We start from the raw sequence: 57671 nt of genomic DNA, 5'->3' as shown, positions 1-57671 counted from the left end.
TGGGCGCGAGCTGGATTCTGTTCACCTGGTCCGTTCTGCTCGGCGTCCCCTTGCGGCTCGCCCTGACCGTGGCCGACGTCGGCGAGAGCCAGGACCGGGCCCGAATCGTCACCTGGGCCGTCCTCGGCATGACCGCCGTACTGCTCGGCTGGGGGTACGCCGAGGCCCGCCGCGTGCCACGCGTGCGCCAACTCGACGTGCGACTCCCCCGGCTGGGTGCCGGGTTGGACGGCATCCGCGTCGCCCTCATCACCGACACCCACTACGGCCCGCTCGATCGCACGCGCTGGTCGGCGCGGGTATGCGAGACGGTGAACACTCTGGAAGCCGACCTGGTCTGCCACACCGGCGACATCGCGGACGGCACGGCCGAACGCCGCCGCGCCCAAGCCGCCCCACTCGGTACCGTGCGGGCCACCCGGGCCCGCGTGTACGTCACCGGCAACCACGAGTACTACAGCGAGGCCCAGGGCTGGGTCGACCTGATGGACGAGCTGGGCTGGGAGCCGCTACGTAACCGCCATCTGCTGCTCGAACGCGGCGGCGACACCCTCGTGGTCGCAGGCGTGGATGACGTCACCGCCGAGTCCTCCGGCCTGGCAGGCCACCGCGCCCACCTCGCCGGAGCCTTGAACGGCGCCGACCCCGGCCTACCCGTCCTGCTCTTGGCACACCAGCCCAAGTTCATCGACCGGGCAGCAGCCGCCGGCATCGACCTCCAGCTCTCCGGCCACACCCACGGCGGCCAGATCTGGCCCTTCCACCACCTCGTCCGCATCGACCAGCCCGCCCTCGCCGGCCTCAGCCACCATGGCCCCCGCACCCTCCTCTACACCAGCCGCGGCACCGGCTTCTGGGGCCCGCCGTTCCGCGTCTTCGCCCCCAGCGAGATCACCCTGCTCGTGCTCCGCTCCCCGCACCTGCCCACCTCGACATAGCACTCGACGGGCCGACACATCCGCGTGGAGCAGCCCACGAGCCGAGGCGCCTGACCAGGGCGAGACAGCCGGCCCAGTCCTCGTCCATTCTCAGCAACGGGCCAGGAACTGTCCCGAGGGCACCGAAGCCTCCGATCACAGTCGCAGGATGTTGTCCGGGGCGCGTGCCGCCTCATACGCGAATCCCCAGAAGTCCGAGTGCCCGATGGCCAGGTTCACGTGCACCAAATTGATCAGCGGAGGCGGCAGGCGAAACTCGCGTCCGAGCTCTTCCGCGTTGTCCCCGTCGTTTTCGTCGTCCAGTTCCTCGCATCTGGTCGAGACCGCGAGCAGGGTGTGATCCCCCTTCATCGTGGCGGCATCGGCCAGGAACACCACTTCGAGCCCCGGTTCTCCGGCAAGTGTGGACAGCACCACCTCATCCGGGCTCGCCCCGGAGAACGCGCGATCGTCGACCACGTGGGTGCGCACTTCCGACTGACCGTCGGGCTGATCGAGCAGGTCGACCACTGCCCGCCACGCTTCGTCGTCCGAGTAATCCGTGCGCACGACAAGGGCGTCAGTCTCGAAGTCGTACCCCGTGCGGTTGATCGTCGGTCGCGTTCTGCCCACCTCTCGTGGAAGACGCACACCATGCCACGACCAGACGGCGAATCCGTCTCGGTAGGCGATGGCGGGGCCGGTCTCGCAGTGCAGGCGGCCTTGGTCGTCACGGTGCAATGTGGTGGGGCGCTCGGTGAGGATGACGGCGTGTTCGAAGGGCCACCACCGCCCGGCCGATCGCGCGACGCGCATGATGCCGCGGAGCCGGTCAGCCTCCGCGACAGACCAGTGGGCACCGAAGTAATCCCAGGCCGCGAGCCATTCGACGTCGTGCTGGCCAGGTATCGACCTGGGGATCTCCGTTCCGAGCTGATCCCGGACCTGGGCCCGGACATGGTCCCGGACCCGCTCCCCGAACCCGTGGCTGTGGACGCGATCCAAGATCTGGGCCCAGACCTGATTCTCGTCATACGCTCCGACCCGGCCTCCGAACTCCTCCCGGAGCAGCACCCGGACCTGCTCCACGACGTGATCCGGAATCTGATCCCGGACCCGGTCCCGGACCAGCTCCCCGGCCTGGTACCGGGCCCCGGTCTCGGTCACGCTCCGACCTCGGTTCTGAGCATCGACCTGAGCCCGTATCTGAGCATCGACCTGAGCGCGGACGTGAACTTCGCTCCCGGGCCGGGAACCCTCCGCGCCCGCCAGCATCGAGGCCCCGATGGCTCCGGCCATGGGCGAGTCGAGCCAGACGCACAGCGCCGGAGGCTCCAGGCCCGCCGCGCGATAGGCGTCGGCCACACCCGCCTCGGCCTCGGCGCGGTCGGCGGGGCCGGTCGCGAGGCCGTGGGCGAGCCAATCGTCCTTGACCCGGTCCAGGGAAAGGATTTGGGAGTCGGTCAGCTCGTTGATCTTCACCGGGTCTGTCCTGTTTCTCGGGAAGGCGGCTGGCGGGTTCGGTAGGCGGCTCACCCGCCTGACGTAATTCTGCAGATCACGTCCGGGTAAGCACAATGCGAGAATCGCGGATTATGTCACCCTCTCGCCGGAAGAATTCACTGTGCGCCGGAGAAGGTCCGGCTTCCGGCCGGAACGGTTCCGAAGCAGGTCGATGATCGCGCGGGTAAAACTGAGTCGGCTGCGTTGAGCGCGCCTCTGGAACGACGCGGGGACACCGACCGCCTCGGGCTGGTCGGAGAGGCTGAACGCCGACGAACTGGGCAACGCCGCCGACGGTCTGATCCGTAGTCGCGCTGCTCGTCTCGTGGTTGACTCCGGTCTCACCCGCGAGTGAAGACCCACTCGTGGTTGTCGCGCTTCTCGGCCGCGCACGGCGAGACGATCAGATCGCGGGTGTCACTCTTGGGGCCGTAGGACTTCAGGCACATGTTGTGACTGGCGGCGTTGCGGATCCAGAAATTGCCGTCCCGCCTCTTGTCCAGCCACCACAGCTGGTTGTCACCGTTCGTGCCCTGGCACGCGGACTCCTTGACCTTCTCGCCCTTATCGGCGGCACCGCTGCCGGGGAGGTCCAGGCACCTCTTGGCCTTGATGTTGCGGAGGACGAACAGCGACGCTCCGCCCGGACCGCCGCTCTTGGACTTCTTCTGCGCGCTCCACAGCTGGTTGTCGCTGGTGTGGTTGTTGCACTTCGCCTGGACGATCCGTCCGCCGGCGGAACCCTTGCCGGTTCCGGGGATGTCGGCGCAGGTGCCGTTCGCGCTGTTCTTGATCAGCGTCCGGGTCAGAACCGCGGGGAGCGGGTTTGCGGGGGTCCGGCGCCCTGCCTTGGTCTCCCCCTTCTTCTGTCCTGGTGTCTCCTCCTTCTGCCGCTTGCCCCCGTCCTCCTCGCCGTCCGCCTTTCCCGCTTCCTGTGCTTCCCCCGCATCCGGGCTGGCCCCCTCGGGGACCGGGCCGTCCGACCCCTCCGACGACGGCGAGGATTTCCGCTCCTGGCCCCCCGACCCCTTCGATGCCTTCGATGCCTTCGATGCCCTGGGAGAGGGGGATTCGGCGACGAACTCGCCCTCCTTGTCGCCGTTCTCGCCCAGAACCGTGTCAGCGGAGGAGTCCACCTTCTTGGGGTCGTCCTGGTCTTTGTTGGTGGCCATGACGAGCAGCGGTACGGCGATGAGGATGACTCCCGCCATGGCGGCGCCGGCGAGCATGGGTTTCCTGGGACGGCCAGGGAATCCGGCGTCTCGATCCGAGGGGCCGCCGCCCGGGGCCGCGGCCACCGCCGTCGCACCCTCCTCGGCCCGCCCCGCGGCGGGTGCAAGGGCGGCCGCGCTCAGGCCGATGCGCGAGACCCGGGCGCGGAGGCCGCCGCCGATGGACAGTTGACCCGCCGCCGGTTCCTCCCGGCTGGCGGCCTGCTCCTCGCGTTCGCCTCGCGTCTCCCCGGGCTGCTCCCCGGTCCGTTCTTCAGCCTGCGCGCCGTCCGGTTCCGCGGCGCCGCTGGTGACCGGGCCACCGCTCGTGGCTGTCCTGCGCCCGGTGGCCGGAGTCGCGCCGCCACCGGATTCGGCCTCACCCCGCTCATCCGTGGACGCCCGGATGGGCCGTGACACAGCGGGAGGTGAGGGGGACATCCTCGCCTCCGTGAGGCTTTCCCCCTCACCTCCCGCGCTGGGCCGGAAGGAGGCCGCCTCACTCGCGGCGAGCGGAGTACCGCGCACCACGGTCAACTCCGGCTCACCCGACGCGAACCCCTCGGCCGACGGGCCGCTCGGTGCCTGGGAGCCACCGGCCTGGTGCTGATCGGACATGCACTTCTCCTCCCGGCCATGGACACGGGACCCATGACGCTGGGGTGGGTTTCGACGGGGATCGGGACAGGCCACGGTGCCCTGCGGTGGCATGGGCCCAGGATCTCCCCCTTCGGCCACCCCGCGACGTCCCTCTCACCCTGCAGAAAAGGTACTGACCAGTTCATCTTCGATGACGGATGGTCGCCTCAAATATGTGTGCGGACATCGGCGACCACAAGATATACAGGCCCGGAAAAATTAGCCGCCACAGCGGAAGCGGGGCCGGTCACCCGCCCTGACACCCTGATGGCTTTCTTCCGAAGCTCGGTCGCATTAATCCGGGCACAGTCCACTTGCGTCAGACCCTTCCTGGTCCGCATGTTCTATATGCCCTCCACACCGAGACGGCGATAGCCGAGGTCTCTCATCTGAAAGCCCCTCATGTACCAACTTACCGCCGTCATTCATTATCCGCTGGACCTGGCCGGCATCTTCGCCTTCGCCCTGTCCGGGGCGCTTCTCGCCGTCCGCAAGGACTTCGGCATCTTCGGGACAGTGCTCCTGGCCGAGGTCACGGGGGTGGGTGGCGGCCTGTTCCGCGACATCGTGCTGGGTGTCACTCCGATCGCGTTTACCGATCTCGGTTACGCCCTCGCTCCGGTCCTCGCCGCAGCCATCGTCTTCTTCAGCCTCACCGCCCAACGCCACGGAATGGTGTGCGAGGTGCTCGACGCGGCAGCCCTGGGCCTCTTCAGCGTCACTGGCGCGATGAAGGCGCTGGCTCACGATTTCGGGCCGCTCCCTTCCATGGCGCTGGGCGTTGCCGCCGCGGCCGGTGGGGGCATTTTCAGTAGTGTCCTCGCACGTGAGATCCCCCCGGTCCTGCGCTGGGACCAGGACCTGTACGCGCTGCCCGCGGTGGTGGGGGCCGGCGGGGTGGCGGTCTTGTACGCGGTCGGGATGCTGACGGTTCCCTCAGCGGTGTGGGTGGGCACGGCGGCGTTCGCCATCCGACTGCTCGCGCTTCACTTCCACTGGCGGACTCCCCGATCGCTGGCCCGGCGCGATAAGCAGCCGCCAGCATTCCCGCCGCCGCCCGGAACCGCGGCTTGGGGGTTCGAGAGCACGCTGCCCCGGGTCCAGGACATGGAGCACACCCTGCGCATGCGCTTCCCCAGCTCACTCGCCCATGGGCAGGGGCTGCCCGCGCCGGCCGAGCACACGCTCCAGTTGAGACTCCCCTCGCTCAAGAACCCCCTTCCCCACCGCACACCGGCGCAAGGCGAACACGGTGCCCACCACCCCTCACACCGCGACGACAGGGGCAACCTCCCCGCATGACGATGACGGGCCGGGCACGGGCAAAGGCGTGCTCACGCCCGTCATTCCTCTCGGCCGGATCCGCTCAGCCACTCATTGGTCATCCCATGCCACTCTGCACCGGAACGCTTGTCACCGAACGCACCGTCGAGCATTCCCCACAAGTGGCACCGACAGGCACCGAGACCGTGCCCCTCCGCAACGCCAACGCTCGCCACGTCATCGACCGCGGCCTTCCGGCCAGAGAGCTGGCCGCCGACCGGCGCCACCAGCAGATTTGGGCGCCGGCCTTGGTGGCGCAGATCCGCGAACACCGGACCGGTCCCGCCGTGCTACCGGATCGGATGCCGCCCACCCTCCTGTGGGCCGACGAACTCCGGGGGCCTGATGCCGGGGGTCCGATATGCCACGGGTGCGGGAGAGCAGGCCCCCACACCCGGCCCGGTGGGGGACTATCCCGCCGGGCGCCAGCCGCGGGCCTTGCCCAGCGGCACGATGACCATCGCGGCGCCCACCAGCAGCACCACCGCCAGGGCGCCGCCGCCGATCATCAGCGCCCGCACACGGAGATCGTCCGGTGCCGCCGTGGGCATGTGTGCGGGTTCGGCCTTCGCCTCGGCGGGGGGCCCGTCGGTCGGCAGGACCGCCATCAGACCGGCATAGGTATCCAGTTTGGGGACGGTGTCGGGGTAGGCGGCCTGCAGCAGCCTGCGCGAGACCTGGGCCGCGGAGAGGCCGGGCTGGTAGGAGCGGATCAGTGCCGCGGCTCCCGCGACGTGTGCGGCCGCCAGGGACGAGCCCGAACCGATGTAGTGGCCACTGCCCTTGGGCCCGATGCCGACGACGGCGTCACCGGGCGCGGCCAGGTCGGGGTCGAGCGCCGCGGGGCCGCCCTTGGGGCGGTCTCCGGCCGGGCCGTAGTCGACCACCGACAGCACATCGGGGACGCGCGCGGGCCAGTACGCCCGGGCCCGGGTGTCGGGCTGCCCGCCGGCGTTCTCGGGCGCGACGTCCGGCGCCACGGGGGCGACGATCAGCACGTCCTTGCCGCTCGCGTAGGCGACCGCGTCGGTCATTTCCTTGCCGCCGGTGGCCAGGGCCTGGCCGACGTAGACCACCCCCGCGCCCTGGTCCACGGCGGACCTGATGCCGTCCGCCACCAGCTGGGCGGAGGGGTTACCTCGGGTGTCCGTGCCCCGTACGGCGAGGATGCGCGCGGCGGGCGCGACACCCGTGACGGCGCCCTTCCCCTCGGGGGCGCCCGCGATCAACCCCGCGGCGAAGCTGCCGTGGCCCACGCAGTCCTGACTGGCCGCACCGTCGGCCGTGACCCGGCCGGACAGTGCGGGGCTTTGACGTCCGACCCCGGTGTCCACGACGGCCACGGTCACGCCATCGCCCCGCGAAAGCTGCCAGGAGCGCGACAGTTGGAGTGCCTGATGCGTCCAGGGCCGGGCTTCGGCCGTCTTGCCCGAGGCGGTGGCGCACGCGTCGTCGGCCGCCATCCGCAGTCGCAGCGGAGGCAGGCTCACCGGGTCGCCGTCGTCGGCGTGGGCGGGCGGAGACATCAGCGGAGTCATCAGCAGAGCGGGCAGCGCGGCTGCCGCCGCGAGGGCCGCGGTCCGGCGGTAACGGTGGGATGGCATGCGGAACATGGTATGGGATGGAATATGGGGACTTGGGCAGAGTTCGGTCTCCTCGAAACCAGGAGGGCGTGACGTGTCACGGCAGGTACTTAACGTCGATCCGGAGCAGCCGGAGGGTTTCCGGACGATCGGTGAGGCGCTGGCCACGGCACGTACGGGCGCGGTCGTCCGTGTCCGCCCCGGCCGGTACGCCGAGAACCTCACGGTCCGGACCCGGGTGACGATCGTGGCCGAGGGCGAGCCGGGGAGCGTGGAGATCTGTCCTCGGCGGGGTACGGCGCTGACGCTGGTGGCGGACGCGGTGATGCTGACCGATCTGCTGCTGCGCGGTGGAGCTGAGGATGTGGCCGTGGTGGACGCGCCGCGCGGTCAGGTGGCGATGGACCGTTGCACGATCGTCGGGTCGGGGTGGACGGCGGTGCTGGCGCGGCAGACGGGTTCACTGGCCATGCGCGGCTGCCGGGTCACCAACCGCGAAGGCGCCGGAATCGTGGACACGTCCGCCACCGGCGGTGTCATCGAGGACTGTGTGCTGGAGAACCTGGGCACCTCGGCCATCGTGCTCGGTGAGAGCGCCCAGTCCACGATCCGCGACTGCCGGATGCGCGACGCGCGCGGCAACGGTGTCCTGGCCAACGGAGACGCCAAAGGGACGATCGAGTCGTGCGACATCACCGCGACGGACAAGCCCGCTATCGCGCTGGAGGGCAACAGTACGACGCGCGTCGTACGCACCACCGTGCGGGACACCACCGTCGGCGTCTATCTGACCAGTTCCTCGCGTCCCACGCTGGAGCAGGTCTCGGTGTCCGGTACGACCGGGCCGGGAATCGCCCTGTCAGATGGTGCCGACCCCCTGTTGCGGCGGTGTGTCACGACCCGGACGAAGGGGCAGGGGCTGGTGGTCTCCGGGCGTTCGCGCGGCACCTTCGAGGACTGCGAGTTCACCTCGGCCGGCGGGCCGGCGATCCGGGTGGCCGACTCCAGTTCTCCGTCGTTCTTCCGCACGGTGGTGCGTGACTGCGCCGACACCGCGGCCGCGGTGCAGCTCGTCGAGGAATCGACCGCGGAGTTCGAGCGCCTGGAGATCTCGGACGCCCGGGGCAGCGCCATCTCCGTCCGCTCACACGCCAACCCGCTCATCCGCCGCGCCCTCATCACCGCCCCCGGACGGTTCGGCGTCGAGGTGGGTGAAGAGGGCCGCGGACGGCTGGAGTTCTGCACCGTCGAGCGCGCCGCCGACGCCGGGATGCGCATCGCCGACGGCGGCAACGCCCAGCTGGACGACTGCGTCCTGCGCGGCTCCGGCGAGGCCGCCCTCTCCATCGGCCGCGAGGGCGTCGCCACCGTCCGCGATGTCGTGATCGATGGCAGTGGCGCCTCCGGTGTGGCCGTGGAGGACGGCGGGGAACTGACCCTGACCCGGGCGGCCATCAGCGGCGCGGCCGCACACGGCGTCCTCCTGACGGCCGGATCCCGCGGCGAGCTGCGCGCCTGCGAGATCAGCGGCAGCGTCGGTGACGGCATCCGCATCGACACGGCCGAGCCGGTCACCGTCACCGACTGCACCGTGCGCGACAACCGCGGCGCCGGGCTGACCCAGGCCAGGGCCAGTGAGCGGCTGGAGGTGATGGAGCTGACCAGCGCCGAGAACGCCGCACCCGACACCTGGGGCTCCGAGGTGGCAGCCAAGACCGGCCACGGCGCCTCGGGCAAGGAGGCCCGGCGCGGCGCACCACAGGATGCGCTGGAGGACCTGGAGGCACTGATCGGCTTGGAGGGCGTCAAGCACCAGGTACGCACCCTGGTCAACCTCAACCAACTGGCCCAGCGCCGACAGCGGCTGGGCATGCCGGTACCGTCGATGAGCCGCCACCTGGTCTTCGCCGGTCCGCCCGGCACCGGCAAGACCACGGTGGCCCGCCTCTACGGCTCCATCCTCGCGCAGCTGGGCGTGTTGCCGGAGGGGCATCTGGTCGAGGTCTCCCGCGCAGACCTCGTCGCCCAGGTCATCGGCGGGACGGCGATCAAGACCACCGAGGCGTTCAACAAGGCCATCGGGGGTGTGCTCTTCATCGACGAGGCATACACCCTCACCTCGGGCGGGTCCTCCAACGACTTCGGCCGGGAAGCGGTGGACACGCTGCTGAAGCTCATGGAGGACCACCGCGAGGACGTGGTGGTGATCGCCGCGGGCTATTCCGCCGAGATGGGCTCCTTCCTGTCGTCCAACCCCGGCCTGGCCTCCCGCTTCACCCGCACGATCGAGTTCGAGAACTACTCGGTCGAGGAGCTGGTGACGATCACGGAGAGCATGTGCCGCTCACACCAGTACGAGCTGAGCCCCGGCACCACGGCGGCGCTCGCGACTCACTTCGAGAAAATGGACCGGGGCGCCACCTTCGGCAACGGGCGTGCCGCGCGCGGGGTCTTCGAGGAGATGGTGGACCGTCAGGCCTTCCGATTGGCCACGATGGCCGAGCCCGCCGAACGTGATCTGACCCTCCTGCTCCCGGAGGACGTCAGCGAAGCGGTGACCACCGAGCAGGAGACGGCCGAGGACGGGGAGACGATACTGGCGAAGCTGGAGGCCATGGTGGGCCTGGGCGCCGTCAAGCGCGAGGTCACCGATCTGGTCAGCCTGCTCACCACGGCCAAGCAGCGCGAGGCCGCCGGGCTGCCCGCGCCACGCATCAGCCAGCACCTGGTCTTCTCCGGCCCGCCCGGCACCGGCAAGACCACCGTGGCCCGCCTCTACGCCGGGCTGCTGACCTCGCTCGGCGTACTCCCCCGCGGGCAACTGATCGAGGTGGCACGCGCCGATCTCGTGGGCCGCTACGTCGGCCACACCGCACAGCTCACCAAGGAAGTGTTCGAAAGCGCGATGGGGGGTGTGCTCTTCATCGACGAGGCATACACCCTCACCCCCGAGGGAGCGGGCTCGGACTTCGGCCGCGAAGCCGTGGACACCTTGCTGAAGCTGATGGAGGACCACCGCGAGCAGGTAGTGGTCATCGTCGCGGGCTACACCGGCGAGATGCAGCGCTTCCTGGCCTCCAACCCCGGTCTGGCCTCGCGATTCTCACGTTTCGTGGAGTTCGAGGACTACACCACCGACGAACTGCTCACCATCATGGGGCGGCACGCCGAGGAGTCCGGCTACACCTGCCCCGCGGAAACGCTGGAGGCACTGCGCACCCATATCGAGACCATCCCGCGCGACCGCTCCTTCGGCAACGCACGGCTGGCCCGTCAGCTACTGGAAACGATGATCACGCACCAGGCCCGGCGGCTGACGGCACTGCCCCGGCCAAGCGTGGACGACCTCCGGACACTGCTGACCGAGGACCTGCCGACGGCCAGGCCGAGCGTGCGCAGATGAGGGGGCGCGGGCGGCCCCGATCGCCTCCCCAGACCCCCGAGTCCCGCAAGTCCGCCGTTCGATGGAGAACCCACGTGCCCGACTTTCCCCTTCTCGGCCTGCGGGCGAAGACTCCGGTCATGGTGGGATCCGGACGTCTGACGGGCGAGGAGCGCAGCATTCGCATGTTGCTGGACCAGGGAGCGGGGATCGTCGTCACGAAGACCATCTCTCCTTCTCCCACCGAAGCCATGGACGAACGGATCCTGCGGCTGCCCGTCTCCACGCTGAACAGGGCAACCTGCTCACAGCGCCCGATCGACGACTGGCTGCGGATGCTGCGCTCCTTCGCCGACGAATCCCTGCCGGTCATCGCCTCCCTGCACGCCGGCTCACCGGCGGAACTGGGCATGCTCGCGCGAGCGGTCGAGATCACCGGCTGCCCGGGGGTGGAACTCAGCATCTCGTGCGTCGATGACGAATCGGGCTTGGAGGACGACAGCCCCCAACGCGTCTACGACTACACGTCCGAAACACGCTGCTGGGTCGAACTCCCTCTCTCGGTCAAACTGGCCGTCGGTGCCGGCCTGGAGGACCGGGTACACGCCGCGATCGCCGCCGGCGCGGACGCCCTCACCATCTCGTCGCAGACCGGCGAGCTGGAGCAGGGCGAACCACCGGTGCTCGCGGCTATCCGGCGACTGCGCACGCGGGGATTCGACCTGCCCATCATGGCGTGCGACGGCGTGACTTCCGGCCGCGACGTGGTGGACTACCTGCGGGTCGGCGCCGATGTCGTGCAGGTAGACACGGCGCCGCACACCGATGCGTACACCACCCTGCGATCCATCGTCACCGGCACCGAACGCATCCTGGCCGACGCCGATACCGGCACCCACCAGTCCCCCGGCCCACCGGCGGAGACAACTCCATGACACCTCGGAGCGCACATCGAGGTGCGCTGCGGCCGGACCACCTACTCCACTCTCCCCCGAGCCACGCGCCATCATTTTTCCCGCACCGGACGAATTGATCCCGCCCGGCTCACCTTGCGACCACGACCCCTCTCTCCCAGGGTGGAGGATTCGTAGCCGAAACACGCCTCACCGTTTCTTCCAGAAGGTGCAGAGATAATGATGAGTGGATTCAAGCGACGCGACTTTCTGCACAGCGCGGCGGCCCTGACGGCCGGCGTCACCGTCGCCGGATGCTCCCCCGGTGCCACTGAAGTGAAAGAGGATGAAGGGGCAGCCGACGCCGGTCCGGTCATCGCTGTCAGCACACAGCGGGCGCTGGCCAAGGTGAGCCGGGACATCGTGGGTGTCAACGGCGCCAAGTGGTACGACGACGCCTTCGGACTGTGGGACGCCGAGGCCGATGCCCCGGAACCGGAAGCCGTCAAGAAGATGAAACAGAGCGGCATTTCCCTCGTACGGTATCCGGGTGGGACGTCATCCAACCTGTTCAACTGGAAGGGAGCCACCGGGCCCCAGCCGAGCCGGAGCCGCCAGCTCGACGGGAAGGACGGGGAGGAGGTCGACAGCACGTACGGCCCCGACGAGTACATGTCCCTCGTGAAGAAGATCGACGGTACGCCCCAGATCATGGCGGCGTTCGCGAATTCGACACCACAGGAAATCGCGGACTGGGTGGCGTACATGAATGCCCCGCAGGGTACGAAGTGGGGGGATCTGCGGGCGGAGAACGGCCACCCCGCCCCCTACGGCGTGCGCTGCTGGGAGATCGGTAACGAAATATTCGGAAAGCACCAGCGTTATTGGATGAGTGCTGACGACAATACGGCCATCAAGCAGTACGCGTTCGGTGGCACACAGCGGCAGCGAGGCCAGCGCGTCGGGCAGCCGACGGATCACAGCCCCAAGGCATCGGTCAGCGACGGCGAGCCGAGCCAGAACTTCACCGTGTGGTACCCGCCCGTGGTGCCCAGGAGCCAGGTGGTCCATGTCGCCGGCACCAAGTGGCGTCAGGTTCCGGACCTGTCCTCGGCGGGTGCGAGCGACAAGGTCTACACGTTCGAACCGAAGAGCGGCACGATCTGTTTCGGCGACGGCGCGCACGGCGCGATCCCCCCGAAGGGAGCGAAGATAACCGCCGACTACGACTCCGGCCCGCACGCCGGGTTCGTGGACTACTACAAGGCGATGAAGGACGTCGACCCCACGATCCGCGTCCTGTCCGTCTGGGCGTCCATCGATCAGGGGAAGCTCATGACCGGCGACATGAGCTTCCCCCGGCTCATGGCCGAGCACGGCCACGCCGATGACTACGACGGCATGGCCATCCACCCCTACACGAACTTCTCGCGCGACTTGCACGTCACCCGTTTCCCCGACAAGCGGGCCGGTCACGACTTCCAGATGCTGGGAGAAACGGCGGCCACCACGATGGTCACCGATCTCATGGACGAGATGCGCAAGTACGGCAAGAAGGACCCGTATGTCGCGGCCTCCGAATGCGGCGCGCTCTTCTTCGGCGGTGAACGCGGCGCGCAGACCTATCCCCAGTACTCCTACGCGATGTCCCATGTTCTCTACATGGCATCCCAGTGGGCCCATTTCAGCAACTGCGGTGTCGCGTGGACCGCGAGCAACGACCTGCTCAGCCCCAAGCCCGGTACCGCACGGACCGTGTTCGGAGGAGCCCCGGAGTTCATGCCCATGCCGGAAGCCATTATGCGCGAGCAACTGCGCGACTTCTTCCATGGTGGCGGCGAGATCATTGACAGCGAAGTGAATGACAACGTTGAAGTCGCGACCGACGAGACCCCTCTGGGCTCCTCCTACGAGGCGCTGGTGACGACGGCCTCGATCGACCGGGACGGGGCCCTCAACGTCCTCGTGGTGAATCGCTCGCCGGACAAGGACATCAAGGCGCACGTGGCCCCGAATGATTTCACACCTGCCGGAACCGTCGACGTGTCCGTGGTCGCCGGAAGGACCTTCTACGACTTCAACAGCAAAGAGCGGCCGAACTCCGTCAAGATCGAAAAATCACAGGCCAAGACGGATGCGAAGACATTGGACTGGTCGTTCAAGGCACATTCGGTGACGCTGCTGCGCTTCCCCGCTGAAAGCTGATCCTCCGGCTCAGTGCGGATTCTGTCTGCCGGGCATGGGACCCATGCCCGGTACAGCGTGGGAACACGTGCGCGCCTGCGGCTATCCGTCGGCGGCGGAGTCATCCTCGGCGAGCCCCGCGCCACTCGTGGTGGCGGGGCGTACGGCACGGACGGCCTCGGGCTCCTGGTGCTGCTCGGCGTCGTCTTCCCCGGTCGTCCCAGCGGACCGCGTGATGCTCTCGCCGGCGAGGGCCCGGCGCAGCATGTCGGTCTCCACGGTCATGCTGACCGGACCCGATGGGTTGAGGTAGAGCACATGCCCTTCGGGGAGCCGATTGATCACTTCCGGGACGGGCATCAGCTCGAACGCCAGACGGCCCGCGGTGTGCAGGTAGACCGGCGAGGTGAACAGCGGCACGACCGGGGTCTCGCCGTCCGGTGCGGTGGCGGTCAGCGGATCGCCGCCCGGGGTGACGAACACCGCCGCCTCCGGCAGCTCGGCCAGCGCCTCGGGCACGGCCTCCCCGGGCCCATAGCCGGTCGCGGCCAACTGGAGCGCCGCGTCGACGTCATCGGCGGGCTCCGGCCAGCCGAGCGCCGCGGGCGACGGGCGGTACTCCTCGTTGTCCTGCCACTCGACGATCTCGCCCTCCGCGCCGGACCGCCACTGGCCGATGACGGCCCAGCCGGGGGGCGGGCCCTCACCGCGCCAGGTGGGGTCGACCATGCCGAACCAGTGGTCGGGCGCGGTCCGGGCGGCCTCGCGGATCTCGTCCGGGACGGGCGGCATGTTGTCGGTGGCGCCCTCGATGTGCTCGACGCCGCCCTCGTCACCAGCCCCGTCGGCGGCTTCGGGCGTCTCCGCGGCCACGGAGGGCTCGATCGCCGCATCCTGAGCCTCGGTGTCCGGCTGCTTGGTCGCGTTGCCGCGCTCTGCCGACTTGCTCACTGAGTGTCCTTACAAGCTGAGTTGATGATGAGGGCAAGGGTGATCGTGAGGTCATGGGCGCGCCTTCAGAGAAGATCACCCCCGCTCCGCTGCCTGCTGGAGGGTGCGTCGGTGAGGGATATCCGGTTCTCGGCCTCCCACAGGGCCGCCTCGAACTCGCCTATCCGGGCGTCGAGTTCAGGCAGGATCGCGAGCACGTCACCGGATGTGAGCCACGTGGCGGACAGCTCCCGCATGCTCTCCGACACATCACGCAGGCGCGCCATGGTCTCCCGCAGCTCCGACGGGGCACCGTCCGCCAGCAAGGCGTCGAGCGTCTTGTTCGTGTTCATCAAGGTGCGCCAGATCGAGCGCTTCCTCGTGCCCTCGGGATCCCCGGCGTCCCGCCTGACGCGGACACTCACCTTGGTGAGCTGCTGCAACGTCTCACCCAGCCTGCCCGCCATCTTGACGGCCTCCGGCAGTGACGCGGCGAGGCCGGGGACCCCCGTCAGTGCCGGGTTGTGGCGCATCGCCCTGGCGAACTCCTGGGCCACGACGGGGATGAGCATGCCGTTCAGCGGCACCTTCCCGGGACGGTAGGGCGCGCCGCGCACCTCGAAGATGATGAGCTGGTTCCCGGTGTCGACGCCCATCGCTCCCATGCCGAAGTCCACGTTCAGATCCCCGGTGTGCAGGGCGAAACCCGGCGGAGGCGAGAGGCGGTCCTTCCTGAACTCGCCCTCACCCCTGCCGTGCACGATCGAGTGCAGCCAGTCGATCTTGGTGGGACCGTGGTGCAGTGCGTTGTCCTGGCCCTCGTACGGCTCGGGGAACACCAGATCCGCCGCGTCATTGCCCAGCGCCCGCATGAGGTCGGGAACCTCCTGGCCGGCCTGGCCGAGCAACAGCCGGCCGATGTCGTCGCGCTCCTCATCTGTGAGCAGCCCGTCGTGGATGGCACAGAAGTCGCTGCGGGACAGCATCCGGAACGCCGCGGCCACATGCAACCGCACCGCCTGCCACTTCACCGCCTCCGCCCGTTTCAGATACGTAAGGATCAGCCGCACGTGCTCGCGTGCGCCCGCCGTCAGGGGCCGGCCGTGCTTGTCGGAGAAGAACTCCTCGATCCGGGACACCTCCTGCCGGATCCTGTCCGCCTCCCTCCTCGGCAACAGGTTGGAGATCTCCGAGTTGAGGTCCGACAAGCCGATGCCGTAGGAAACTTGCAGGACCGCCTGGAACGTGACGTCCTTGGCCGTGACGGTCGTGTCCCGCATCAACTCCACGTCGTCGCCCAGGCTCCCGTCGAGCACGTCCGACAGCCCGAACCGGTGGTCCGGGTCGGCCAGCGCCAGGGTCCTCATCCGGGCGACGAATCCGACGATGTCCCGCAGGACGCTTTCGACCTGCACGCTGTCCACCATCGGCTCTGTCACGAACTCCAGGTGGGAGTGGTCGTACGGCGGGTCGTCCGGGGTGTCGGTCTCCAGCCGCCATCCCTTGCCCTGGAAGAGCACGACCCCCCGGGCGTAGAACGGGACCGTGACGCCGCTGAGCTCCAACTCGACGCCGAACCGCGCACGCCGCGGCGGTGAGAGACGCTCGCCGAGCGCCTGCGACGTGTTCTCACCCGGGACGTCGGGCTCCGGCGCTCGCCCAGCGGGATCCGCTACCCCGGCCAGGTACTGGTCACCGTCGCGGACCAGCAACGCGCGCCGCTGGGCGGACGAGCCGTACACGCTCGGCACACCGTCCGGTCCGACGACGGTAACAGCGACATCGAGCTCCCGCGCAACGGCCCTCGCGACGGCCACGTCGACCGCCGCCGATGTGGCGGCCGGGTCGGCGGAGAGGCCATCGGAGCCGGCCAGCAGGCGGAACCGCTCGACGGGCGTGAGGTCGAGATCACTGGCCGACAGCTTCCCGTTCAGGACCGCCTCCGCCTCCTGGCCGGGGCCCAGCCGGACACCCGCCGCGGTCAGGTCGGCCAGCCCGACATCGCGGGTGGGGTCCAACGGCGGCAGGGCGTCACCCGGCAGATCGGCCTCGGTCGCCCGTCCGACGGCCCAGCCACGCAAGCCGCCCTCGGCCACCGGCAGGTCCACACCGGCCGCTTCCAGGGAGCGGGCCAGTGCCTCGCCGAAGGCGCCGCCGGATCCCTCCACCGTGCGCAGGGCGAAGACCGTGCCGTGGAATCTGGCAGTGGCCGGACCGGTGCGCGGCACCGGCCGTTCGGCCGACGGTCCCGTGTCCTCCCGGGCGGCCGGAGGCGCGACCGGCTGAGAGGCACTCCTGGTCGGCACCAGGAAGTCCAGGGGTTCCCGCGCGTCATCGGTCGGCGGCCGGTAGTCCAGGGTGTCCCAGGAGGGCTCGACCGCCCGCGCGCCGGCCTCCGACTTGTCGTCGGGCTCCGAGCCCGAGTCGGTCTCGTCCGACGGCAGTGGCGGAGCGAGGTCGTACAGGAGCTCGGGGCGCACCGGCGTCCCGGGCACCGTAGTCCCGTCGTTCCCGGGCGTGGCGGGCGCCGCGGTGTTCCACTCCTCCTCGCGGGGGTAGGAGGTGCCTTCGGGCGCCGGTGTCAACTGCTCCTCCACCTGCTGGAAGGTCGTCTGTACCGGGCCTCCTCCGACGCTGAACCGGAGCCGCGACGCTGTGCCGTCCGCGCTCTCGCTCAGGTGGATCTGCGGCGTGCCATCAGGGCCGAGCGTGACGGCTGACCTGGTTACCGGCCACCAGACCGTCCTGCTCCGCTCCTCCGTGCTCAGCTTCCTGGCCAGCCGGCGGTACTGCTTGTTCCTCTCGTACTCGGTCAGGCCACCGGCGTCCGACGACGCCGTCCGTGCTGAGGGCGTGGCGCAGTCCAGTACCAGGACGTTCCTGGCCGAGGCCGCCAGATGCCGTTTCACCCTTTCCGGGTCGGGAGGCTCGGTGCTCCCGTGGCGTGGGTAGAACACCGTGCCGCCCTTGATGACGTCTTTCAGTGGCCACTGCCGAGCCACTCGCCCCGCGTCGTCACCCGCCCACCGGACGATGGACGGGTCGTTGTCCTTCCGCGCCAACTCCTCCAGCGCCCGGCTCCGCAGGTCCCAATCCGCCCGGTTGAAGTTGGCCAGCACCCATCCGGCGCGCTGGGCGTCCCGCACCACGTACCAGGACACCTGCGATGGCTTCGACGACTTGGTCGAGGGGCCCGGCTCCGTGGACGAGGGAGCCCCACCCTGGCCCGGAGGAACCGCACCCTCGGACGAGGGTGGCGGCGCCGTGGGCCTACGCGGGGGCCGGGGCGGTCCCTCCCACGTGGCGCGTCGCACCTGTGGCAGCTGGTTCGTCTCGCGGAGTCGGATGTGCTCGTAGATCTGGCCGTCGGCGGCCCGGCGTATCTCGCGGGACGTCACCTCCAGCTGGGTGGCCGCCCTGAAGAATGCCTGTCGCAGTTGCGGACCCCGGGCAAGGAAGGAGATATCCCGCGCCTCATGGGAATCGGCGACCTCGAACACACGGATCCGGCCACCGGAACCGGACGCGGCGTCCTCCATGGCCACGTCCTGGCTGAGCGACGCCTCATGCAGCTCCGGCACCCACACCGAGTCCAGCCCACCCGGCAGCCGATCCCCCGGCGCTCCCGTCAACGGCTCCGGTGTCCAGTCCGCCCAGAAGACACTCCTGCGCACGGGTGGCAACGCGTTCAAGCCCTCAACAGCCATCGCCCGGTGCAGCCGCACTCTCTCGTGCATCAGCGGTACGACCTCGTCGACCGCACTCAGCAACCTGTCCTTGAGGTCGTGGAGAGTCCGGCGGTCTGCCCTCCTCCCGCTCCTCTCCAGGTACGCGAAGTAGTCGGTGGCCGTCGTGGCCCGCGCGGAGAACACCGGCTCGATCATCAGCAGCTGAGAGAAGTTCGTACTCCGTGCGTCGAACATCTCCGCCACCTGATCGCGCATCACCCGGACCACCTCGTCCACGCTCGGTGGGACGGAGTGCCAGGACCGGAAGAACCGACGGCTCCCGCCGCTCACGAAGTAAAGGGCGGTGATGTGCCCCCGGAACAGCTGCTCCGGGGCCTCGTCCGAGTGATGACGTTCGCGCCACTCGGACCAGGCCCTCAGCCGGTCGGGGAGCCGGGTGCGGGGCACATCGGGGTGTTGCACATCGCCGACCAGCACACGGTCGATGCCGAATGGAATGCGGCCGTCCCCGGTGACTTCGGGGGACAGAAGCGGGTCGGTGAGGTCGCGGTAGAGGATGTACATCGGCGATTTCAGACCAAGCCGCGCCTGCGGGCCGCTGCCAAAGGGGGCGAAGGCCTGGTCCGCCCACAGGTACAGATGCGCCGCGTCGCCAGCCAAGGCGGTTTTGTCCGCGATGTCATCGAGGCCCACTTGGGCCCCCGCCGATGCGCGCACCACCTCCTGCAAGGAGTGCCGGACCCGCGCGAACTCGCTGTCCGCCAGGTAGTCACCGACCAGCCACCACGTCACGGCCTTCCGGAATGCCTGCAACTCCTCGTACGAGGGCTGCGCCAGCTCCGCATACCGGCTGAACAGCAGCCGCGGCAGCGACTCCCCCTCACCGGTGATCCGTACACCGCGCATCCGGTACTCGGTCCAGACCGCCGCCGGGACCTGCGTCCGCGTCCTGTCGAAACCCAGCAGGGAAGAGCCGGGCAGCGCCGCCATGGAGAACCTGTTCATCAGGCTGCCCAGGCTCGCGTCCGCCGGAGGCATGGCCTTGGTAGCAGCCCACACCGCGTGCCGTGCGGCACTGTGGGTTTCGGGATGCCTGGCCAGTTCCTCCGCCAGGCCCTCTTCGTACCAGCGCGCGTGGTCCTGCCATGTCGCTTCCCGGTACAGCTGCTCGGCCCAGGCCCCGCGCTGAGCGAACGACGCGTCCGCCGCCGGGACATGGGTCCGCGGACGGGGCTGGAACCGGGTGAACCGGGGGTCCGGATAGTTGGCGGTGGTTTGCAGGGCCATGTACGGGCCCTTGACTTCTTTGCCCGTGATGCTCTTGGCGGCTCCGGAGTAGCTGACGGCGATCACGGTGGGGGCCGCGTCCCCGGCATGCCCGCTCCAGTCGGCGGCGATCTGAGCCGCTGTCTCCCGGACCCCGTGGCGCCGCGCGGCCGAGCAGGCGACATACCTGATCGGGATGTCCGGTGCCCCGGACAGGAGCCGCCCCATGTACTCGCCAAGCCGCTCGGGTGTCACCCTCATGGGTCCGGACCGCGACGGAATGGTGAAACTCTTCCCGCTGCCGTGCACCCACAACCGGGCCGCCGGTCCGGGCTGCGAGGCGATGGGGTACTCCCCGTCACCAGGGACCCCCGGATCCTCCCGGTACGTGCGATGGGTGCTCGCGAACACGGTCGCCAGCCTGCTGTCCGTGTCGCGCCAGTCGTGGGAACCCATGAGAGCGGCACCGACGGGTGTGCCGTCCTTCAGACGTACCGTTCGGCTCTGGATCTCCCGGTCCCACGCCTCTGGCGAAAGCCGTTGACGCTTCTCCCTCACGCGGACCACGGCATAGGTCAGCTTCGCACTCGCGTCGTGCTCGACTCGGTAGTCGACGGGCAGGAACTTCACCGCATGGGGGTACATGGCCTTGCCCCGGTCGGTGTCGGAGACATACGGGAGGAAGGGAGCGACCTCGCGTGCGGTGCTCTCCAGCACCTCGTAGACGACCAGGTGCTGGTCCTTGCCGTCCGAACCGGAGGCGAGCAGACCGGAGAGGGCGGTCGGCCAGTTGACCGAGACCACGTGCAACGGGTCCGCGTGGAAGCCGTCTTCTACGCTCCGGAAGACCTGCTCACCGTCCAGGGGGCCGGACTTCCACTGGCCGAACCATGCGGGGAGGTAAGCGGGGTTGAGCCGCTCGATCGCCTCCCTGCCCAGCTCCTCCAGCCCGCTCATCTCGGGCGCCAACGCCTCGGTCAGGTGGACAGCCCGCGTGACCAGCCGATCACGCAGGGACCGCAAGTCTCCCTCGCTCCAACCGTACGTCTCGCGCCGCCGGGCCCGGGACAGCAGCTTCTCGAACGCTTCGTCCCTGCGGAACAGCGCAGGGTAGCCGGCCCCAGCCCGCCATGCCGCCAGGACCAGCTTCCTGGCTGTCTCCGCGTTGGCCTTGCGAGGTCCCTCGCCGCGCCCCGGGCGCACCCGCAACAGTTTCCGGTCGGCGTCGTTGGCGACCAGATGCAGGGGGAGCAGGTGCCCGGCCATCAGGTTCAGTGGGCCTTGATTGGTCCCCTGACGTTCCCACACCTCCATGAGGGCCCTGCGGCGGCGCGGCGCCACTGACCCGGCCGGTACGGCCGGGACGTCCTCGCCCTCGAGGCCGGCCATGCTCGCGATGTGTCGCAGACGCTCGAAAGTGGCACCGTCGAACTGCTCCCACAACCCGTGGAAGTACCTCAGGTGCGGCTTCCGCAGGAGCCTCCAGACGTCCGAGCCCGGCCCGTATTCCTCGTTGACCCATGCGGAAGGGTGGCGCAGGATCGCCGCTCGCGGGTCGAGCTGGGAATCAGCCCAGTCGTAGAGCCGAGAGGCATCGACCACCGTCTTGGGCATGAGTTCATCAGGGTCGCCGGCCGCCAGGATCGCCGCCACCAGCTCGGCCAGGGAGTGATGTTTGAGACCCCAGACGATCAACGCGTGCTGGAATGGCAGGACCGCGCCACCGCGTACGTTCAGCATGCGGCGCACACGCAGGAGATAGGTGACTGTCTCGGCCGGTCCCGTGGTCAGCCGGAGGCCGTACCGGCGCGCCCGCGCACGCACCTCCTCTGTGTGCGGGCGCGCCTCATGAGGCAGACCCGACAGTCCCTCCGGCCGCAGCTTCGGGTTCTTGGTCCACAGCTTCTGAAGCGCCCCCGGATATCGAGGATTCTTGAACGTGGCGTCGGCGAAGGCGTCGACGAGCTCGTCAAGCGTGGTGTCCGAGTCCCAGGACGTCAGGCGCTGGAACTGTACCCCCGGCCCTTCGTCGCGCCGCGGGGACGCGAAGAATTTGTACGCGTCCACGCCGACGTGCTGCTCGTAATAGTAGAACAGCGCCTCGAGGGACCTGATCATCTCCTGGAGTAGATAGACATCCTCCAAAAGCACCTGTCGGAGCGTTCGTTCGTACTCCTGGCTCAGCTCCTCGAACCGGCTGGGCGCGCCCTTCGGGCCCGCTGCGTAGAGTTTCGGGAACCGAGGCACCATGGCTGTTTCCAGTGCGGTGTTCAGGTCCTCCTCGGCCGGGTAGTCGGGAGTGTCATCCGTCTCGGACCGGGGCGTCGTGGGCGACGGATGGCGCTCCGTGGTGCGGTCCGGGTTGTACACCACCAAGGACGTGGCGTTGCCGTCGGCGTCCGGCAGCGCGTGGTACTCCCGAGTGACGGCCATCGGCCCGGTGAACACGATCAGGCGCACCTGGTTCTCACTCGCGATCCGGGCGTAGTCAGCGTCATGGTTCGCGCCGGCCGGCGCGCAGTACAGACCCCACAACGTCTTCACACCCGAGCCCACGACCTGCCGTGCGACGTCCCCCATCACCCGCGCAGGGTCGGCGAGGTCCCGCCCATGCATGGCGGTGAAATACATCTGGCCCCAATTACCGACCGGCAGCGTCGTTACCCGAACGCTGCCGTCACCTCGCCACTGCGCCAGACGGTCGATACCCAGCAGCCCCCGACGGCCGCCGACACCCGGCTGCCGCACATAGCGAGGCTCCCTGGACTTCCACTCGCCGTCGGTGAAGTACACCTCGCCCGGGCCCCTGGGAAGAACACGCCGTTCAGGCGCGCCCTCGTACCAGCCCGGACGCGACTCCGACACCACACGCCGCTCCCCGGCCCCCTCCGTGACCGGCCGCGCGAACGCCGAGGACAGGGAGCCGGGCATGGTGCTCGTCCGGCCGATGCCCTCCGCGCGGCGCTCGGCGTCCAGCGTGTCGGCCAGACCGGGCAGCCTGTCCCAGGCCGCCGCGTGGGCCTCCGACTGTGTCCGAAGGTCCTTCCGGGTCTCCTGCAGGGACTCCTCGATCCCGCGCAGGACGGTCCGGTCGGCATCGCGGAACTCGGTCCGCTGCGCGAGCACACGGAGCGCACTCCGTTCCGCCCTCCGGGCCTCGTCCAGGTTGAGGCCGGTCTCCCGTTCCACCCGGGACTGCTCCTCGCGCGCCACGCCCACCGCGGCACGCACCGGGAGGAGTCCGGCCCGCGCGGTGTTGAGCACCGCTTCACGGTCCGCGTATCGCTGCTGGAGGTCCGTCCACCGGTTCCCAGCGGTCGTGGCACGATTCCGGGCCGCCGCCAGGTCGGGCTGGGGTCCGTTGGCCGCGGCCTTGCCCTCGATGCTCGCCACCTCGGCCCGGGCCTGACTCCACGCCAGCCGCGCCTGCCCCATCTCCTCCTCGCCCGGCAGGGCGGCTTGGGCTTCGCGAACGGCCCCCTCGACCTTGGCCAGTTCCGCCTCGGCCTCCTGGACGGCGGTGTCGGCCGCCACGGCCCTCTCGTACACCGCAAGCGCCGTCCGGTGGTCGGCGGTGGCGGCCGACAGCTGCTGCTCCGCCTGCCACAGGGCGTGTTGCGCCTCGGCCCGGTCCCCCAGCAGCTCCTGCTGGGCCCCGGCCGCCCGCGCCTCGGCCTCCACTGCCGCCGTGTATGCGTCGGCAGTCTCCCGCAGGTTCTGCCACGCCTCGCCGGTGGCCTCCGTGGTGTCCGCCGGAGTGCCGTCGGCGGCGAAGGGCCAGAAGCGCGTCTGCCCCCCGTCGGTGCGTACCACCAGCTCCACCGGTTTTCCGGCCGTCGAGGCGGTGCGGGAAGCCACGAACACGGCACGGGCGAGGCGCGTCCCGTCAGGGTCGGGACCGAGCGCGAGCCACAGTTGCGCAGAGGCGTCCTGAGTGTCGATGCCGTTCGCCAGCACCTGCGGCAGGTCGAGGGCCGGGTGGCGCGCCCAGTCGCGCGAGTCGTCCGCCTCCTGTCCTGCGAGCATCGCAGGCACGTCGTACACCTCGGCCTTGACCCGCGCCTCGGTGGCCCCGAAGCCGAGCAGGTCCGGCAACCCCAGCCGCAAGGTCACGGTGCCGGTGACGAAGCGCTTGCCCTCGGGACCGTTGACCTCGATGATCACGTTGACGCGCACCAGCAAGCTGTCGGCAGGGTCCCATCGCATACGGACGTACTGGCCGCCGCCCCCACCGGTGGCGAATGCGGAGGGGCGCGACGCGTGAACCCCCAGGGGGACGCTCTCGAGGAGCCGATTGAGGTTCTCGGGCTCAAGGCTTTGGACGGCCCGATTGGCCACGGAGAGGGAGTGGCCCGCCTCGGAGAACGAGGAGCCACTGTTGGCGGCCGTCCACAATCCGTGTGTGGCGGTGTCATCGTTCCCCGGCCCAGGAGGCGTGACCGCTCGCGGAGCGTACAGCCCGATCTTCAGGGTGGATGCGGCCTTGCCGCTCTGCTCCTCTTCCGGCCAGCTGCCGGGCATGAGAGTGGGAGCCTCGGGGGACGACTCGCTCACGCTGATTTCACCGGCCTGGATCAGCTCGCCCAGGCGGGTGGCGCCCGCCTGGAGGGAGGCGTTGGCGGGCAGCCCCCAGAGCGAGGCCGTGCCAGGCGCGACGCTGCGCACAGCTTGTGTGAGCTGTGCGAAGGCGTCGAAGTCGAACACCGGTGTCGTCCCGGTCGGCACCAGGCGCGGACCGCCGGGGAACGGCTGAACGCCCTTGGCCTGCGCTTCCTGCGACGACATCGTCAGGGGGTCCTGGGTGAGCAGCGCGGGCCGGGGAGGCTCGTACGACCGCGGGGGCTCGACGGACTCGGAGCCGGCGAACCGCAGCGTCATCGTGGCCGGTACCGTGGCCACACTCCTGGGCCGGCCGTTGAGGACACGGTGTATCCAGCCGGCCCACTTCTCGGCCAGATCGCCTTCCAGGCCGGAGAAGTTGAGCAGCCCGGCCCGGAGGTTGAGCAGCCCTGCCTGGAGGTACCCGCCGGGGATGTCGGGGGGCCAGGCCCAGTTCGGCGCGGAGGTGACCGAGGCAGTGAGTTCGTAGGGGACGGGGTCGGAGTCGGTGCTGTTCCCCGTCTTTGTCCAGTCGGCGTTGGCGACCTTGCGACCGGAGGCATGTCCGTCCGTCTGCTGGTCGCTCCACACGAACCGCGGGCCGTCCTGGTCGGTGCCCTCCGTGTGGTTCCCAAGGCGTCCGCTGCGGTTGTTCGGGGTGACCACCGTGTCGTGTTTCCGGGACCTGGCGGAGGCCGTCGATTCTGATTCCGCGCTCTCCTGGATCACCTCCAGACCAGCACCCTCGGTCGGGCGGCCGCGTAGCCGGCGCAGGGCTGGGGCCTGCATCGTGGGCTCGGCCTTCAAAGCCACCTTGACCAGCCGCGCACCGCCGCCCGCGACATGCAGGAAGTGGAACGTCGACCCCTCCTGGCCGAGCCCGGGCAGCGCGTGCTGCGCCGCGAGATGGGTGGCCTCGGCAATCTTGGAGTGCACCTGGGGCTGGTAGGCAGGATGTCCGAGCCGGGTGGCGCCCGGCGCCTCCTTCTCCACCAGCGCGATGAGCTCCTCGTACAGCCGGTTCGGCTGCTCCCGCCGCCTGTCCGGGTCGGCGTACTGGTGGACCTCCAGCACGCTGCCGAAGCCGAGCTCGCCGTTGCGGGTGAACGAGGCGGGCAGCGGGACGCTCGGCTTCGGCGGGGTCAGGCCCGACAGCCCCAGACGGTCCAGCAGGTCCTCCAGGCCCGGCATGTTCCGGTACCTGTGGGCGTTGCGGATCAGCCAGTCGACGGGGACCAGGTAGGTCACCCCATGGGGCACGTCGATCGCCAGCTCCACCTCCTTCTTGCCGCCCAGGCCCAAGTGGTTGAGGATCTGATGGACGAAGCCCTCACGAATCTTGACCAGCAACGTGACATCGGCCGTCATCTCCACGTGCTTCCCGTCGTGGGAGGCGACACGGGTGGTCGTCGAGGCGTAGGACTTCGTGCGGGACGTGTCCTTGCCCTGCCCGTAGACGCGCGCCCCGCTCGGATTGCCCTGGTAGGCGTTCTGGCTGACATCGGGATTCGCCTGAAGCGCGGTGATGCCGAGCCCGCCCTGCCCGGAAAGGTTCAGCCCCTCTTCCCCACCCTTTTCGACCGCCGGGTATATGTACTGGTCGGAGTAGATCTCTCCGGGGGTTGGGCCGGAAATCCTCGCGTTTTTCGGATGAGCCGTTATCGAGAGGTCCTGGGCCTGATACGCGAACATGCCGGACTCCCAAGGGAGTTGGTAATGCGCTGTATCCCCACCCGCCAGCATGCCCCAGGCAGCGGTGATCATTTTGGCCGAACTCAGCCACGTCTCGAGCGCCAGGCGGCCGAAGGTCTGCCGGTCGTTGGGGGAGGCCCCCGCGACGTACGTCGCACCCCACTTCAACGCGCCGGCCAACAGGGTGAAGGGCACTTGTGCCGCGCTCGCCACGGTGTTCACGGGTCCGCCCACCAGGCGGGCGACCGCGTCGGTCTGGTTCACAGCCCCGGGGAAGCGGTTCTTGGCCGCGATCCGAGCCCGTTGCGTCCCTTCGGCGATCATGCCTGCGACCTGGGCGAGCACTTCGGTCGGGGCGCCCGGATAGGTGCCTTTGCCGACCATGTCCACGGCCTTGATCAGCGCTCCCCTGACCGGGAAGTTCACGAGCGTCGCCCTTTGCGGCACCCAGGACACACCGTCCCGCGGATCGCCGTTCTCGTCGAACCGTCGCTGGTTACGGCGATCGTCCTCCGTCACCTGGCGAATCTCAGGCTGCTGCGGGGGCCGGGCGACGGGTGGGCGGTTCGGGGCGGGTTCGCGGGTGCGGTGGAGCGGAACAAGGAGCGTGACGGTGCCGGAACCGGTGAAGGTCTGCTCCGTGTCGGCGTCCGGGGCCTGACCCTCGTCCTCATGGTCGCCGGGGAGGACGTCCAGGGCCGCCTTCAGGGAGATGTCGACCGGCACCTCGAAGAGCCGGCTGCCCCCGGGCGCGATGGTCAGCGCGTCGAGGCTGGTACTCGCACCCTCCACCGCGCCGGACTTCCTCTGGAGATCGACCCGGCCGTTGGGGCCGGCATTCACCATCCAATTGGGGGCCGGAGCGTTGAGTCCACCGCCGAACCCGACGCCACCGCCCCACGACGTGCCCTGCTGCCAACTGCCGTCGGCTCCGGCCGAGCTGTACGCGATGTGATGGACTTCCGGCAGCACGAGGACCTGCTTGGACTCCGCGTTCTCCTTACGTGTGACCGAGAAGACCAGCCGCAGCCGAGCGACGCGGCCGGTGAACGGGCTCGGCAGCTCCAGCACGCGGACGATATCGCCGTCCACGGCGTCCGGCAGTTCGGTGAGCAGCTGGGACCGCAGCATCCTGAACTTCCGCAGATTGGCCAGCCGCGCCTTGACCACTCGCCCGTTGAACAGCTCGACGGGGAACCGCGACTCGTGGTGTTCGGCGGGTGGCAGGAACCCCCGCTCCCGCAGGGATTTCTCCGCGTCTTCGAAGAGCTCATCGGCTCCGTCGACCTCGAGGGGGGTCTCGCCGAATCCGAGGGCGGTCAAGTTCTCCACGTGGTCGGGCAGTTCCCGCTCTTCGCCGGGACCCGGCGCGTGGCCCTCGACGGTCTTGCGCTGGGCCACCAGCAGGCGCAGGCCATCGTCCCAGGGCCCGAAGTCGTGGGTGACCTTACCGCCTGCGGCGAGGTGGAGGGTCACCTTGTACGTGACCTTGCCGGGCGTGTGCAGACTGCTGCTGTCGGTGTAGTAGCCCTGCATCAACGTGGCGCTGTTCGACCCGCTCAGTCCCTGGGTCACCTGAGCGTTGATCTGCCCCCCGCCGAACAGGTTGCCGGCGAACTTCGCCGCGGCGTCCGGGTGGTCCGGAGCGTGGTCGGTGGTGAACATCGACCCACCCGAACCGCTGACATCGATCCCGCTGGTGTACGCCGTCGACTGGCTCACGCTCTTGGTGTGCCACGGCCATGTCCCCAGGTTGACCTTGCCCTCGGGGGTCTTGGACGCCGGCTTGTCCTTTTCGATCTCCGCGGATACTTCGAGCACGCCGATCGCATTGCCGTCGGAATCCGTCAGGACCGGTGAGAGCATCCCGCCCTTGGCGTGGAACATGTGCATGGAACCGCGCCGCGCATCAGGGGACAGGAAGTTCTTCAGCGCCTGCACCGAACCCAGCCGTTTCAGCGGGCTGAATTTCTCGTGCCCGAGGATCTTGTCCCCCAGCTGCGTACCTTCCGGGTTCGTCACGCCCCACAGACGGACCATGCTCTGCAGGTCCGCGGACTCGGGCAGGTCGTCCGCACCGGTGGCGTCGCGGAAGACGAGGTGTTCGGGCACCCACACCGTAGTCCTGCCGTGCGCCTCCTCCTGTTGCCAGGAGCCGTCGTCCGCACGAACCTGCCACAGCGCGTCGAGGTCCATCGGGTACGCCGGATCCGTGGGAAATTGCCAGCTCGTGATTCCGAACGTGTTCCTGGCCCCAGCGGACAGGCTCATCTGATGGTGTGTCAAGGACGCCACGAGCGTGCCCTCGTCCCACCACTTCGACCCCGGCTCGTTCCGCAGGTCGATCCGCGTATACCCGACGGGCATGGTGCGCACGTTCGATGAACCATCGCTGTCCGAGAACGACTGGTTCCCCCCGGGGCGGTGCTCGATCCGAGCCCCGGGCAGCCCCACTGGGCCCGTGTCGTACTTCGTCGACCTCGCGCCGTTCGCGTAGCGCAGCCGCACATGGACGGTCCGGGTCCGGCCGCCGTGCCGGAGGGTGATCGGGTGCCCCTCGCTGCTGCGCAGATACGGCCGGTTCAGCTCGATGTCCGTCGCGCTGAGGCTGTCGCCGAGCTGGGTCCGCAGGGACCGGCCCTCGTCGCTGTCCGGCTCGACCCCGAGTGACGCTTCGATGATCTGCCGGTACAGCCGCTCCAGGACGGGGCCGGGGGTCGGCTCGTTGCGGACCAGGCCGACCTGTCCGTCGTGCAGCCGACCGTAGCTCTCCATGAAATCCGACAGCTCGCGGGAATCGTTCGGCGTCAGGGCGGTCCGCGCCCGGGAGAGTCCCCCGGCCTGACTCGGTCCGGCGGTGCCGGTGTTGGGCAGTTCGTCCGCGGACCCATAGGGGGCGCCTCGCAGCGGCGTCCTCGCCCACATCGCCTGGACCCGCCGCTCGATCTCGGCATCGGCCCATCGGCGCCGGTCCTCCAGTGCCTCTTCGATCTCCTGATCTGCCCCGTCCTCCACCTGCCTCGGCGTCAGGGGCCCTATCGCCCGGATCATGGATCCGAAGGCCGCCGCGTTCCCGTGCCCGATACCGATGTTGTGATGCGTCCTGGAGCGCCACACCTCGTCGACCTGTTCCGGCGAGACGAAGTTAGCTCCCGGCCCCCGGCGCAACTGCTCCTGATGCACAGGCGCCGAGTCCACCCGGTTGTAGGCACCCGACTGCTGATTCGGAGTCCCGTACCGGCTGACGAAGCTCCAGTACGCAGACTTGTCCACAGTGAACTGCACCACCATCTCATCGCCATAGGCATTCACATTGCTGAAGCGATGCTGATGAAGCAGAGAAGTGCTGAAATACTTTCGATATTGCGATCCCTGGTTGTACTGCATCGCATACCGCAGCCCGGTCCTGGCGTCAGGCGCCCTCCGGAAATCATTGAACTCGGCAACGGACATCTTCCGGTAGAGCCGCACATACCGCGGGTCGGAGTCATCCATCGGCGACGCCGAACTCGCCCGCCAGTCACGAAGATAGACGAGATGGTCATGGAAACTCTCTACGTTCGCCCGGAAGCGCTCATCAGCTGCGACGCCATAGACGAAGACGGACTCTTGAGCCGCGAACCCATAGAAGAACGAATGGAAATTCGACGGATCAGGATGGGCATGGAAAGCATCCGCATACCCCCGGTAGAACAGGTCCATACGGTCGGGAGTGATCCGGGTGAAGGGCCCCACGGCCCCCGGAGGAGCAGGACGCAGAACCGAACCCGTGCCACCGGAAGCAGACGACTGACTGATGCTCGAGACATCCGGGACATCCGGCGACCGGTCGAAACCAGCGCCCACGCTCTCCATGAAGTCACCGAAAGCCTCGTAACGGGCATTGTCGGCGTCGGTGGCCCGCACAGGGTTCACGATCCCCACATCGGGATCCTCGCCGTACAACCGCTTCAGCAACTCCAGCAACGGCGCCTCATGCTCACGCACCCATGCGGCACCGTTGTTGCGCGGCTGGCCCGTCACGACATCGGCGCCCCTGTTCACACCCAGATAGGCACTGACGACCTGGGCGAAATACTCATCGACATCCCTGGCCGAGTAGTTCTTCGCACCACTGCCGTCCGGCCACTGGACGGCCTCCCCCTTCGCCATACGTCCCTGCTTGCCGCGGAACGAATCCTTGATGTCCTCACGGTCGCCATCCGCCAACCCCGCCGAGAAGACAAGATGCGCCACCTCATGAATACCAGTGGAATGACCATCGGGCTGATGCGGCGTGGGGCCGATGGGTGTCCGCTCACCCAGCAGATTCTCTTCCGGGATGATAGCCGTCAGATCATCGGCCGCCCCTCGCAGAATGCCGGGCGCCCGGCCATCCGTGGTGCGGCCACTCGACGTCAGAGCCGTCATCCGCACATACCGCGGCTGCACGACAACCCTCGCACCGGACAGCACCAGCCGCTCCCCGACATCCGCATTCCCGATCACCCGGCTCACCAGCCGGTAGGCCTCCCGCCTCGCCGACACCGGCCGCGATGTCTCCCCAGGCACCTCCAGCAGAAGCCGGGCAGTCACCGACACGAAATCCTCGGGTGCCCTGGAGGCACGCAAACCACCCACGAACGCCCGGGACACCGCCAGCCCACGAAGTTCCGCGACCGGCATCATGGCGAGCGTCTCGTTCAGTTCCCGCGGTGACAGAGCCAGCAACTCCGCCACCCGCACATCATCAACCCCGCCCAGAACCCGCGGCGTCGATTCCGCACGCCCGATCGGCGGCTCGAAGGGAACGGGGGCGGGGGCGTGCGGCCGGGGGACGTAGACGCCTTCCGCCTGATCCCACAGTGCCCGGAACCCCTCGTAGACCTTGTTCTCCGCCTGGGTGGCGTTGACCGGGTTCGCCTGCCGCCCGGGCACGGCCTGCGGGTCGGCGCCGTAGAGCCTTACCAGCAGCGGCAGCAGCGTCGGCTCGTTCCTGCGAACCCAATCCGCCCCGTTGTTCCGCCGCTCCCCGGTGTACGGGTCCTTCCCCTTGTTCGTCCCCAAGTAGGCGTTGGTCAGCTGTGCGAAGAACTCGAGCTCGTTCCGGGACGAGTAATTGGCATTCGTACGCTTGCCCTCAGCATCGAAGCCGTACAACGGGCCATCAGGCCACGTCCCAGAGGGCCCGTCGTCCACGTTGGCCTGGTACGCCCTCGTGATCAGTGCCTTGTCCGCCGCGCTCAGCCCGTACTCATGGATCGTATGCGCGAACTCATGCGTGGACGTGGAGTACCCGTCCGGATACACACCATCACTCGTCACGCCGGTGAACTCACCGAGGAGGTTCTCCTCCGCCACCGCCGTCGTGCGGCCCCCCATTCCACGGACCTGGTCCCACCGCCGATCACCGATACCGGCCCGCAGTCCCTCCCACTCGCGGAAGGCGTCCAACGAGGTCATCGCCTCGTTCTTCGGCACCACCACCACACGCGTTCCGTACTTCAGCAGCTTCGCCGCCACCTCCGGATCACGCAGCATCCGCGCCACCTGAGCCAGCACCTCGGACCACGCGGACACCGGCTGGTCCACCCCGGACGGCATCCGCACCATCAGCTGCGCCACCGTCTCGGCGAACTCCGAGACGCGCGACGTCCCGTCCAGCACCTTGCCGTACAACGCGTCCACCAGCGGGCGATGGGACGCCATCCGCTCACGCTCGGCCGACGACAGCCCGGACAGCGCCCGGGTCCGGTCGGCAGGTGCCATGTCGGACAGTTGCGACGAGCGCAACGCGTCCGTCAGAGGGCGGTTGGACGCCAGCCGCTCGCGCTCGGCGGACGACAGCCCGGACAGCACCCGGGCCTGGTCGGCGGGGGCCATCTCGGGCAGCCGCGACGCCAGTTGCCTGACGGGATCGGACGAGAGCGGCTCGGCCGTGCGCAACGCGTCGTCCAACCTCGTGAAGGCGTTACGCAGCGGCGCCTCCAGGACATCGGGGTCCAGCTCGTCCACCACCGCGCGGAGCTGAGCGCCGAGCCCGGGTACGGCTCCGGGCGAGGCCGCCCGGCGGTACGCTTCGCCGCGCAGGAACTCGAGTTCGTCGATCGGCAGCTCATTGGTGTGCGGCGTGTCCGCCAGTCCCCATAGCAAGTCGAACAGGTCCTCCGCGCGCCCCTCCTCATCGGTGCGCAGGGCCAGCGAGTACGCGGTGTCCGCCAGCGACTCGGTGCGGCCGGGCACGGTGAACCCGTCGATGTCGATCGACGTCACGTAGGGGACGGCCCCGGTACCGATGGTGATCTCTACGCCCTGAACCACACCGGTCAGCCTGGTCTGGCCGCCCTGGCCCACGCGCAGCGCGTTGTCCGGCGTCCCCGGGAACCGCCGGGCGACGGCCTGGTTGATGACGTCGGCAAACTGCCCGGCAGGCTCCGGCAGATGGAAATCCAGCATGTCGAGGGGCCGCGTGTTGGCGAACTGCACTCTGCCTCGCGCCCCGCCCGCCAGCACGACGGGATGACCGATGTCCCGCATGAGCACACTGAACTCCCGGCCGACCTCCAGCTTCTCCTCGTCGGAAAGGTCATCCGACTGCGACGAGTGAGAAGACTGCAAGGTGTCGGCAGGGCTGACCGGGGACTGCTCATCATCGGTCGACTGGGGCAGCGGGCCGAGGGGCGGGGGCGGCGCGGGGAGCCGCTTTGACGCGGCCGAGCCTCTGACGGCCATGTCGTCGGAGGACCGGCTCCCGGTCTGCGTCCGCGTCACCGAGGGAGGCGCGGTGAGTGCGCCCTGGGAGCCCTGGGAGTCCTGGGAGTCCTGGGAGGGGAAGCCGAGATACGACTCGATGGCCTTGAGGTCCAGCGGGTCGAAGCCGCGCTGCGCGGGGGTGTTCTCGAGGCTGAACTCGGCCAGCGCCTCGGTCTTCAGCCGCGTCCGGGACCGTGTGCCCGCACCGTCGAGGTCGGCCCACCACTGCACGGGCGCCTCGTTCCCGGTCACCCTGGCGTTCTCGACCACCCATTGACCGGCGAGGGTCGGCACCTTGTTCACGGTGGTCCGCTGGTACCCGATGTTCGGGTCGTGCCGGGCCTTCATCCGCTTGGCCTGGTGGTTCCCGGTCTCCTCCGACGCCGGCGCATCGGCCCGCCGGGAACGCCACTGGCCCTGCCGCACGGGGTTGGTTGCCGGCTCGGCCATCTCCACGGTGGGTGCCGTGGACGTCGTGGCCACGGCCACGGGCGGGGCGGGCTGTGTGTTCTCGGCGGCGGCCGGGCCGTTATCGGTCAGGTCCTCGACGGTCTGGAGCTGGTCCGGAGGTACGGCGGGGCCGGGCGGGGTGTCCGGGGCCGGGTCGATCCCGGCGTAACGCAAGATCTGAGTCAGGGCTGTCGTGGCGTTCCGTACCTGGTGGCGTTCCCGCTCGGGCGCGGGGAGGTTCGGGTCGTCGGAGGTCAGGCGGAGGTGGAACTGATCCGACGGGGCGGGGGTGTCCGTCGTCGTGGCGGTCAGCTCGATGGCCTCGGGGTGGCCGGGGGCGTGGACGAGGTCCAGGCCGATGTGAAGCTGATCGCCGGAACGTGGCAGGACCAGCCCGTCGTTGACCGGGCCCAGCAATCCGTGCATCCGCTCCTGCAGCCCCGGGAGCTGGTCGGCGGAGAATCCCGGCCCGAAGCGCACCGGGAGATCCAGGAACATCTCACGTACCACACGGCCGTCACCGACGGGGACGTGCCGGACCTCGGCGCGGACCACCGTGTCCTGCTGGGGCCCGGGTGCGGGCGTGCCGTCCGCGGCCTGCTGGCCGCTCCCGGACGCGCCGGGGATGTGCGTGTGCACCGAGGTCGCGGGCGCGTGCTCCCGGTGTGGCCGCCACTGCTCGGGACGGACGGGGTCCCGGACCGGCTCCGCCGCCGAGTGCTGCGCGGCGGGCTGCGCCACCGGATCGGCAGGGGCGGTGTTCTCCGCGCCCTGAGGCGGAAGCGGGGCAGTGCCGGAGTGGTCGGGCTTGGGAGCGGTCTGCGGCGTGACGGCGGAGTGGGCGGACGCCTCCTGCTCGGCCTCCTCATGGGAGTCCCAGTCAGTGAGGTCGGTGGCGCCAGTGGTGTCCGACCGCCCATCGGATTCCGAGTCGGGAATCGAGGACACATCGGAGTCCACGTCGGAGACGTCCGTGATATCCGCCTGCGGGTCGAAGCCCGAGGTATCCGCATCGATGGTCAACTCGGAGCCCGAGGTCTGCGTCGTGACGTCGGTGTTCGGGTTGACGTCCGGTGCGGGCAGCTCGACATTCGGGCCGGTGTGCGGCGGGGAAACCGGGGTGGAGCTGGAGGTGGAGGGGGTGAACGAGGATGAGATATGGGGGGTGTTGAGGGTCGAGGGGGCGGAGGCCGAGGGGTTGAAGGCCGCCGGGGGGATGGGCGTGTGAGGCGTCCCCGGCGGGATGGAGGACGAAGTTGGGGGTGGCGTGCTGGATGCCGTGAAGGGCGGGGTGGAGGTGGAGAGGTCGACGGACGTGGAGTCTGTGGCCCCGTTGGATGTGACCGGTGGCGGGGTGGATGTGGAGAAGTTGACGGACGTGGGGTCCGTGATCCCGGTGGATGTGACCGGTGGCGGGGTGGTGGTCAGCGACGACCCGTCCGGGCCCGATTGCCCCTGGGGCGGGGGCGTGCTCGACACCGTGCCGTCGAACGGGCCGGACATCGTGGTGGTCGTATCCGTGGAGTCGCTGCCGGCCCCCAGCGAAGAGTCGGAGTCCAGCAGCGCGTTGAAGATGTTGAAGCCGCCCTTGCCAAAGAACGCCTTGTTCAGTCCCTTCGCGGACTCCACACCGCCTGCGTGCAGCACCGTTTCCGAGGCACCACTGACGGCTGCACCAATGAAGTCGTTCGGCTTGGCGCTCCAATTTCCGTCGAAGAGACCGTTGGTGATGACGACCGCGGTCCCCTCACCGAGACCCTCGCTGACGCCCTCCTTGAACACCTGCGCACTGAACTTGGCCAACTTATTGTCGCCGAAGTCCTTGAAAGCGCTCTTGAACACCTTCCCGATGGCGCCGGAAAGTTGCTGGATGAAGAAACCCGCCAGCGCACCCACCACGGCGGACCGACCGACATCGGACCAGTCGATACCCGAAGGACTGCGTTTACCCGAAGTGATCCCCATGTACGTCAACTGGGCGGCGATGCTCGTCAGGGCCTCCTCCAGCGCCTCGGTCAACGGCGCCACAGGAGTCGAACCGAACAGCCGCTGCATGATCGTCAAGAGCGCCACCGCGGTACGGGCCTTCGCGACCGCGGCTTCCGAAAACGACAGACCACCGGTGAAGAAAGACAAAGCAGAGATAATGGCGAGCTGTGCGATCAGCATGGCAAGCTCAAACATGAGCTCGACCTTGGACACCCCGATATTCGTGGAGTGCTTCGTCTGATTCCCCGCGTAGTCAGTCCTCAGCGAATTGACCAGCTCGCCCAGCATCCCGGAAAGACCCTGGATGACCTCCTTGGACTGATCCGCGACCGTGGTCGGCAAGGCGTCGTCCGCCTGGTACGCGAGAGTGTCCAACCACTGGCGGACGCCGTCGACGTCGGTCGCCAGCTTGTTCAGCACCTCATTCATTTCGTACGCCAGGTCCGACGAGCCCTCAATCGGCCACTCACCCAGCAACAAGAAGAACAGAATACGCTCTTCCTGCGTAAACGAAATAAAATCCGGCAGCTGCCACGCCATTACTTGGAACTTCCGCCCTCGATGCTGTCCGTCGCGTTCTGCCCCTCTTTGATGCTGTCCAGGATGTCCGCCTGAGTCTGCTGCGTGCGCTGCTGCTCCTGCGCCCGCCCCCCGACAAGTCCGTACAGGGCATCCCCGACGGAACCGATCATCGCCTCTATGTCACGCAGGCCCTTCTGCCACTCCGGACCGGCGGTCTTCGAGAAGTCATCGGTGAATCCCCACCAGTTCGTGGTGGATCCAAGGAAACTGCCGAGCGATTTCCTGAGCTCCTCGGATGCGGCCTCCACATCGCGCTTCCATGCCTCGAGCCTGAAGGGATCGAACGTGTAATTGTCAGGCACCGCCATCATCCCCTCTCTGTGTCCTCGTCGATCTCGTCACGCAGCCCATCGCTCGCCCTACGACGCGACGCCGTGCCCCGCTCAACCGTGCTCGCCAGCGGGCCGAACACCCTCTCCCAGTCGAAATCCATCCCTTCGATCACGGGCATGTTCTCCTGGGTCTTGTCGGCCAAGGGCTGAAAGGTCTCAAGCACCATGCGGGCTATCTGCGCATGGGCCTGCCCGGCGGCCTCCAACAGCGACGCCGACAGCTGAGCGGCGCCCATCGAGCGGTACTTGCCGTTCAGGAACTTCACCTCGCTGAGCTGGCCTTGGGCGTTGACGAGGACTTCCACGCTGCCGTCCCGCGACCGGGCCGTGGCCGATGCCGTGCTCAGCTGCGCCTGCGCGCGGGCCGCGGCCTTCTGCGTCTCTTCCAGGTCGGCCCTCGCCTTGGCCAGCCTCTCCACGATGGGATTCCTCGCACCGGGACCGCCCATGTACTGATCACTCATTGCTCGGCTCCCTCACTCATCGCCCGATCACGGCCGGCACGCCGTCCTCGTCCGTGCCCCAGACGTCCTCGTCCTCGCCCATCCAGGCGGCCCGTTCCCGGTCGGCGCTCTGGGTCTGCTGGCCCCCTCCCCCGGCACCGCCGCCCATCGGCGGCATGAAGGGCATGCCACCGGACGTGGCCGCGGTGCGCTGGGCGACGGGGACCCGCTCTTCCTCGTCCTGGTGTCCGGAACTGTTGCGCCCGGCAGGCGCTCGCTGGATGCCGCCCTGGCCGTCGTCGATGACAGAGCGGACGCGCTCGCCGTCGTTCGAACCACCGCCCGTGGTCGTACCGTTGATGCGGGTGCCGGAGGGCAGCATCGGCATGCCGTTGTTGCCCTGAGCCTGGTCCGAACCCGTCCCCGACGAGCCTCCGAAAGCGGGGTTCTGGTCGTCCAGCTCCTCCCCTTGGCCCGAGGAGGAGTACGGGGGCGAGTACTGCGAACTCTGGCCGGACGGGTCCCCGAGGCCGGATCCGCCGCCGAGTTCGGAGGGCAGGGACTGGCCCTGGTCGATCGGGGTGGTGACGGTGGTGCCGTCGGGCTGGTGGTAGGTGACGGTGCCCTTGTCCGGGTCCATCACGCTGCTGCTGCCGCCGGGGAAATCGGTGGTGAGGGTGCCGTCGTCGTTCAGCGTCGTGGTGCTGCCGTCGCTGTTGGTGAGCGACTCCCCGGGGCTCAGGTGGTCGATGTCGGTCGTGCCGTCAGGGAGGGTTGTGGTGACGTCCCCGCCGGGGTCGACGGTGCTGGAGCTGCCGTCCGGGAAGTCCGTGGTGACAGACCCGTCCGGGTTGAGTGTGGTCGTGCCGCCGCCGCTCGGGGAGTCCGGCGTGGGGATATCGAGCTGGCTGCCCAGGTCTCCGCCGCCGTCGCCGATCCCTAGCTGCTCGGCCTGCTGTTGCGCCTGATCGGCCATTGCCTGCTGCTGTGCCAGTTGCTCCTGCTGCGCTTCCTGTTGCTGCTGCAGCTGTTCCTGCTGCTGCTCGGCCTGCTGCTGCGCCGCATCCGCCTGCTGCTGCGCCTGCTGCTCGATCTGGTGCTGCTGTTGCTGAAGTTGCTTCTGCTGCTCCTCCTGCTGCTGCTCCAACTGCTCTTGCTGCTGTTGCGCCTGCTGCTCCACCTGGCTCTGCTGCTGTTCCAACTGCTTCTGCTGCTGCGCCGCCTGCTGCTCCAACTGTTGCTGCTGCTCTTGGGCCTGCTGCTCCAACTGGTCCTGCTGGTCCTGCTGGAACGGGAAATTGGTTTCGGTCTGGGGCCGCTGCTGCTCCAGCTTCTCCTGTATCCGCTCAGCCTCCTTCTCCTGCTGGTTGGCGATCTTTTCGGCCTGCTGCTGAGCCTCGTTCTGCTGCTGCTCGACCTGCTGCTGCATCTCGCGCTGCTGCTGCCTGCGCTGCCGTACGACCCGCTGCTGGGCCTGCATCTGCCGCTGGGCCAACTGCTCCTGCTGATGCTGCATCCGCTGCTGGACCGCCAGCTGCTGATGCTGAAACTGCTGCTGCTGTTGTTGCTGCTCCTTTGCCAGCTGTTCCTGTTGCTCCTGCTGCTGCTGTTGCAGCTGCCGCTGCTGCTCCAACTGCTCCTGCTGCATTTGCTGCTGCTGCCGCTGCTGCTGCTTTGCCAGTTGCTCTGCCTGCTCCTGGGCCTCCTGCTGTGCGTTCAATTGCCCCTTGACTTGCAGGCCCTGCTGCTCGGCCAGCTGCTGCTGCTGAAGTTGCTGCTGCCTTTGCAGCCGCTTCTGCTGTTGCTGCTGCTCCTGCTGCATCTGCCGCTGGGCCGCCAGTTGCTGCTGCTGAAGCTCCCTCTGCTGCTCCTGGGCCTCCTTCTGCACCTGCTCCTGCTGCCGCTGCATCTTTCGCTCAGCCGCCAGCTGCTGATGCTGAAGCTGCTCCTGCTGCTCCTGCGCCTCCTTCTGCATCTTTCGCTCAGCCATCAGCTGCTGATGTTGCAGATTCTCGGCCTGCTCCTGTGCCTCTTTCTGGCGCTCCCGGGCCTTCTGCTGCAGCTCCCTCTGGTGCTCCCGCTGCTCCGCCGCCTTGTCCTGAGCGAACTGCTGGCTCAGGCTGGTGGTCTCCGTGTCGATGGATTCCGGGAACTTCTGGTTGTTGAAGGCGTTCTGCACCTCGATGACGGCTCGTTTACCGGCCTCCACCAGCTGGTCGAGCACAGAATTCTGCCAGCGCCTTATGGCCTCTTCGCCGATCTTCTTCCAAGTGCCATAGCCGCCCAGCGGACCGTACTCCCTGTCACCGCCGTAGAAGCCTTCTCGCTCGACATAGTGGTCTCCGATGACGGTCGACCCTACGATGCCGTCGACGCGATAGCGCGCCTTCAGGAGATTGTCCTTCCACACATTGTCGGTGACATCGAGCAGGACGTCGTGCAGCCATCGCAAAGGATTACCCGTGTACAACTGCCACGTGTTCCAGGTCGAATACAGGTTGTACGCCGCGGACTCGATCGCCTGCCGGAATGAGCGAAGGTCGGAGCCGAACTGCGACTCCATGGACGAGGTGAGCGGGACCTGCCGACTGTAGGACTCGTAGTTCTCGGCGAGCCCGTGGACCAGGTCCTTGAAGACACCCGCCGCCTGCCCCCTCCAGGACGCGTCGCCCTTGCCGAGCTCGCGTTCCCAGTCCCGCAATTCCTCGTGCTGCTGCTTGAGGAAGTACGCGACACGGTCGAAGGCGGCGGCCGCCCGGTCGAAGGTGCCAAGATCCACCGTATCCGTGAGGTGGTCCTGCCTGAGGTCCCCCTCCCACGCGAACCCCTTCGTGTTCCCGGTTTGAAGCAGCCGGTACAACGCCAGTCCACCGCCATAGCTGTACAGCGACAGGTCGATGTTGTCCCAGACGACATCCGCTGACTGCCCGTGGAAGTCGAAGCCGAGACTGCTCCCGAACTTCGCGCCGTGGACCACGCCGCCGGCCGGGGGGTCGTCCGTGCCGTTGGTGCCCAGCATCGTGACGCGGCCCCGCATCATCTCCACCTCGGTGCCCACAGGCGCGTCACCGATCGGGCCGTCGTTCCCGGAGAAGAAGGGGACCACGAAGTCGGTGTCCTCGATGCGCCACCCGGAGTTCGCCGTGCGCCATGACATGTCCAGTGCCGCCTGGCTGATGGCAGTGGTCGGCTCACCCTCGAATTCCGAGATCTCGACCCGCATCAGCGGGATGCGGTCGTTCCCGAGAAGATGGTTGAAGAGGGTCCCACGTTCCGGCATCTCAACGCCCGTCAGCACCTTGACGGCAATCAGCCACCAGTCCGAATCGGCAGCGGAATAAGCGGGATAAACATTGTCATTTCCAGAGTCGGCCACGGCACAGGACCTTCCGAGGGCTGTTCAATGAGACGGGGATGCGGCGGTGGAAGCGGACTGCGACTGGCCGGTCAGATGCTCTCGGTATCGCCGCTGTCGGACGAGGTACTACTCAAGTCCTCGTCTACGTCGTTGAAGATGTCCATGAACTTCTGTCCGTTGATGGATTGCAGATTTTGGTGCTGCGCGTTGAAAAGCTGGTGGATGGTGTCCCGCAGGTTCTCCCCGATGTCGTCGAAGAGCTGGGCCTGCTGCTCGAAGACGGATTGCAGGTTTTCAGCCGTGCTGGAGACCGCCTTCTGGAGCTTGGCCCCCTGGCCTTCGAGATAGCTGTCGTCCGCCATGAATCCCATGGCCAGCGGCCTGTCCAAGCCATAGATGGGGCTGCTCGGCGAGACGTCGGCCTCACCGATGAGCCCGTTCATCGACGGCCCGATGCCCGGGTCGTTCATCTGGATCTTGCGGACCTGCTCCTGGAAGGGCATCACACGGTTTTCCAGGAATGACTGGAGCCCGGCCTTGTCCAGCGCCATGGGCTCGGCTTCCGGAGCCGCATCCTTGGGCGGCGCATCCTGTGTCGTGAGTTGCTGATGCGCATCCGGTTGCTTGTCGTCGGCCACGCCAGGCTCCTTGGTTCAGGTCAGATGGGGATGTACCGCCCGCCACCGGGGGGGGGAGGAGGACCGAGAGTGGTCCGAGACCGGCGGCGGGCGGCGGGAGCCATGCGGCCGCGGGGGTCGGCCGGCACGGCGGTCAGCGGCCGATCTTCACCGAGCCCCACATCTGGGTCAGCGAGTTCTCGCTGTACTGGTAGTTCTCGGAGACGGAGGTCAGGAGTGCGGAGTGCTTGGTCAGCAGGTCTTCCATGGCCTTGACGGCGTTGTCCCAGGCCTGCTGCTTCTGGTCGTATTCCTCTCGGTCATCACCGATCCAGGAGTTCTTGAGCGGGTTGAGCTCCATCTCCATATTGGAGAGCGTGGTCGCGATGGCACTCGTCTGCGAGATCATGTCGTCCGCGGCGTTGCTCATCTGCGAGTAGTCGACGTAGATGAAGCCGTCGGTGAAGTCACTCATAGCCAGTTCTCATCTCACTTCGGGTAAGGGCGGCGGGAACGGAGGCGCGTCCCTCACGCTCAGCCGGACAGGGCGTCGAAGACGGCGTTCGACTGGGAGTACGCGTGGTTGATGGATTCGTTCGACGAACCCTGCTGCCGACCGTGCTCGGTGAGGGTCTCGTTGAGCGTGTCGATCATGTCCTGGACGTTCCTGAGGATGACGTCGGCCTTCTCCTCCCAGGCGACGACCAGGTCCCTGAACGCGCCACCGTCGCTGCCCTGGTAGTGCGTCATGAGGTTGGTCTTGGTGGTCTCGACGTCCTGGCGGCACCGCAACACACCGCTGAACGCCATTTCCAGCGCCTGTACGCCGTTGCGCGTGGCGGATTCCTCCGACTGCTGCATGCCGTTGACGGCCATATGTACACCTCTCATCGTCCGGCCTTGAACGGCCGCCGGCCGATGGAAATCTCGGCGGCGGCGTTCCAGGAAAGGGGGCCTGCCAAGGGCCAGATTGCAGGCGTCACCGATTGGGGTCAGCCAAGCCGCACCGACCGATTCGGTTCATCACCCCGGATTGGGATATTCACCCGTCACGATGTGGCTTTGCGCACCGAGCCTGGCACGCGCCCAAGGCGGCCTCAAGGAAGATGAGGGGGACTAATATGCTCCCCGGCGGATTTATTGCGAGCCGAAGAAAGGCCGTGCCTCGGTTACGGCCCTTCAGTCCTTGTGCTCGTCCGGCCCTGAGCAGCGGGGTGCGGTCACATCGGCCCGGCCCGTGCGCGCCGCTTCCGGGGACAGGTCGGGGCCCGAGGGGAGCATCGACAGCATCAGGGCGGGTAGTTCCCGCGGCTTCCGGCCGTCGTAGCCCAATGCCTTGACCGCGTCCTCGTTGACCAGCCGGTACTTCACACCGGCGTCCGTGACCAGGTAGTGCGTGACGCCGACCTTGCCTCCGCCCGCGCCCAGGGCCCGCACCAGAGCGCCACGTCCCGGAGGCACGGTGACCCGGTCCACGGGCAGACAGGCCGGGGCCGCGGCCGCGCCCGCGGAGTGCTGGGCGACCGGGCCGAGGTCCGGCCCGGTGGCCAGCATGACGCTGAACCGGGTGCCCTTGGCGCCCGGCTCCACCCGGGCGCACGGGATCTGCCCGTCGGGGAAGGTCGCCGCCTTCGGCGGTGAACTCGGCACCGCGCCGGGGCCGCTGTCCAGCGCGTCCTCGGGCGCGAGGTTTACCTTCAGCGCCCGGGAGGGCAGCGGTACGGGGGCCGGTTCGCGACCCTCGTACGCCTTCTCGCGGGTCTGTGGATCGCCGAGTACCAGCGCGAGACCGGTCGCGCCGAGCGGCGCCAGGCCGTCCTTGCGCAGCAGGTAGTAGCGGGTCGTGGAGCCGGGCACGTGCAGCCTGAACGTCTGTCCGACCCGGGTGGCTCGGCCACCCAACTCCGGGCCCGGGTCGCCGGTGCCGGGGTTCCTGGGCGGCGCGAGGTCGGGGCCGGCGGGGAGGGCGCTCAGGAAGCCGGCCGATACGGGCACCGGCTTGGTGGTGGCGTAGCCGAGGGACTCGATCACGCCGGAGTCGGCGTCCAGCCGGAATCGGCTGCCCTGCCACAGCAGGTACCGGTTGTGGTCCGGGCCCATGACGAGCACTCCCTCGTCCTTGTCGAGCGCGTCGCCCGCGGCACCGTTTGCGACCGCGAGCGTGGTACCGGCCTTCTCGTCATCGCCGGCCGACGGGGCGGAGCACACCTGCCACGGGGCGTCGGACAGATCATCGGCACCGGGCGGAGAGTCGGGGACGTCCTCGATGCCGACCGGCGTGCCGTGCGGGGTGCCCTTGAGGGAGTCGGTGCCGACCGTGGTGGTCTTCAGGTCGGCGCCACCGAGCAGCAGCGCCGAGGCGTAGTTGCGCACCGGGCGCAGCCGTCCGTCGAGGTACAGATGGCGGGCGCCGGTGTCCTTGTTGATGATCAGCTGGTTCGAGGTGCGCCAGGAGTCCGTCGTGCCGGGCGAGATGAGGCCGACGACGAAGGCCCCGGCACTCATCACGACGGCGATGATGACGCCGATGGCGACGCCGCGGTTGGTGCGGCCCTGGGGGCTCTCGGGCGCGTCCGGGTCGGAGCGCAGCATGCTGGAGGTCAGCTGGCCCATGAGGAACATATGGGCCTGGACCTGATCGCGTTTGTTCTGCATGGGTGGCTCGTGTCCTCCGGTGTCATCCGCCGAGGGCGCGGAGGGCGCCGTAGACGCCCAGCACCCACAGCGACAGGGGCAGCATGCTGATCGCCACGAGGGAGTGCAGCAACTCCGCGGCGCGGCCCCAGTACGGGACGAGCCGGCGGCCCGGGACCGTCCAGGAGGCGATGGCGATGGCGGCGGCGACCGCGAGCACCGCGCCGACCAATAGGAGCTTGCCGGTCGAGCCGGACGAGGTGGCCGCGTCGTACGTCAGCAGGGTGCCGCCCCACGCCCCGGAAGCGACCAGCGACAGGCGCTGAAGGGTGTTGCCCAGGCCGCGGCTGTGCAGCAGGAGCAGTGCCGACAGGGCCACCATGGTGAGGATTTCGGGGAGGTCGGAGGCGCGGCCGAGGCCGAGCAGGCAGCCGGCGCAAATGGTGCCGACCGCCGCGTACAGGCCGGTCATCCAGCCGTCGGCGACGACGGCGCGGGCGGCGACGGCCGAGGGCGAGTGGGGTTCGATGCCCTCTTGGAGCTGCTGGGCGTTGGTGGGCAGCGGGGGCATGCGCAGTCCGGACAGCCGGAAGGACAGCGAGGGCACGAACGCGCCGAAGATCACGGCGGCCAGGGAGACGAGTCCGGCGGCGTGGGCCGCCGACAGGTCGGCGGTCATCATCAGGACGGCCGCGAGGACACCCGCGGCGGCGACCGCGACAGCGGCGAGGAAGAGCGCGGCGAAGGCGACGACCAGGGCGACGGCGAGCATCGCGGCACCGGCCGCCGCCGCGCAGGCGGCGAACAGCCGGGCGCCCAGCACCTCGTACAAGTGCGGCCCGCCCACATCGCCACCGGGCAGCAGCCATCCGGCCATCGCGAAGTAGGGCACGGCGACGAAGCCCAGCGCCGCGCCCGCCTCCGCGTCGCCGACCGCGCGGCTGGCCGATGCGGCGCCACCGAGCAGCAGCGCGCCACCGACCACCGCGGCCAGAGCGCGCAGCTCGGCGGACGGGCCGGGTAGCGCGAGGACCGCGAGTCCGGCGCCGAGGGTGATGACCAGCAGGCAGAGCAAGAGGCGGCGGCTGGTGGACGCCGTCCAGCCGAAGGGACGGTCGGCCATGGTGGTGGCGATGCCGTCGACCAGGTCGTCGAGCTGGATCTCGGGCAGGGTGTCGGTGTGCGGCCTGAGGTAGACGGTCTCGCCGTCGAGCAGGCCGAGGGATTCGAGGCTGCTCCCCTCGTCGAGTGGTGCGCCGCCGAGGCGTTGGAGCACCCATCCCCCGTGTGCCAGACCCTGCTCGGCGAGATCGTCGCCCGCGTGCCGCACCAGTGCGGGCAGCAGGTCGATGACGGGGACGTCGGCGGGAACCGCGAGGTCGATGGTTTTGGCGGGTGCGCGCACGGTGACGCGACACAGCCCTGCCGTTGCGTTGTCTGTCATAGCTGTACTCACGCTTCATCGGGAGACGGATGGACGTCTCCGGGAAATGGACGGGTGGAAGTGTCCGGGGAGAGCCAGTCGTTGGACGTGTGCGCGGCGGCGCGGCACACTACGTGCGGAGCCGCTGCAGGAGTCGCGGCCGTCCAACGTGAACCGTAGAGACGGATCGTAGACTCTTCTTCACCGGTCCGGGTTGCTGCCCCGGTCCGTGTTCACCGCCGCTGCCGGCCCTCGAGGCCGCGCCACCCATCGCTGTTCAGGCTGCTCCGCCTGCGAATCCGGCTCGTACCCGACTCGCACACGACCCGTGACACCAGGCCGTGACATCAGGCCATGCCATCAGGCCCTGACGTTGCATCACGTCCCGTGCACGGCACCCAACGCCGGCAGATACGCGGCAACCCGGACCCCGGAAAATATCAGCACCTCCGGGGCAGCACACCCGTTCCGAAGGAGACCGCCCACGTGAGTACCGTCCTGTTCCGCAGGTCCGCGCGCCGCCGCGGCCCGGACATGCCCGAAGGAGAGCTGAGTCTCCAGGAACCGCCCACGCTGGCGGAGATGACACCCGACAGCTCGGCCGTGTGGAACTACCTGCCCATGGCGATGATGTCGGCGTCGATGATGCTGATGTTCATGAGGCCGGGTTCCAAGGGCCCCTTCATGTACCTGGCGCTGGGGATGATGCTGATCTCCTCCGTGGCCATGATCCTGGGGCAGTTCATGCGCCGCGCCGGCGAACGCAAGCAGCGGCTGAAGGGCGAGCGGCGCGACTATCTGCGCTACCTGCGGCAGACCCGCAAGAAGGTGCGGGCGGCCGTCGTGGAGCAGCAACGGGCGCTGCTGTGGCGCCACCCGGCGCCGGGCGCGCTGTGGTCCCTGGTGGGCACCACCCGGCTGTGGGAGCGGCGTCCGCAGGACGCGGACTTCGCTGAGGTACGGGTGGCGGTCGGCGACCAGAAGCTGGGGCTGCGGCTGGCTCCGCTGTCCACCAAGCCGGTGGAGGACCTGGAACCGCTGACCGCGCACGCGCTGCGCAGTTTCATCCGCGCGTACTCCTCCGTGCCGGACCAGCCGATCGCGGTGTACCTGCGGACCTGGTCACGGGTGCTGTTCCGGGGCGATACGGAGCGGGTCCGGGAGCTGGCCCGGGCGGTGCTGGTCCAGTTGGCGGTGGTGCACTCGCCCGAGGACCTGTGGATCGCGGTGGTCACGGCGGACGAGCGGCGCGCGGAGTGGGATTGGGTGAAGTGGCTGCCGCACAATCTCCATACGCAGGAGAGTGACGGCGCGGGTTCCGTGCGGATGGTGGTGCCGTCCGTGAACGAGCTGGATGATCTGCTGGGTGGGGAGTTCCACGAGCGGCCGCCGTTCGATCCGGACGGGGTACCGGGCCGCGAGGAGCCGTACACGGTGATCGTGCTGGACGGGGCCGCGCCGCCCGGGGGACACCGCCTGGACGGGCCGGGCTACCGCAACGCCGTGGTGCTCGACCTCACCGGTGACCTCACATGGCGGCCGGGGCGGTCCACGCTGCGCTTCGAAGTCGCGGACGACGTGATGAGCCTGGTGCGTACGGACCGTGAGCGCAAGGAGCAGATGACCCCGCTCGGCCGCCCCGACCGGCTGAGCACGACCCTCGCCACGTCGCTGGCCAAGCGGCTCGCCCCGTACCGGATGGGGGCGGCCGACCGGTCCGCGGAGCCGCTGGCTACGGATGTGGAGCTGACCGCCCTGCTGGGGATCCCGGATCTGTACCGCCATGAGCCGCCCTCGTTGTGGTCCCGCCGCAGCGGGCCGGAGCGGCTGCGCGTGCCGATCGCGGTCGGCTCCGACGGGACGCCGGTGGAGCTGGACATCAAGGAGTCCGCGCAGGGCGGCACCGGGCCGCACGGCATGCTCATCGGGGCCACCGGCTCCGGCAAGAGCGAGCTGCTGCGCACCCTGGTGCTGTCGCTGGCACTGACCAATTCCTCCGAGACGCTCAACTTCGTCCTGGTGGACTTCAAGGGCGGTGCGACCTTCCTGGGTCTGGACGAGTTGCCGCACACCTCCGCGGTGATCACCAACCTGGCCGACGAGGTGGCGCTGGTCTCCCGGATGCAGGACGCCCTTCACGGTGAGCTGATGCGGCGCCAGGAGCTGCTGCGGGCGGCCGGCAACTACACCTCCGCGCTCGAATACGAGAAGGCACGGGCTGACGGGACGCCGCTGGCCCCGCTGCCGAGCCTGTTCGTCGTGGTCGACGAGTTCAGCGAACTCCTTGCTGCACACCGCGAGTTCATGGAGCTGTTCGTGATGATCGGACGGCTCGGGCGCAGCCTCGGCGTCCATCTGCTGCTCGCCTCGCAGCGGCTGGACGAGGGGCGGATGCACCAGCTGGAGAGCCATCTGTCGTACCGCATCGGGCTGCGCACCTTCTCCGCCATGGAGAGCCGCGGCGTGCTGGGCGTGCCGGACGCGTACGAGCTGCCGCCGACGCCGGGCAGCGGCTACCTCAAGACGGGTGTGGAGGCGCTGACCCGCTTCCGCGCCGCGTACGTCTCGGGCCCGTGCCGCCGGCGGGGCAGCTCCGCCGCCCATCAGGCGCGGGTGGCCAGCCAGGTCGTGCCGTGGACATCCGGCTGGATAGTGCCACGGCAGCTGCCCGAGACGCCCGGGAACGAGCCGGAGGCGCCGGAGGAAGAGAACAGCGCGTCGCTGCTGTCGGTGGCGGTGGACCGGATGCGGGACGCGGGGCCGCCCGCGCACCAGGTGTGGCTGCCGCCGCTGGACGCCCCGTCGCCGCTGGACGAGCTGCTGCCGCCCCTGGCGGCACATGGTGAGTACGGGTTCACCATCACGGATCTGCCCCGGCGCGGGCGGCTGTCGGTACCGGTCGGCATCATTGACCGGCCATTCGACCAGCGCCGGGACGAGCTGCGGGTGGATCTGTCGGGCGCCGGTGGCCATGTGGCCATCGCGGGTGGTCCGCAGAGCGGCAAGTCCACCCTGGTGCGGACGCTCATCACGGCTCTCGCCCTCACCCACACCCCGCGCGAGGTGCAGTTCTACTGCCTGGACTTCGGTGGCGGCACCCTCGCGGGGCTCACGGACCTGCCGCACGTCGGCGGCGTCGCGGCCCGGCTGGACAGCGAGCGGGTCGGCCGGGTGATGGCCGAGGTCTCGGCGGTGCTGGCGCACCGGGAGCGGTTCTTCCTGGAGAACGGCATCGACTCGATGGTGACGCTGCGGCGGCGTCGCGCGGCCGGCGAGTTCCCCGGGGAAGAGCACGGCGATGTCTTCCTCGTCGTCGACGGCTGGGCCACGGTCCGTCAGGACTACGACAAGCACCTCCCCACGTTCAATGCCCTCGCGGGCCGCGGACTGAACTACGGCATCCACCTGATCGTCACCACCGCGCGCTGGGTGGAGCTGTCGGCCGCGGTCCGCGACCAGGCCGGCACCCAGCTCGAACTGCGCATGGGCGACCCGATGGACTCCACCATCGACCCGCGCAAGGCGCGGGGCGTGCCACGCTCTCCCGGACGGGGACTGACCCGCGACTCGAAGCTGGACTACCTGACGGCGCTGCCCCGCGTCGACGGCGGGACCGGCGCCGAGGACCTGGCGGAAGGCATCGCGAGTCTGGTGTCGGATGTCCGTGAGCACTGGACGGGCCCGCCCGCTCCCCCGGTGCGGATGCTGCCGACCCTGCTTCCGGCCTCCGAGCTGCCGCCCGTCACCGGTGACCTGCGAGTGCCGCTCGGCATCGAGGAGGACCGGATGGACACGATCTGGCACGACTTCAGCTCCACCCCGCACATGATCGTCGTCGGGGACACCGAGAGCGGCAAGACCAACCTGCTGCGGCTGACCGCGAAGGCGCTCACGGAGCTGTACACGCCGGCCGAGGCGCGCATCATGGTGGTCGACTACCGCCGTGAACTGGTCGAGGCGGTCCCCGACGACTACCGGCTCGGGCACGCCGTCTCCGTCGACGCGCTCAGGGAACTGGTCGGGGGCGCGGCGCGCGCCGTCAAGGGGCGGGTGCCGGGCCCGGACATCACACCCGCGCGGATGCGGCAGTGCGACTGGTGGCAGGGGCCACGGCTGTTCGTCCTCGTCGACGACTACGACATGGTCGGTGGCGGCGGGCCACTCAACCAGCCGTTCGAGCCCTTGGCGGAGTTCCTCGCGCTGGGCTACGAGGTCGGCCTGCACATGGTCGTCGCCCGCTCCGCGGCGGGCGCGTCCCGGGGGCTCAACGACCCGCTGATGCGGCGGCTCCTGGAGGTCAACACCCCGGGGATCCTGCTGTCCTGCCCGCCGACCGAGGGCTTCCTCTTCGGGAACGTCAAGGGCCGCAACCTGCCTCCCGGACGCGGCCAGCGCATCGCCCGCCGCAAGAGCGTCCAGATCCAGGCGGCCCTGCTCGCCCCGGAGGGCACCTGAGCCGACGAACGGTCCGGACGCGGCCTGCCGCCGGGCCGCGTCCGGACCGCTTCAGCGGAGACGGATCGGGGGCTGTTGGACAGCGGTCGTACGGGGGTCCCGGCGCCCGGCGGTAACCGTCAGCCAGTCCCGGCGCACCAACGTCAGGGTGTCCCCCACAGCCGCCATGTCGGTGACCGGCAGCCATACCTCGAACCGTGCTCCGGAGTACCCGTCGGGGCGGTCCCGTACCGTGATGCTGCCCTGGTGCAAGGCGATCTGCTGGGCGACGAGCGTCAGGCCGAGGCCGGAACCGGGGCTGTTGGGGCCGCGCCGGAAGCGTTCGAAGATTTCCTCGCGCCGTTCGGCCGGAATGCCGGGCCCGTGATCGTCCACCGTGAGCACGGCAGCCGGACGGTCCTGATCGTGGGACGGGCGCAGCTCCACTTCGATACGCGCGTGGCCGTCCCCGGTGCGGCCGTGTGTCCAGGCGTTGGTCAGCAGGTTGCCCACGGCGGAGCGCAGCCCCTGCTCCCACGCGTGTACCAGCAGTCCCGAGGGGGCGCGTACGTACACCTCGGCGTCCGGGTGCGCGCGGCGCAGATCGGCCACCGATTGCTCCATCACCTCGGCCAGGTCCACAGGGGTGAACGCGTCCGCCTCGACCAGGTCGCCCTGGCCGAGTGTCTTGAGCATCGTCAGCAGCCCCAGCAGCCGGGTGTGTTCCTGCCCCAGATCCTCCAGCACCTCGGCGCGGTCGACGGGGTCGAGATCGGCATGCGCGGTGAGGATGTCGAGGTTGGTCCGCATGCTCATCAGGGGAGTGCGCAATTCGTGGGAGGCGGCCGTGGTGAACGAGCGAGCCGTGGCGAGTGCCTCGTTGGTGCGGGCCGCCTGTTCGTCGTAGCGGGCGAACACGGTCTGCACCGTATGGGCCAGGTCGTCGACTTCGGTGATACGGGTCGGCGTGTGCTCCAGGCGCGTGGTGCTGTTCCTGGGGTCCAGCCCGCTCGTCCGGCGCTGGAGTCGCCGCAGCGGCAGGACCGCCCGGGCGGAGATCGCCCAGGTGATGGCGCCGGCCGAGGGCGCCGCCAGCAGCGTGACCGTCACGACCCGCTTGCGCACCAAGGAGATCTCCGCCTGATAGGTGCTGTCCGGTGCGAAGAGCCAGAGATTCGGCGTGCTTTCCCGCCCCGCGGTGTAGACGCGTCGGGACAGAACGTGCCAGGTCTCGTCGCCGTCGTGCACGATGGCCGGCTGCAGTGCCCGGTCGGGCAGCCGGACGTCACCGTCGGGCTGCGGACCGTCCGAGATCGTGCCGTCCGGCGTGATCAGCCGGACCCCCACGTCCCGTGCGGAGTCCCTGAGCCGCCGCCGGGACTTCTCGACGATGACCGGCTGATCGTCTTCTTTGGCGTGCAGGTACCTGTTGGCGTTCGCGGAGACGGCCGTCGCGCGGGCGCTCAGTTGTGCGTCCTGGTGGGCGCGCAGATCATCGGCGACCAGGCTCAGCAGCAGCCAGCCGGTGGCCAGGACCAGCAGGGGGACGCTCACACCCACCGCGAGCGCGAGGCGTGTGGACAGCCTCACACCGCGCCTCCGGCCGACGGGTTCATGTGGCTCGGGCGCTCCTCGCGCAGGACGAAGCCGACCCCGCGAACGGTGTGCAGCGTCCGTGGGCGCCCCCCGGCTTCCAGCTTGCGCCTCAGATAGCTGACGAAGGTGTTCACCACATCCGTGCGCACCTGGAAGTCGTAGCCCCACACCCGGTCCATCAACTGGTCGCGGGTCAGCACGACGCCCGCGTTGCGGGCCAGGACCTCCAGCAGCTCGAATTCGCGCCGCGTCAGGTTCACCGGCCGCCCGTCCACGGAGGTTTCGCGGGTGGCCGGTTCGAGAGTCAGGCCACCGACCCGCACCCGGTCGACGGCGGTCGGCGGGCGACGGCGCAGCAGGGCGCGCAGGCGCAGTTCCAGCTCCCGCAGGGCAAACGGTTTGACCAGATAGTCGTCTCCCCCTGCTTGTAGCCCGGCGACCCGGTCGTCGACCTCGTCGAGAGCGGAGAGCATCAGCACCGGCACATCGTCGCCGGCCCCGCGCAAAGTGCGGCACACGTCGATACCGCTCATGTCGGGCATGCAGATGTCCAGCACGACGATGTCGGGGTGATCGGCCCGCACCACGTCCAGCGCGGCGTGGCCGCCGTCGGCCAGCGCCACTTCGTAACCGCTGAGCCGGAGCCCCCTTGACAGCGAGCGCCGGGTGGCATCGTCGTCGTCGGCCACGAGCACCCGTCCGGCCCTGCCGGTCATGCCTGCCTCCGCTCGATAGTCGGGTGGTTCCTGAGAGGCCCCCGAATCGGCGTCCAAGACCGTCATGCTACGCGGTTCTGGACGCCGTACGAACGCACGGAACCGCCGGTGCGGGCGGCACCGGCCGGCCCGTGGCAGCGGATTGCCGGTGCAGAAGGAGGGCGAGGGCGCCGAGAGCGGCGCCCACGTCGCCGAGCTTGGCCGGACGCACATGGAGCGGCATCCGCGAACCCCGGCAAGCCAGGTTCGCGTCCAGTTCGCGGCGCAGCGGATCCATCAGAGCCGCACCGGTTCCGGTCAGTTCACCGCCCAGAACGACAACACTGGGGCCGAAGGCGTTGCACAAGTCGGCCAGGGCCCTACCGACATGCGTACCGGCCCGTTCCAGCACCGAGTGCGCGGCCCGGTCGCCCGCCTCCAGCGCGGCCACCAGTTGCGGCACATCCGTGGCGGACTCGTGGGCGTCGAGCACGGACCCGATCGACGCCACGGTCTCCAGGCACCCCACGCGGCCACATGCGCAGGGCTCACCCCAGGGGTCGACGGTGATGTGGCCGAACTGTCCCGCCAGCCCATGGGCGCCACGGTGCAGCGTTCCGCCCACCACCAGGCCGCCCCCGACGCTGTGCGACAGGGACAGGTACAGGACGTCCTGCTCGTCGATGGCGGCGCCCCAGGTACGCTCGGCCAAGGTGGCCAGCCGTGTGTTGCTGTCGAGGCAGGCCGGGATGCCGAAGCTCTCGCTCACGAGTGCCGACACGGCCTCCGGGTGGATCGCGCCGGGTTCGTCGTCCGCCAGTGGGCCGACCGGGCCGGTCACCCCCACACCGACGCCGCTCAGGGCATCCAGCCGCAGCGTTCCGCCCGTCAGGGAGCGGGTCAGCCGTCGCGCGACGTCGAGCCGTTCCTCCCACGACGCGTCGGGAGCATGCGGCTCGATCGCACTGCTGATGTTCCCGTGCACCGTGGTCATCGCCGCCACCCGTACCGCCTGCCGTGCGAAGTCGATACCCAGCAGGTCGGCGGCACAGGGGTTCAACGACAGCTTCTCCGCCGGGCGGCCACGCCCGCGTCCGCCCACTCTCGGCACCGAGGCGCTCACGGCACCTCTGTCCATGAGTGCGCCGACCACGTCGTAGAGCGTGGTGCGGGACAGGCCGCACAGTTCCCCCAACTCGCCCCGGGTCAGCGAACCGTACTTGCGCAGAAGTCCCAGAATCAGATTCTCGTGCTTCCGCCGTGACTGCGGCGCACCGGTTGGCTGCCACGCCGTATCCATGGGCCGGGGGGATCGCATCACTTCTTTTGTCGCTGGCATCAGGTCGGCCGTTTCAGGAGTGGGTCCGGGACGCGGCCAGGCAGCTCTCCGAGCCCTCGCAGCGCTGAAGCGCCGTCAGGGTGCGGTGCAGCGAGGCGCGCTGGTCCGGGGAGAGGGACGAGGCCTTGTTGTTCATCTGGCCGGGGTCGGAACCCAGGTCGTAGAACTCGCGCTCCCCGTCGACGTACTCGACGTAGAGGGAGTCCGCGGTCCGCATCGCCGCGTACGTCGGCGGGTCGCCGCTGTCCTCGGACGCCGCATCGGGGTCGTCCTTCTTGGATGCCGAGTGATGGTGCTCGACCAGGACGGCCTCGCGCCAGTCGTCCTCCGGCCGGCCGCGCATCAGTCCGGTGAGGCTCTGCCCGTCCACGGTCGACGGGGGTTCCAGACCGGCGAGTTCGAGGAACGTCGGGTTGATGTCGACGTTCTCCGCGAACTGCGAAGCCTTTTCGCCAGCAGGCACGTCGGGACCGGTGACCATCATCGGCACCCGGACGTCGGTGTCATAGGCGGTCTGCTTCCCCGGGCGGAGCCGGTGCTCGCCCATGTGGAAGCCATTGTCCGACCCGAATACGAAGTAGGTGTCGTCCGTCAGGTGCTTCGCCTCCAGCGTGCTCTCCAGTCGGCCGATCATCCTGTCGACTGCCTGGACGGCACGCACTCGCTTGACGAACTTGCGATCTATCTCCTTCTCCTCCTTCGAGGTCAGCGGGGTGAGCCCGTTCTGCCACTTCGGCGCATCGCGGGTCGCCTTGTCGTAGGCGTCGGTCTGCGGGGCGGTGAGCTCGGGGAACTTGTCCTCGTCGCGCGGTGCGGGTGTGGACGGGCCGTGCGGTGCGAACGTCGCCACCTCCAGCACGAACGGCTTCTTCGCCTCAGCCGAGGAGCCCACGAACGACGTGGCCTTCTCCGACAGCACATCCGTCAGGTAGTCCTCGGGACGGTCGCCATAGGGCACGACCTTGCCATTCTCGTTGAGGTCGTAGTCGTACTCCTTGTAGCCGTCCCCGGCGACGTCCCACTCGTCCCAGCCGGAGGGGACGTACGGCTGGGACGTGCCGTTCTTGGCCTCGGGCCGGTATCCGTTCAGGTACTTCCCCATGAACCCGGTCCGGTAGCCGGCGCGTTGCAGTGCGGGGCCGAACGTCTTCCGCTCGTTGTCGTTTTTCATGAACGCGCCGTAGCCGCCGTCGTCCCCGTTGTTGGTGAAGACACCGGTGTTGTGCGGGTACTGGCCGGTGAGCAGGGACGTGCGAGAGGGACAGCACTGCGAGTCCGTGGCGAAGAAGTTCGTGAAGGTGGTCCCCTTCTCCTGCATCTGCCGCACGTGCGGCATGTACTTCACTAGGTTCCAGTCCAGGTCGTCGGTGAGGACGTACACGATGTTGGGCTTCTTCGCGGACCCCGAGGTGTCGTCGGCTGATGAGGCACCTTCTGCGGCGGTGTCCGCCACTTGCGAGCAAGAGGCGAGCAACACCGTGGCCAGGGTCGCGCACAACGCGGTGAGCGCCGGGCGTGAGTAGCGGTTGCCGAGCACGTGGCAAACCTCCATGAGTTGAGCGACTCCGGAGCCGGGACGGTAGGACACGACTGTGTGGGATTCATGTGATGCCGCACGGGCCGCCGGGGCGCCGAACCCGCGGTCGGCGTGTGGCAATTAATCCGACGGCGGCGGCCATTAGTCCGGGCACCACCCCGCAACCCGCGGATCACCTCGCCGCATCTACCCCATGGACAGCAGCGCGACGTCGGACGTAGAGCCGCCCACTCCCCTGCCGGGCGGGCCCACCGGGCCCCGCTCCCGGGGGACAACCGCCGCTGCCTCCGGTGTTACCCGCAGCACACACACTTGATCAACTACCAGGAGCCCATCGTGTCCATTCGCCATATGCAGAAGACCTTTCTGACCGGTGCTTCTCTGCTGACAGCCGGTCTGCTGATCTCCGCCTGCGGCCCGATCGAAATCTCCGGCGGGGGCAAGGACAAGAGCGGCTCGTCCTCGTCGAAGCGTCACGGGTCCAACTCCCGCGGTGCCGAACCCTCTTCGAGCGACAAGTCCAAGGGGAAGGTCATGGGCACGGTGAAGTACCTCGCACCGGGCAAGTACACCGTGACCACGGCCAAGAACGACACACAGGCCTTCTACCTCACCAAGGACACCAAGATCACCGGCTGGGGCACCATCTGCGGCGAACCCAACCAGCGCACCACCTGCAACGAAAAGCAGCTCGAGTCCTCCACCCAGACCAAGAAGGTCATAGCGCGCGTGAGGCTCGACGACGGCAAGGCCAGCGCCGTCACCGAACACAAGCCCGGCACGGCCGGTGACACTCGCTGACAACGCGGTGTCCGCGAGCCGCTGACGGCGGACACGCTGCCCAGCGCGGACGACGGGCCCTGGCCGTGAATGGCCAAGGCCCGTCGTCTGGTCGGGCGCGGTCCTCGGCGCCGCGCCCCCTGTCTTGGAACGATGCCCGCTTCCCGGCGCACGGTGCCGCGGAACGATCGCCCGTCGCGGATCACGTGGCGGCGGCTTCGCCGTCAGCGCAGGTGCGCCTCGATGAAGGAGCAGTCCTCCGGCGTGGGAACGATCCGGTCCAAGACGAACCCGGCGGTGGAGAACAGCTCCCGCCACTCGGCTTCGCTGCGTTCCTTGCCGGTGACCAGGGCCAGCATGGTCAGGTCGATCAGCTTGGTGGCATGCGGCTCGTCACCGGGCGGTACCACGCCCTCGATGACGACGAGCCGGGCGCCGGGCGCCGCGGCGCTCTTGATGGACTCGAGGATGCGCAGGCAGGATGCGTCGTCCCAGTCGTGCAGGACCGCAGCCATCACGTATATGTCGGCGGTTGGCACGGAGTCGAAGAAGTCACCCCCGACGACGTCGATGCGATCGGCCATCGCGACATCCTCGATCTGCTTCCGCGCGGCCGGAACGATCTCGGGCAGGTCGAAGAGGATTCCTCGACGCGCGGGGTCGGAACGCAGCAGGCGGGTGAGAATCGTGCCGTCGGCTCCCCCGATGTCGGCTACGACGCCGCCTGCGGGGAGACGGTAGTCATCGAACATCCGGTCGCGCAGTCCTTTGGCGAAGCCGGCCATTGCCCGGCTCTGCAACTCGGCCATTTCGGGCTTTGCGACGACCCAGTCGAAGAACGGCTGCCCGAGGTAGTACTCGGCCGCCGGTTCGCCGGTGCGGACGGTGTGGAGAAGCTCACTGAAAGGCAGGTAATGCGTCTCCATCCAGTACAGGGCGATGTCCCTGAGGGAGCCCGGATGCCGGGTGGACAGGGTGGCGCCGAGGGGCGTCAGCTCGACCGTATTCTCATCCGGCTGACAGAATACGCCGAGGGGAGCCAGACTCCGGACGACCCGGCGCAACAACTCGGACCGAACACCGCAATTCGCGGCGAGCTTGTCGATCGCCATTGCGCCACCGTCGAGCTGCGAGGCGATATCGAGCTTCGCGATCACGTACAGCGCTTGTGATGTCTGAAAGCCGCCGAGGAACTGGAGCATCTGACCGGACAGTGCTTCGCTCGGCGTGTCCGCGCCGACGGTATTTTGCGTTTCCACCATTTCTCCCACAGAGGACTCCCCTCCGGATTAAATCGGGGCACCTCGGAAAATTACGCCGCGAAGGACCGGCTTCGTGCGATGGATCCATCGCACGAAGCCGGCCAGGCGGGCTGGATATCAGAAGTTGAACTGGATCGTGCCGGACCGACCGAGGGGCTTGGTCGCGACGGCCAGCCAGTGCCCGTTGACCTTCTGGTAGCCCACTGCCTCATCGGGGGTCCGGCTGCGGAGCGACCCCTTCCAGCAATCGCCGGGGAAGATGATGGTCGACGCGAGTCCGTTGCGGTACGGGAACTCGATGTACTCCTGCTTCGAGGTGTGGTTGCACGACTTGATGGTCACCGTGCCGGCGGTGTCGGCGTTCGCCACCGCGGGAAAGGCCACGGACGCGAGCAGGCCCGCGGCGCTGACGCCCAGTGCTGCCTTGATGGTAGTGCGCATGTATCGATACCGCTTTCTCTTTGGGAATCGAAATGGTTCTGCGTGGCGTATTCGCCCAGGAACTCGAATCGAGTTGTCGGAAGCCAAGCAGATCGTCAATTAGTCCACAACACATCTGTGTTGTTCCGGATTAATGCCGTCATTCCCAATGGCTGTAGGCAGTGCCATCGATGCTCGTGCGTCGCGGGACGGCGAAGGGCGCGGAACCGCTGGTCGGGACGACAGGACTTGAACCTGCGACACCTTGCCCCCCAGAATCTGTATACAGAAGTGTGTGCGGCGGATCGACAAGGAGTTCCATGGCCCGGGCGACTGGCAAGAGCGAAGCGGTCTACGAGCGGCTCAAGGGCGACATCGAGTCGCTTCGGCTGCGGCCGGGGGCCAAGCTGGGCGAGATTCAGCTGGGTGAGGAGCTGGGCGCCTCGCGTACGCCGGTGCGGGAGGCCATCCGGCGCCTCGCCCAGGAGGGGCTGGTCGACTTCGTGCCGGGTGAGGTGGCCCGGGTTGCCGCCATCTCGCTGGGAGGTGTGCGCGCGCTGTTCGAGTTCCGGATGCTGCTGGAGCCCCGGGCCGTCACGGCGGTCGCGACGGCGGGGGCGTCGGATGAACGCGTGCTGGGTCCGTTCCGTGAGCTGCTGGAGCGGCTGGAGGAGTTCGACGCCTCGTTCCGCGCGCTGGACACCAACACGCAGACCCGGTCGTACCAGGAGTTCTACGAACTGACCGAGGGCTTCGACCAGGCAGTCATCGCGGCATGCCGCAATCCGTATCTCGCCCGCACCATCCGTGATCTGCGCAGCCAGACCGTGCGCCTGCGGAACATCTCGCACAGCGGGCCGCGGCGCATGCTGACGTCGCTGGAGGAGCACCGGGCGATGCTCAAGGCGATCACGCAGGGAGACGCCCGGGCGGCGAAGGCGGCCTGCCGGCACCACCTGGCGCAGACCCTGCAGGCGCTCATCGACAGCCTGACCAGCGAGGACCTGGCCTTCGGGGCCGACGTCCAGGTCTGACGTCCGCCTGGACGCCGCGGAAACCATCCACACTCACCCTGTCTTTAGTTTCCGCGGAGCATGTGCTGTATACATAACTGAATACAACAGTCGACGCGAGGACCGTCTTAGTACTGCAACGGTGCTTGTTCTGAGTGCTGGGCAGGTTTCAGGGGCTGTGTCTGCGGCGTTTGTAGTGACTGACGCGGGCTTGGTGCTGGCGT

General features: G+C 68.7%; 27 protein-coding genes (1 of these 27 running past the window's edge). 8 read left to right on the top strand and 19 right to left on the bottom strand.

Going from position 1 to position 57671, the window contains the following annotated elements; translation table 11 throughout:
• Nucleotides 1-938 carry the 3' portion of a metallophosphoesterase gene (locus ACZ59A_RS37220; protein WP_470968211.1) on the top strand. It extends 280 nt beyond the left edge of the window, so 938 of the gene's 1218 nt are visible here — the last part of the coding sequence; its start codon lies off the left edge, out of view; the stop codon is at nt 936-938.
• Between the two features lie 135 nt (nt 939-1073).
• Here ACZ59A_RS37220 and ACZ59A_RS37215 read toward each other — a convergent pair whose 3' ends face one another.
• Both ACZ59A_RS37215 and ACZ59A_RS37210 read right to left on the bottom strand, forming a co-directional pair.
• Entirely contained in the window at nt 1074-2399 is a 1326-nt protein-coding gene (locus tag ACZ59A_RS37215) for a DUF6924 domain-containing protein (protein ID WP_470968209.1), read from the bottom strand.
• Nucleotides 2400-2761: 362 nt separating this feature from the next.
• Entirely contained in the window at nt 2762-4249 is a 1488-nt protein-coding gene (locus tag ACZ59A_RS37210; protein ID WP_470968206.1) for an RICIN domain-containing protein, read from the bottom strand.
• Nucleotides 4250-4672: 423 nt separating this feature from the next.
• Between ACZ59A_RS37210 and ACZ59A_RS37205 the strand changes: the two genes are divergently transcribed.
• On the top strand, nt 4673-5572 hold the full coding sequence (locus ACZ59A_RS37205; RefSeq protein ID WP_470968204.1) for a trimeric intracellular cation channel family protein: 900 nt from the start codon (nt 4673-4675) through the stop codon (nt 5570-5572).
• A 431-nt stretch (nt 5573-6003) separates the two neighbouring features.
• Here the strand turns inward: ACZ59A_RS37205 and ACZ59A_RS37200 are convergent, their stop codons facing one another.
• Entirely contained in the window at nt 6004-7197 is a 1194-nt protein-coding gene (locus ACZ59A_RS37200; RefSeq protein WP_470968201.1) for a S8 family serine peptidase, read from the bottom strand.
• Between the two features lie 73 nt (nt 7198-7270).
• Here ACZ59A_RS37200 and ACZ59A_RS37195 point away from each other — a divergent pair, with 73 nt between their 5' ends.
• The 3 genes from ACZ59A_RS37195 (at nt 7271) to ACZ59A_RS37185 (ending at nt 13656) form a co-directional block, all read left to right on the top strand.
• Nucleotides 7271-10579, top strand: coding sequence for a right-handed parallel beta-helix repeat-containing protein (locus ACZ59A_RS37195; RefSeq protein ID WP_470968199.1), 3309 nt, complete (start codon nt 7271-7273; stop codon nt 10577-10579).
• 74 nt (nt 10580-10653) lie between these two features.
• Nucleotides 10654-11493 (top strand): beta/alpha barrel domain-containing protein, encoded by an 840-nt coding sequence (locus ACZ59A_RS37190; RefSeq protein ID WP_470968196.1) that lies wholly within the window; start codon nt 10654-10656, stop codon nt 11491-11493.
• A gap of 198 nt (nt 11494-11691) precedes the next feature.
• Complete coding sequence (locus ACZ59A_RS37185) at nt 11692-13656, top strand: hypothetical protein (protein WP_470968194.1); 1965 nt, start codon at nt 11692-11694, stop codon at nt 13654-13656.
• Between the two features lie 81 nt (nt 13657-13737).
• Here ACZ59A_RS37185 and ACZ59A_RS37180 read toward each other — a convergent pair whose 3' ends face one another.
• From ACZ59A_RS37180 to eccD, 10 genes are all read right to left on the bottom strand, one after another.
• A complete protein-coding gene (locus ACZ59A_RS37180; protein WP_470968497.1) occupies nt 13738-14427 on the bottom strand; it encodes a type VII secretion system-associated protein in 690 nt (229 codons plus the stop codon).
• Between the two features lie 224 nt (nt 14428-14651).
• Nucleotides 14652-35522: a hypothetical protein gene (locus ACZ59A_RS37175; RefSeq protein ID WP_470968191.1), complete on the bottom strand. Its 20871-nt coding sequence runs from the start codon at nt 35520-35522 to the stop codon at nt 14652-14654.
• The gene (locus tag ACZ59A_RS37170; protein WP_470968189.1) at nt 35522-35866 is read right to left on the bottom strand and encodes a hypothetical protein; all 345 of its coding nucleotides are present in this window, start codon (nt 35864-35866) and stop codon (nt 35522-35524) included. The genes ACZ59A_RS37175 and ACZ59A_RS37170 overlap by 1 nt, the downstream gene beginning before the upstream one ends.
• A gap of 5 nt (nt 35867-35871) precedes the next feature.
• On the bottom strand, nt 35872-36360 hold the full coding sequence (locus tag ACZ59A_RS37165) for a YbaB/EbfC family nucleoid-associated protein (RefSeq protein ID WP_470968186.1): 489 nt from the start codon (nt 36358-36360) through the stop codon (nt 35872-35874).
• Nucleotides 36361-36376: 16 nt separating this feature from the next.
• Nucleotides 36377-39715 carry an AAWKG family protein gene (locus tag ACZ59A_RS37160; RefSeq protein WP_470968184.1) on the bottom strand — a complete coding sequence of 1113 codons (3339 nt, stop codon included), beginning with the start codon at nt 39713-39715 and terminating at the stop codon, nt 36377-36379.
• Nucleotides 39716-39786: 71 nt separating this feature from the next.
• Entirely contained in the window at nt 39787-40335 is a 549-nt protein-coding gene (locus ACZ59A_RS37155; protein ID WP_470968181.1) for a type VII secretion system-associated protein, read from the bottom strand.
• Nucleotides 40336-40468: 133 nt separating this feature from the next.
• Entirely contained in the window at nt 40469-40789 is a 321-nt protein-coding gene (locus ACZ59A_RS37150) for a WXG100 family type VII secretion target (RefSeq protein WP_470968178.1), read from the bottom strand.
• A 59-nt stretch (nt 40790-40848) separates the two neighbouring features.
• The gene (locus tag ACZ59A_RS37145; protein ID WP_470968176.1) at nt 40849-41190 is read right to left on the bottom strand and encodes a hypothetical protein; all 342 of its coding nucleotides are present in this window, start codon (nt 41188-41190) and stop codon (nt 40849-40851) included.
• A 303-nt stretch (nt 41191-41493) separates the two neighbouring features.
• On the bottom strand, nt 41494-42969 hold the full coding sequence (eccB, locus tag ACZ59A_RS37140; protein ID WP_470968173.1) for a type VII secretion protein EccB: 1476 nt from the start codon (nt 42967-42969) through the stop codon (nt 41494-41496).
• 22 nt (nt 42970-42991) lie between these two features.
• Nucleotides 42992-44392: a type VII secretion integral membrane protein EccD gene (gene eccD, locus ACZ59A_RS37135; protein WP_470968171.1), complete on the bottom strand. Its 1401-nt coding sequence runs from the start codon at nt 44390-44392 to the stop codon at nt 42992-42994.
• 465 nt (nt 44393-44857) lie between these two features.
• Between eccD and eccCa the strand changes: the two genes are divergently transcribed.
• Complete coding sequence (gene eccCa / locus ACZ59A_RS37130; protein ID WP_470968168.1) at nt 44858-48826, top strand: type VII secretion protein EccCa; 3969 nt, start codon at nt 44858-44860, stop codon at nt 48824-48826.
• 51 nt (nt 48827-48877) lie between these two features.
• Here eccCa and ACZ59A_RS37125 read toward each other — a convergent pair whose 3' ends face one another.
• The 4 genes from ACZ59A_RS37125 to ACZ59A_RS37110 all read right to left on the bottom strand — a co-directional run bounded on the left by ACZ59A_RS37125 (nt 48878) and on the right by ACZ59A_RS37110 (nt 53987).
• Nucleotides 48878-50395: a sensor histidine kinase gene (locus ACZ59A_RS37125; protein ID WP_470968166.1), complete on the bottom strand. Its 1518-nt coding sequence runs from the start codon at nt 50393-50395 to the stop codon at nt 48878-48880.
• Nucleotides 50392-51117 (bottom strand): response regulator transcription factor, encoded by a 726-nt coding sequence (locus tag ACZ59A_RS37120; RefSeq protein WP_470968163.1) that lies wholly within the window; start codon nt 51115-51117, stop codon nt 50392-50394. Before ACZ59A_RS37120 ends, ACZ59A_RS37125 begins: the two co-directional genes overlap by 4 nt.
• Before the next feature lie 67 nt (nt 51118-51184).
• Nucleotides 51185-52414 carry an ROK family transcriptional regulator gene (locus tag ACZ59A_RS37115; RefSeq protein WP_470968161.1) on the bottom strand — a complete coding sequence of 410 codons (1230 nt, stop codon included), beginning with the start codon at nt 52412-52414 and terminating at the stop codon, nt 51185-51187.
• Between the two features lie 34 nt (nt 52415-52448).
• Nucleotides 52449-53987, bottom strand: coding sequence for a sulfatase family protein (locus ACZ59A_RS37110; RefSeq protein WP_470968158.1), 1539 nt, complete (start codon nt 53985-53987; stop codon nt 52449-52451).
• A 321-nt stretch (nt 53988-54308) separates the two neighbouring features.
• Here ACZ59A_RS37110 and ACZ59A_RS37105 point away from each other — a divergent pair, with 321 nt between their 5' ends.
• Nucleotides 54309-54773 carry a hypothetical protein gene (locus tag ACZ59A_RS37105; protein WP_470968155.1) on the top strand — a complete coding sequence of 155 codons (465 nt, stop codon included), beginning with the start codon at nt 54309-54311 and terminating at the stop codon, nt 54771-54773.
• A 203-nt stretch (nt 54774-54976) separates the two neighbouring features.
• Here the strand turns inward: ACZ59A_RS37105 and ACZ59A_RS37100 are convergent, their stop codons facing one another.
• Together ACZ59A_RS37100 and ACZ59A_RS37095 are read right to left on the bottom strand one after the other, a co-directional pair.
• Nucleotides 54977-56014 carry a methyltransferase gene (locus ACZ59A_RS37100; protein WP_470968494.1) on the bottom strand — a complete coding sequence of 346 codons (1038 nt, stop codon included), beginning with the start codon at nt 56012-56014 and terminating at the stop codon, nt 54977-54979.
• 117 nt (nt 56015-56131) lie between these two features.
• Entirely contained in the window at nt 56132-56455 is a 324-nt protein-coding gene (locus ACZ59A_RS37095; RefSeq protein ID WP_470968153.1) for a hypothetical protein, read from the bottom strand.
• A 299-nt stretch (nt 56456-56754) separates the two neighbouring features.
• On the opposite strand from ACZ59A_RS37095, the gene ACZ59A_RS37090 reads away from it, so the two are divergent.
• On the top strand, nt 56755-57468 hold the full coding sequence (locus ACZ59A_RS37090; RefSeq protein ID WP_470968151.1) for a GntR family transcriptional regulator: 714 nt from the start codon (nt 56755-56757) through the stop codon (nt 57466-57468).
• Nucleotides 57469-57671 lie beyond the last annotated feature (203 nt).

Source organism: Streptomyces sp. NPDC040405, from assembly GCF_055595765.1.
The sequence above is the reverse complement of the archived record's forward strand: the minus strand, read 5'-3'. Positions and strand labels throughout refer to the sequence as shown.

Bases quoted from the DNA above. Each gene is read 5' to 3' on its own strand.
- ACZ59A_RS37210 (WP_470968206.1), bottom strand. From the start codon at position 4,249: ATGTCCGATCAGCACCAGGCCGGTGGCTCCCAGGCACCGAGCGGCCCG.
- ACZ59A_RS37205 (WP_470968204.1), top strand. From the start codon at position 4,673: ATGTACCAACTTACCGCCGTCATTCATTATCCGCTGGACCTGGCCGGC.
- ACZ59A_RS37200 (WP_470968201.1), bottom strand. From the start codon at position 7,197: ATGCCATCCCACCGTTACCGCCGGACCGCGGCCCTCGCGGCGGCAGCC.
- ACZ59A_RS37185 (WP_470968194.1), top strand. From the start codon at position 11,692: ATGATGAGTGGATTCAAGCGACGCGACTTTCTGCACAGCGCGGCGGCC.
- ACZ59A_RS37180 (WP_470968497.1), bottom strand. From the start codon at position 14,427: ATGCCGCCCGTCCCGGACGAGATCCGCGAGGCCGCCCGGACCGCGCCC.
- ACZ59A_RS37175 (WP_470968191.1), bottom strand. From the start codon at position 35,522: ATGGCGTGGCAGCTGCCGGATTTTATTTCGTTTACGCAGGAAGAGCGT.
- ACZ59A_RS37165 (WP_470968186.1), bottom strand. From the start codon at position 36,360: ATGAGTGATCAGTACATGGGCGGTCCCGGTGCGAGGAATCCCATCGTG.
- ACZ59A_RS37150 (WP_470968178.1), bottom strand. From the start codon at position 40,789: ATGAGTGACTTCACCGACGGCTTCATCTACGTCGACTACTCGCAGATG.
- ACZ59A_RS37145 (WP_470968176.1), bottom strand. From the start codon at position 41,190: ATGGCCGTCAACGGCATGCAGCAGTCGGAGGAATCCGCCACGCGCAAC.
- eccB (WP_470968173.1), bottom strand. From the start codon at position 42,969: ATGCAGAACAAACGCGATCAGGTCCAGGCCCATATGTTCCTCATGGGC.
- eccD (WP_470968171.1), bottom strand. From the start codon at position 44,392: ATGACAGACAACGCAACGGCAGGGCTGTGTCGCGTCACCGTGCGCGCA.
- ACZ59A_RS37120 (WP_470968163.1), bottom strand. From the start codon at position 51,117: ATGACCGGCAGGGCCGGACGGGTGCTCGTGGCCGACGACGACGATGCC.
- ACZ59A_RS37115 (WP_470968161.1), bottom strand. From the start codon at position 52,414: ATGCGATCCCCCCGGCCCATGGATACGGCGTGGCAGCCAACCGGTGCG.
- ACZ59A_RS37110 (WP_470968158.1), bottom strand. From the start codon at position 53,987: ATGGAGGTTTGCCACGTGCTCGGCAACCGCTACTCACGCCCGGCGCTC.
- ACZ59A_RS37100 (WP_470968494.1), bottom strand. From the start codon at position 56,014: ATGGTGGAAACGCAAAATACCGTCGGCGCGGACACGCCGAGCGAAGCA.
- ACZ59A_RS37095 (WP_470968153.1), bottom strand. From the start codon at position 56,455: ATGCGCACTACCATCAAGGCAGCACTGGGCGTCAGCGCCGCGGGCCTG.
- ACZ59A_RS37090 (WP_470968151.1), top strand. From the start codon at position 56,755: ATGGCCCGGGCGACTGGCAAGAGCGAAGCGGTCTACGAGCGGCTCAAG.